Origin of the sequence: Metabacillus arenae (assembly GCF_014773385.1) — a bacterium.
Taxonomy (GTDB): Bacteria; Bacillota; Bacilli; order Bacillales; family Bacillaceae; genus Metabacillus_D; species Metabacillus_D arenae.
Window position 1 is genome coordinate 1 of sequence record NZ_JACXAI010000035.1, and the last position, 57671, is coordinate 57671.

The following is a 57671-nucleotide window of genomic DNA, read 5'->3' on the forward strand; positions in this document are numbered from 1 at the left end:
GGAATTTAAAAAAGATGACCCCTGTTCAATACAGAGATCATCTTCTTAAAGCTGCCTAGGCTTTTTTTAAATGTCCTTTACAAAGGGTACATTTTAGTTTTTGTTATATGGGCTATTTTTTATCATGTTCATTTCGATGTTCTTGGATTCTTTTGGAGCAGAATTGGGATTACCGATATGAACCACTGCAGTTCTTGCCACCTTTCGTACCCTTGGGATTTAAGTCTTCTTCCTATTACTTTTCTTATTTTTGTGCAAATAAAACCAAATATTTCTCCTATTTTAAAAGCCATTCTCTACTCATTTCTTTGCACACTTATAGGTGAACCTGTTTTTGAAGGGCTAGGATTTTCTCCATTTTTTAATATTTCTAAGTGGTTATTTCCTTGTTACATGCAAAAATTTTGAGGAGTTAAAACATAGATAAGGCTATGAATATTTTGTGGATACCTTTCGATTTAATAGGAAGGTGTTTTTTATTTTTTAATATAAAGTATGAGCATTCATAAAAAAGAATACGTTTTTGTTATTCTACAATCGGACGCTTATCAGTAAAAGTGTTTTTTGCAACTTTTAAAGATTTTCTTACAACTATAGCTAACTTTCAAAAGAATTTACTAACTATTGAAATAATAAAAAGACTTGATTTATATAGAATAACAGTTTATGCTTTTGTTAAGCGCTTTCCTTTAGGGGGAGGATAGGAATAAAGAAGAGTAATAGAGGAAACATTTTATTTTTTGAAAAGAAAAAATTAAGCGCTTTCCTTAATTATTAGAGAAAGTGTAAATAAGTGAGTGCTTAAAGATATGTCGTAGTTTAGCAGGCTTATTCTTTATGGAGTAAAAAAACAAGTGGGAGGGCTACGTATGATTTGGGTGATTTTTACAACTTTTCTGATTTACACTGTCTTTGTGATGTGGTTTTCATGGTACAAAACAAAAGGGACTGATTTAACTAGTTCAGACGGATATTTTCTTGGAGGAAGAAGTTTGACAGGTGTAGTAATAGCGAGTTCGATCATCTTGACAAACTTATCCACTGAACAAATCATAGGATTGAACGGACAGGCCTTTGGTGAGTCGCTGGTTGTCATGGCTTGGGAAGTATCGGCGCCGATAGCCTTGATTTTTATGGCTTTTGTCTTTTTACCAAGGTATTTGAAAACAGGGATTACGACGATTCCGGATTTTCTAGAACAACGGTATGACTTGAGAACAAGACAGATCATTTCGGTCTTATTTATATTAGGCTATGCTGTAGCCTATTTGCCGACTGTCCTTTATTCAGGTGCATTAGTACTTGACAGTATTTTTTCGTTAACTTCGATTACAAATATGAGTCCATTTATGATCGTTTTATTAATATCTGTTGCAATAGGTGTTATTGGATGTGGGTATGTCATTTTAGGTGGACTTAAAGCGACTGCAATGAGTGATACCATAAATGGAATTGGGTTAGTGATTGGCGGCTTGCTTATTCCAATTTTAGCATTAATTGCTCTTGGCGGAGGAAATTTAGCAGATGGTCTTGATAAGCTGTTGACCGCAAACCCTGCGAAATTGAATGCGATTGGTAACCATTCATCGTCTGTACCATGGTCGGTATTGTTAACAGGAATGTTATTTAACAACTTATTTTATTGGACTACGAACCAAACAATTATCCAACGAAGTTTAGGTGCTAAAAACTTAGCTGAAGGACAAAAAGGTGTACTGTACGCCGGGTTGTTTAAAGTATTTGGTGTCACCTTCTTAGCCCTACCTGGTATCATTGCTTATTTTCTGTATGGAAATACGATTGCAAATCCAGACATGGCATATCCTTCACTTGTTGTAGAAGTCTTGCCAGTTGCCTTATCAGGGTTTTTGGCAGCAGTGTTATTTGGGGCAATCATGAGTTCGTTTAATAATGCTCTGAATGCTTCGATTACATTGTTTACATTAGATATTTATAAGCCGATTTTTAAACCCAAAGCAAAGGAAAAGGAACTTGTTAAAGCAGGAAGAATATTTTCCGCAATTTTGGCAGCGGTTTCAGTGGTTGTTGCACCATTTATTATTTTTGCACCTTCTGGGCTGTACGCTTATTTGCAGGAAATGTTCGGATTCTATAGTTTACCAATTCTTGCAATGGTTGTTGTTGGATTTTTCAGTAAGCGAGTTCCGGCAAGTGCACCGAAAATCGCCATTGTTGTTCACGTTATTTTGTATACGCTATCAAAGGTGGTGCTCGGCCATATTAACTTCCTTTATATTTTATCCGTCTTATTCCCAATTAACATATTAGTAATGGTTATTGTCGGAAGGTTAAAACCTAGAGGGACACCTTTTGAATTACATGATGCGAATGTCGTTGATATGAAGCCGTGGAAGTATGCTAAAGCCTTTTCGATTTTTATCATGGCAGTGATGATTGGTGTCTATGCATTTTTCTCACCGATTGGTGTAGCAGAGGTAAATGTAGCTTATTCACCTTGGTCATTTGTCTTTTTATTGGCAGTTATCCTGCTTATCGGCGGGATATTCTGGTTCTGGCGCAGAACCGAAAGAAGATTTGACTTCAATGAATCGAAAAAAATAAATAATGTCTCCTAATCGGTAGAAAAAAGAAACAAAAAATGAATCTCCAGAAATTAAATAAAAGAAATGAAAGGTGTGAAAGGAAATGGTGAAAAAGGTAAAGGTAGGAATTGTCGGGCTTGGGCGATTAGGATGTCAGCACGCGGAAAATATTGCTTTTCGGATTCCAAATTGTGAGCTTACTGCAGTATGCAGTGTAGTAGAAGATGAGGTAAAAGAGGTTCAAGAAAAATGGGGGATCCCTTATAGCTACACAAATTACGATGAGATGCTAAAGAACAAGGAATTGGATGCTATTTTTATTGCATCACCATCTGGTTTTCATTGCGAACAAATAACAAAAGCGCTTCAAGCCGGATTCCATGTTTTTAGTGAAAAACCACTGGGATTATACTTAGAAGAAGCACTAGAAGTACAAAAAGTTGTTGATGCACACTTAGATAAAGTGTTTATGCTGGGATTTATGCGCAGATATGATAAGTCTTATGCTGCTGCTAAACAAAAAATTGACAATGGAGACATCGGAGATCCGATCTTGATTCGTTGTTATGGATTAGATCCAGCGAGCCAAATGGATAATTTTTTGAAATTTGCAAAAGCGAATTATAGCGGCGGGCTTTTCTTAGACATGTCTATTCATGACTTGGATTTAGCGCGTTGGTACATGGCCACGGAAGCACAAGAAGTATGGGCAATTGGCGGCGGCTATGCCCGTCCTGAATTTGAAGAGATTCAAGATGCTGAAACTGGTGTAGCAATGGTCCGCTTTGAAAATAATGCAATCGGTATTTTTGTTGCGGGACGAAATTGTGCACATGGTTATCATATTGAAACAGAAATTATTGGAACAAAGGGAAGTATCAGAATTGGTACACTTCCTGAGCGCAATCAAATTGTCTTGCTACAGGAAAATGGTGCGGTCAAAGAATGTTATGATGGTTTCTTAGAGCGCTTCGAACAAGCATATTTAAGCGAAGTAGAAGAATTTATAAATTGCATTTTAGAGAAACGTAAGCCAGCCGTTACTGTACAAGACGGAGTAGAATCAACAAAATTAGGCTATGCTTGTAAAAAATCATTCGAAACACGTCAATTGGTGAACTTGCAGGATGAACAACTTGTTACGAATTAAAGCGTAGGTTGCCTTTGGTAGGTTTTACATTTACGATCTTTGAAAGGTACATGATGCAAATTATATGATACCCTATTAAAAGAAGATAATAAATTGTGAACTAGGATAAGTGAGGCAAATGGCATGAAAGTAACAATTTACGATGTAGCAAAAAAAGCAGGAGTATCAATCGCTACAGTCTCTAAAGTCATTAATAACACTGGTAATATGCGGGAATCCACGAGACAGAAAGTAAAAGAGACAATGAAACAGATGAATTATCAACCTAGTGTAATGGCGTCTGCGTTAATGGGGAAAAAAACGGAAACACTTGGGTTGTTGGTACCTGATATATCTAATCCTTTTTTCTCCGAGATGGCTCGAACAATTGAGGATCGTGCACATGAGCGTGGAATGAGTGTGATCATGTGCAGCACAGACGAAAATGCGGAGAAAGAAATGAAATATGTAGAGTTATTGCAACGAAAGCAAGTGGACGGTTTTATCGTAGCTTCCAGTTTTCATGACAAGAGTTTGTTACAAGAACTGATTAAAAATAACATCCCGCTTGTCATGCTCACACAAGATGATCCTTCGCTTGATGTTTCGAAGGTTTCTGTAGATGACTTTAAAGGCGGTTATGAGGCAATATCCTATCATTTTTCAAATGGTCATCGAAAAATAGCGATCATTGCTGAAAATGCACACAGCAGTATTTTGCGTATTTATGGCTATCGAGAGGCGCATGAGGCATATGGAGTCGAATGTAAAGAAGAGTACATTTTACGTACAAATGCATCGATTCCAAGTGGGAAGAAAGTTTTTGAAGAGTTATTTAGTCGGACAGACATCGACCCACCAACAGCAATATTTGCTTGTAATGATCAGCTTGCGATTGGTGTCATTCAAGGTGCAAAAGAAAGAGGGCTGGAAATTCCTAAAGATTTAGCGATTATAGGATTTGATAATACAATTTTGGCTACAACTACTGTACCAGGACTAACAACGGTTGCCCAACCTATTGCACTGATGGGGAAAAAAATAGTTGATATTCTTATCGAAGAAATCAAGGAAGGCAAATCTTCGAAAGAACGAATCCTATATAATCCTGATTTGATTGTGAGAGGAACAACATAACGATTAGATCTTTCAAAATTAAACTGGTAGTACACGATCCCAACACAATATAGACAATCTGGAGCCCGACTTTAGTCATACTATTACATTACTAAAGTTCGGGATCCTTTTCATACGGTTTGAACAGTAGAACCCTATAAAAAGTGTGATACGAGTGTTGCGACAACCTCTTTAGTTCGTTGCCAGTATGAGCGCTTTTTATAAGTGGCATATGTTAAGAGCTCAGAGCGATGAAGATCTTCATAAATTAAATTCTTAATATGCTGAGTAAAGTCTTAATCATAAATTAAGCAATTCATCTTATCATTTAAATATAAACTCCGTTTATCAAAGTTCGCGGTACCAATATCACATACATGGTCATCAATGAGCTGCGAATGAAGTGACGGGAAGTTTTCTGCCCATGACTCCTAAGTTTTCAAGATGCTCCTTCCCTGTTGTATAAATAACCACTCCCACTGCCATAAATAATACAGTTTTATATAAAATGTGATTAACTAGGTGAAAAATAGCTCCTGCTATTCCATCTACAGTTCCCATACTAATACCCATAATCATATAACCAACCTGGATGATAATGGGATAGCTTAATAATTTACGAACCTGGTTTTGCCTTAAGGCCATTACCATTCCAAACAAAGCCGATATAAGACCAGCATATGCCAAAATATTGATCCCAGACAGCAAGACGCTCATTACATATACTCCCACTTTCGAGAGTTGCAAAAGCTTTGACTGATTATGCTTTTAATGAGTTACACATAAACAAAGTGGAAATTAGAGCTGCTGTTGAAAATAAGAATAGTAGGGGTATTCCCGAAAGATTGGGGTTTGTAAACGAAGGGTGTATTAGACAAGCAGAATGGCTGTATGATCATTATGTTGACCATGTTGTTTATGGGATGTTGGCAGAAGAATGGAATGAAAATATTTTGATCGAACTTTTTTATAAAAATTGCACATAACATTCACAGAAAAGAATCCATTTTGATCAATCTTATTTCAAAATGGATTCTTTTTGTTTTCTGCTATATAAGGTCTAGAAATATCCTTTTGCCCCAACTTTATTACAAAGCTACATCAGCTTCTTCTTAATAGCATTCTTATTTTACATGACATAATCATTGAGACAAAGAGAGACAAGAGGGTAACTGAATCCAATATGAATTCGTTTCAGAAAGCACAAGGACCAGCCCCTTGTATACCCCTAAGACATTGCCCGGTATAGGCGGTCTACCGCTTCTGCAATCTTGTCTTCTGGTATGCTTGCGAATCCGATTACTAGTTCGATGATGTTTTGGTGCTTATATATGTTGTTTAGCATGAATCGTTTCATTGTGTAGATTTCCAGTTTTTCCTGTTTTGCTCTTTCTTCGATTTCTTCATAGTCTTTATTGCTTCTAAAATGAGCATAGAAGTGAAGTCCCGCAGGTATATCCTCAATCTGAATATTATCTTTAAAACGTCCAATCAGCTCGTTTATTAAGATTTTTCGTTTTGTTTCATAATGATGATTCATTCGTTTCACATGCCGATGGTATTCGCCATTTTTGATAAAATAATGCAATGTGAAAAGATTGATGGTATTGCTGGACTGAATTAAATGTTGATAATGGCGCCGATATTCTCTCAATAGACCGGGCGGTAATACCATATAACTAATACGTATCCCAGGCAGCATTGTTTTTGAAAAAGTTCCCGTATAAATGACGCGTTGATTTCTGTCTAAGCTTTGTAAAGAGGGAATATTATCAGTTTCATACTTAAATTCACTATCATAATCATCCTCGACTATATACCGGTCTTCAGTATAAGTCGACCAATTTAACAGTTCAATCCGTCTTGAAATTGGCATGATTTTACCAGTCGGAAATTGGTGTGATGGCGTCACAAACACAAAATTTGCTTTGGCAGCTTCAATTTCTTTTATGCTAATTCCTTTTTCATCTATTTTTACAGGATGAACATCAAATTCCATGCTCTTTAGTAAATGATATAACCGGGAGTAACCAGGATCCTCCATTGCTATGACTGTATTCCTGTCCCGCATATCCATTAGCTGGCGTATTAATGACATCGTGCCTGCTCCAATAACAATTTGCTCGGGTTCGCAAATCACCCCGCGCGTTAAGGCAATTAAACGACAAATGGTTTTTCTTACAATATAAGGGCCTTGAGGATGGATAATTTCTGACAGTTCCCGTTGGTGGTGGTCAATTGTTTTTTGCTGGCACCTAAACCATTTTTTAAAAGGAAAAAGAGAAATATTTGAAGTCATGTGAGAAAGGGAAAGCCATTCTTCCTTATCGACAATGCTTTCCTTTAGGTCACTAGGCAATGAAGATTCAATTGCGTCTCCCTGGTTGATAAACTGCGTAATTTTTTCAACAAAGTACCCTTTTCTTTCGGTCGTATAGATATATCCCTCTGTAAGCAGCTGGTCATATGCGGTCATAACGGAGTTCATGCTGACTTTTAATTGCCGGGCCAATGTTCTTTTTGGTGGAAGCTTCTCGCCAGGCTTTAGCCTGCCCAGTAAGATGTACTCCTTGATTCCCTCGTAAATCTGCTGATAGATATAATTCGTTTTTGCATTTTTATCAAGCGTTAAATAAATCATATTTATCCCTCATATTCTCTGGTACCATCATTTTCCCCCTTTTGGTACTTTTCATTATACCAAAGTGATGTCAGAATATCATTATATTCAAATTATTTAAAATTATAAAATAACGAGGGGGATAAAAATGACAACATCCTTTTTAACGACTAAAGACTTACAAGAAAAAAGAAAAAAATATGTTCCTAAAGGTGTCAGTAACGGGAATTTAAATATTGCACAAAAAGCTACAGGTGCGACCATAATAGATATTGATGGAAACGAATGGATTGATTTTGCTGGTGCAATCGGAACCTTGAATGTGGGCCATAGCCATCCAAAAGTAACAGCATCTGTAAAAGAACAAGTGGAAAGATTTTTGCATCCCGGGTTCAATGTAATGATGTACGAAGGATACATTACTCTTGCAGAAAAATTATGCCAAATCACACCTGGTGATTTTGACAAGCAAACGATTTTCTTTAACTCAGGTGCGGAAGCGGTTGAAAATGCGATTAAAATCTCACGTCGTTATACAGGCCGCCAAGCGGTTGTTTCATTTGTCCGCGGGTATCATGGAAGGACGAATTTAACAATGGGAATGACAAGTAAAGTAAAGCCATATAAGTTTGGTTTCGGTCCTTTCGCTCCGGAAATCTACCAAGCGCCATTCCCATATATGTATCACAAGCCAAGCGAAATGACAGATGAAGCTTATATTGACATGAAGATTGAAGAATTTAAAGACTTTTTCCTCGCGACAGTAGCTCCAGAGACGGTTGCTTGTGTGGTGATGGAGCCAGTTCAAGGGGAGGGCGGATTTATCATACCTCCGAAGAAGTTTGTTCAAGCAGTAAGCGAATTCTGTAAAGAACACGGAATTGTGTTTGTGGCAGATGAAATTCAAACTGGATTTGGCCGTACAGGAAAGTTATTCGCGATCGACCACTATGATGTAACACCTGATTTAATCACTGTCTCAAAATCATTAGCTGCAGGTCTGCCATTAAGCGGTGTTGTAGGCAGAACGGAAATCTTAAATGTTGCAGACCCAGGTGAATTAGGCGGCACGTATGCAGGAAGTCCGGTTGCTTGTGCTGCTGCATTAGCTGTGATTGATATTATGGAAGAGGAAAATTTAGTTGAAAAATCTGAAATCCTTGGGCAAAAATTTGAAGTCAAATTAAAAGAGCTTGCTGAAAAGCATGATTATATTGGAGATATCCGCCGCTTAGGCGCAATGGTTGCAGTGGAAATGGTTGAGGATCGTGCAAGCAAAGAACCGAATAAAACGAAAGCAGCTGAAATCGTTAAATATGCAAACAAAAACGGCCTTTTGCTTCTTTCTGCTGGATTGAAAAGCAACGTCGTTCGCTTCCTAGCGCCGTTAGTAATTACTGACGAAGAATTATCAAAAGGACTTGCAATTTTAGAAAAAGCATTTGAATAAAAAATTATTTAAAGGGGGTGCAAGTATGGGGGGAAACTTCTCTAAATCAATGTCTAAGATTGATGTCCTATTCCTGGCCATGGGCGCGATGCTCGGCTGGGGATGGGTTGTGCTTTCGGGTGAATGGATATCAAAAGCAGGATTTTTAGGAAGTGTGATTGCCTTCCTGATTGGCGGCTTGTTAGTTATTTTTATTGGCTTAACCTATGCTGAACTGGCATCAGCCATACCTAAAGCGGGCGGTGGACTTGTCTTCGTCCTGAGGGCTTATGGGAAGAAAACTTCATTTATTGCTGCCTGGGCCGTTTTGTTTGGGTATGTTTCCGTTATTACGTTTGAAGCGGTCGCATTGCCTACGGTTGTCGATTATATATTCCCCGTGGAACACAAAGTATATCTCTGGACACTCGGCGGCTGGGATGTATACTTAACCTGGGCTTTGATCGGATCTATTGGTGCTATTCTCTTAACTGCTTTAAATTACCTTGGAATTAAGCCTGCAGCTATTTTTCAATCTGTTTTTACAGTTGCCATTGTCGCAGTTGGCTTGCTATTAGTATTTGGTGCTTTTAATAATGGGAATACAGCAAATCTTCAGCCGTTATTTGTAGATGGAATTGTGGGTACCATCTCCGTATTAGTCATGATTCCATTCCTATTTGTAGGCTTTGATGTTATTCCGCAGGTCGCGTCGGAAATTAAAGCACCTCCAAAAATCATTGGCCGCATTTTAATTATCTCCATTATTACTTCGGTCATCTTTTATTTATTAGTTGTCTTTGGTGTTTCAACCGGGTTAACTAAAGAGCAGATGGCTGTTTCACAATTAGCTACAGCTGATGCCATGGTGAATTTATTTGGCAGTCAATGGTTTGGAACTCTTCTGGTCTTAGGGGGAGTAGCTGGTATCGTGACGAGCTGGAATGCATTTATCATTGGCGGAAGCCGCATTCTTTATGCGATGGCGATTCGAAATATGATTCCGCAATGGTTTGGATTTATTCATCCTAAACATAAAACACCGACAAATGCCATCCTTTTCCTAGGTCTTCTGGCTTTTGTTGCGCCATTTTTAGGCAGGCCTGCTCTAGTATGGATTGTAGATGCAGGAGGGGTTGGAATTGTCGTCGGTTATCTCATTGTTTCTCTTGCTTTTTTAAGGCTGAGAAAAACAGAGCCGAATTTGGAACGTCCTTATAAAGTTAAAAATTGGAAGACTGTTGGTACGCTGGCAGTAATTTTAAGCATCGTATTTGTAATCTTCTACTTGCCTGGCATGCCCTCAGCACTTGTCTGGCCGATGGAATGGATTATTTTAGGAAGCTGGTGCTTAATCGGATTCTTCTTATATATCACGCGTACCAGAGAAAGCAGGAATGAGGTGCAAAAGAATGCCGAAAACTTTTAAAATAAATAACCCTTCGACTGGTGAATTAATTTCAGAAGTAAGGATTAACTCTAACGATGAGATACAACAAGCACTGAAAAATGGGCATGAAAGCTTTAAGAAATGGTCCAAAGTGAACGCGCATGAACGCTCAAGATTATTAAAAAAATGGTCAGATAAAATCCAGGAGCATAAAACAGAGATTGCAGAAATAATGACACTGGAAAACGGAAAGCCCCTTAAAGAATCATTGGGTGAAGTTGATTATGCGACAAGCTATATTGATTGGTATGCAGAGGAAGCTAAACGTATCTATGGACGCACAATCCCTGCTGCTACTGAAACAAAACGAATTATTGTCAGCAAGCAGCCGATTGGGTTAGTTGCTGCAATTACTCCATGGAATTTCCCTGCAGCGATGATGACGAGAAAGGCTGCGCCTGCTTTAGCAGCTGGATGTACATTCATTGTAAAGCCTGCAGAGGACACTCCATTAACGACAATCAAATTAATAGAACTCGCATACGAAATTGGAATTCCAGCTGATGCGATTCAATATGTCATTGGCGATGGAAAAGAAGTAGGTGAGCTGTTCACAAGCAGTGAATATGTTCGTAAAATTACATTTACTGGTTCTACTCCTGTAGGAAAATCCTTAATCAAAAATAGTGCCCATACTGTAAAGCATGTCACAATGGAATTAGGCGGTCATGCACCTCTTATTATTGCTGAAGACGCTGATTTGGATATTGCTGTCAGTCAGACGATTGCATCAAAGTTCCGAAATGCTGGACAAACTTGTGTGTGTGCAAACCGTATCATTGTACATGAAAATGTGATCGAAGAGTTCTCTGCCAAATTGACTAAGGAAGTAAGAAAATTAAAAGTGGGCAATGGACTAGAAGAGGACACTCATATTGGACCTATTATTAATGAAAAAGGCTATGAGAAAATTGTTGTGCAAATTAACGATGCCCTTGAAAAAGGTGCCGAAGCTCTAGTAGGGAATGAATATAATACAAATAAAGAAAAAGGGTATTTCTTTGTATATCCAACCGTTTTAAAAAATGTCAATTTAAATATGAAGATCATGCACGAAGAAACGTTTGGGCCGGTCGCACCGCTTATCAGTTTTAAAGAGCTTGAAGAAGCTGTGGAAATTGCGAACAGCACTCCATACGGTCTTGCAGCTTATTTCTTCACAAATAATTATAAAACGGGAACTTACCTGCATGATCATCTGGACTTTGGTATCGTCGGTTGGAATGACGGCGCTCCATCTGCTGCTCATGTACCATTTGGCGGTATGAAAGAAAGCGGTCTTGGGCGTGAAGGCGGCATTGAAGGCATTGAGCCATACCTAGAAACAAAATTTCTATCTATCGGAAACTTATAGTTTCTAATGGGAATTTGAAATAAAGTCACGATGTTTAGTTGCGATGTTTTGAATAAAGTCGCACCCGCTTATAAAAAAGTTTAACCGTTTTAGAAGGATAAATATTAAGGAAACATTGTTATATCATGGTTATAAAATAGTTTGATCGAACTTTTTTAAAAAAATTACACATACCATTCACAAAAAAGAATCCATTTTGATTAATCTTATTTCCAAATGGATTCTTTTTTGTTTTCTACTATATAAGGTTTAGTAGTATCCTTTTGACCAAACTTTTGAAAGCTACAAATAAGAAAAAAATTCGAATAAAGTCACAAGAGCTTTATGATTGGATTCTTGTAGGCTGGAAACATGAAGTTGATGGACCAACCATAGAAGAGTTACTTGGAGAAACTTTACTCGGTACTATTCCTACCTTGACAAACCTTACTCAGATTTTTTCTTGTGTCCAAAAATAGATAAAATCGAAAGAATAGAAGGTGACCTATATAGACAAAAGTTTATGCAAGTACTTAAAACTACGACGGGCATCATTATAGTGATTATGATAAAATCAATACTTTTTGACGGATACTCCCGAATACGGTGTTAAAATCGAAAGGTTAAAATACAAAGAAATTTCTGAAAAAGATAGTATTAAGCAATGTAAATAGTAAGAATTAAGTCTTATTACGATCTTCCGCAATCAGACGCTTTTCTGAAATAAGGAAAGTGTCTTTCTTCATGAAAAGGGCTATTTAATGGAGCAAAGCATATTGAGCTAATGACCCTTTAATTAAAGAAGAAATACCTATACAGAAATATAAAAAACTTTAGCATATCTACTTTATGAAACTTTTCATATTTTTACTCGTGTAGGAATAAAAGATGTAACGGAAGGAGTGTTTGCATGTCAGACCCATTTTTTATGGAAGATCCTATGTTTCAAATCGTCCCTATTTTTATTGGGATTATTTTTGTGATAGTGATCGGCAGTATTTTATTTTCAGTTTTCAAAGGGATTGGTCAGTGGCACAAAAATGAGAAGTCTCCGAAACTAAGAGTGCCAGCTAAAGTTAAATCAAAACGAGCAGATGTCTCCAGAAGGGCAAATGTGCATCATCAACAAGACAACCATCACCATCATTCTTCAAGCACTCATACAAGATATTTTGTTACTTTCGAGACTTTTCTTTAACAGCTGTGTATCCTATTTCTTACAAAACGATCGGCGCATTAATCGAGTAATGTGTCTTTTTGTATAGGGCCATTTTGTTGCACGAAACGTTTCTAACCTAACTTGGGAATGGCTACATCATTACCCATAAAAAAGTTAGACAATTCCTTCTGGATTTAAAGGATTATATCAAAGAGTCAAATGATAGAGTAACGTCTCGAAGGGCTCTCTTAGTCAAATAGCACTTGAATTAGTATGGATGATGGTTGTTATAAGCTTGGCAAAAAGGCGTAAGAATTTCCCGTATTAGTTCGGCTGACGAAAGTCGACAGCGTCTGTTTGGAGCAAGGATTGCTCTCTTTTTTATGTATCGGCCATATTGTGAAGGATCGTTTTTTTTATTGACTAAACGTTCATTCAACAATAAAATAAAGTTAAATACTCAAAAAATGCATGGAGGGATTTCAATGGATTTGTATTACGAGGTTAATGGTAACGGGCACCCTGTCGTTCTTCTTCACAGTGGTGGCGCTGATTCACGAGACTGGACATTTGTTGCGCCACTTTTAGCAAAACATCACATGGTTGTTAGTTTTGACGGACATGGAGCCGGGAAATCACCGGATCCAGTAGGAGATGTTAATTGTGTGGAAGATTTGAAGGGGCTCCTTGACCATCTGAACATTCATAAGGCCACATTGATCGGACATTCTATGGGGGGACAGATTGCAACAGACTTTTCATTAGAGTATCCTGAATACGTATCGGAATTGGTTTTAATCGCACCGGCATTGACAGGGTTTAACTATTCATCGGAGTTTGTAGAATACATGAATAAAGTAAGTGCGGCCACACCAGACATAGACAAAATGATTGAGGTTTCACAAAGTGCACCGTCGTATCGTGTTGTCCAGGCTAGTCCCCACAAGGAGCTGACTGAACAAATGCTTCGACACCATATCAAACGGACATTTAATTGGCCAGCTTTTGAAATGATTTGGCCGAATCCTCCTGCAGCCGAAAGACTGGGTGAGTTGACTGTTAAAACTTTATTTATGATTGGTACGGAGGAATTACCCGATAACCTTCGTGTCGCTGACTACTTTCGAAAGCAATCAGACGCTGGAATAGTTGAAATTTCTGGTGCAGATCATATGGTTACGTTAACTCACCCCGAGGAATTGTATCGTCATATTATGGAATTTTTGGAGGAATGATGATTGCCATGCCAAGAACACCACAAGAGAATGAGCGTATTCGGCAGTTAGCCAAAGAGAGTATTCATAAAGCTGCAATGGAATTGTTCATCAAGCAGGGATATCATGCGACTTCCATTAGCGACATTGCCGAACAGGCTGGCATATCTAAAGGCCTGCTTTACAATTATTTTAAAGGGAAAGAAGAACTCCTGGCGACAATGGTTGACGCGAGGGTGGGGGAAATGGTTGAAGTCATGGATCAAGCAAAGGCGATTGAGACCCCAGCGGAACAGCTCAAGCATATTATAGAGGGCGCTATCGATAATGTCTACAAGAAGCCGGAAGTATTCCGTTTCTATCTCCACCTGCAAACGCAACCTGAAGCAGATCATGAGCTGATCAAATACAGTCGTTTTCTTATTGAAGAGAACGCCAGACAGTTTGAGTTTCAATGTGAGATATTTGAAAAGCTAGGAGCAAGGGAAGCGCGGAAACGGTCGTTATACTTTTCATCCACGCTTCAAGGGATCATGTTGATGATATCTACTTATCCACAGCAGTTTCCCATAGAAGAAATAAAAAAGCAGATCGTTGAAGAGTTTTGTAACTCACTTTCCATTTAAAAAAGCTTTATAAATGATAGGGCGCGCGCGACAAGTTCTGTTATAAACGCTTTGCAGCGTGAAAGACATGAAGTTTTACTTGATTTATAACTTTAACTTTACAACGGAGGATGGGAATGACGGAACCACGTTTCCTAAAACCATCCTGTCAATACTCTTGCATGCGTTATGAATGACAGTTCATGGGGTGTGAAGCACAGGCCGATTCGGCAGAACGAAAGCGGGGCCCATTCTTCTTGGAAAAGGCATGCCAATGGATATGCCGCACGGCTGAAAAACTAGATATGGTGAGAATCCCACTGCTTCAGCTGTGGGAGGAGTCAAGGATGACGATATTGTAGAAAATAACGTTGGTATAAAAACTGTAGAAGATTTATTGAAATTTATGGAACAAGAATTAACTTATGTTAATGCTCATACTGAGCAAAATCCAGCAGGTGAAATTAGAGGTCAAATTGTACCAATTTAAATTTCTACACTATTAGTTTATTAAGAGGATGGCTCAAGAAGAAGTAAGACGATCCTCCAAAAAAGACAGTAAATCAGCTGAGACAGGGGAAAAATAGTATTTATGCATGATTAAAATACCAAGAATAGTATTAAACAACCTGGTACTAGTCCTTTTTATATCTACGCACATATGGCGGAATCAAAAAATAAGAAATAGTAAGATATTCTTATAACCTTTGATCTAACCTCTGCATAAACCGCATGTTTTAGCATTTCGGCTTTTTGTGGGGGTAGATATTGTTAAACTATTGTAAAGAGTTTCCGATAATACAGGTGTGATGTTAAATGTCGAACATCAATGACATTAGAACTATACATTCGACAAACGCAAAGGTGCCTAAAAAACACTGGCGCAAAGCTAAAGGGGCTAAAGTGATTGGTTGATCCTTCATAATGCCAAACAGCTATCGAGTGAAGAGAGGGGCTCACTGAAATTGAAGAGAGAATTTTTAACACCTGAGGAAATTGAAGACCGCAGGGAGAGAAATAAAAAAGCGATGATGATTTTATTTCCTGTACTAGCCGTGTTGTTTGGCGGCGGGATTACCTATTTGATCAATTTAATGTAAACAATTACAAAAGACCTATCAATTTTGTAATTTAAATGAAATACATATGGACACGAGTACCGGTTCTTTGGTACTCTATTTGTCGTAGTCTTGTAAAGAATTTGTAAAATAACTAGAAATCTTTATCAAAAGATGTATAATAATAGATATTCAAAGGAAAAAGGTTCGGTTTTTTGTTGAGCAAAGCAGAAATTTACCGAAATATTATAAGTTACATATTATAGTAGAAAATATACACATGGAGGTCAAAATGGAAGAAACTATTAGCCTAAAGGAACTATTCCAAACGTTGCGCAAACGGTTAGCTCTGATTGTGATGATCACAGCGATCGCCACGATGGCGAGTGGTATCGTCAGTTATTTCCTAATCACACCAATCTATCAATCTTCTACGCAAATCCTTGTCAATCAATCAAACAGTGAACAGCTTCTCAATAATCCTGGCCAAATTCAATCCAATCTGCAATTAATTAATACTTATAATGTTATTATAAAAAGCCCGGCCATTTTGGAGCTAGTCATAGAAGAATTGAAATTAGAAGAGTCAGTTGGCGCATTAAATGAAAAGATTACCGTATCAAGTGAAAATGAATCCCAAGTAGTGAATATCCGTGTAGAGGATGAAGATCCGCAAAAAGCAGCAAACATAGCGAACACAACGGCAACGGTTTTCGAAGCGCAGGTTAAGGAAATTATGAACATTGATAACGTAAAAGTGTTATCCGAGGCACAGCTGGGAGAAAACCCATCACCTATTGAGCCAAAACCAGTTCTAAACATGGCAATTGCCTTTGTGGTTGGGTTAATGGCAGGTGTTGGACTTGCTTTCTTATTAGAATACTTGGATACAACGATAAAGGATGAGCAAGAAATCGAGAATCTGCTTGAATTACCAGTTTTAGGGACGATCACCGAATTTAATCAAGAGAATAATCAAGGCAAACAAGCACAATCAGCAAAGAAAGGCACAGTGAGAGGAGAATCGTTTGGTGCGTAAACAATATGGCAAAAAACAATTTAAAGCAAATAATCGTAACCTAATTACGATTAATCAGCCGAAGTCCCCGATCTCAGAGCAATTCCGAACGGTTAGGACAAATATTCAATTCTCTTCAGTGGATTCCTATATACGCTCCATCCTTGTCACATCTGCAGGACCTGGAGAAGGGAAATCAACGACTGCTGCAAACCTGGCTGTTGTATTTGCCCAGCAGGGAAAAAAAGTATTACTTGTGGATGCGGATTTAAGAAAACCAACGGTTCAATACACGTTTAGACTCGAAAACTATCAAGGCTTAACATCCGTATTAATGAAGCAGGTTAGCCTGGATGAGGCAGCTCAAGTCAGTGAAGTAGAAAACTTACACGTGCTGACAAGCGGTCCAATCCCGCCAAATCCAGCAGAGCTGCTGTCTTCAAAAGCGATGGAGGAGTTTATTTTAGAAGCCTATGAGCATTATGATCTCGTTCTCTTTGATTCACCACCTTTATTGGCTCTAGCAGATGCGCAAATATTAGGGAATCACACAAATGGTTCGATCCTTGTTGTGGCAAGCGGAAAGACCGATCGAGAAGGGGCAATAAAGGCAAAAGAAGCGTTGAACTCCTCTAAAAGCAAGCTATTAGGTGTCATACTAAATGGTAAGAAAGTAAAAGATCACTCATACTATTACTACTATGGTGGGAAATAAGTCGGATCCCGGCTGCTCCCTCCTTTCTTTGATCTTTTTTTGCCTTATACATCCAAAAAAATGGATTTTTGTAAGATTTTCTACCTAAAAGGGGATTCCAAATGATAGACATACACAGTCATATTCTCCCGGATGTTGATGATGGAGCGAAAAGTATAGAAGAGAGTATCGAAATGGCAAAGCAAGCGGTTGAAGAGGGAATCACACAAATAATCGCTACTCCTCATCATCGGAACGGTCGCTGGGAAAATGAGAAGCAACTAGTATTGGAAAAGGTTGATCAATTAAACCACCTTTTCATAGAGAATAAAATCCCTTTAACCGTCCTGCCAGGTCAAGAAGTAAGAATATTCGGAGAAATAGCGAAAGAACGAAGTGACTTGCTCACTCTTGTACAATCTAATTATCTATTAATAGAATTTCCGTCCAATCATGTTCCAAGATATGCAGAACAACTCATATTTGACTTAGGGTTAAAAGGAATCACACCGATCATTGCCCACCCAGAAAGAAATAGTGAAATCAGTGAAAACCCTGATTTACTATTTAAGCTCGTAAAAAAAGGCGCGTTATCTCAGCTTACAGCAGCAAGTGCAGCTGGCGGATTTGGCAAGAAAGCAAAGAAACTATCGATGCAGCTGATTGAGGCAAACCTAGTCCATTTTATTGCATCAGACGCACACAACACTGGAAACAGAAATTTCCAAATGCAAGCAGGACTGCAAGAAGTAAAAAAAGAGTTTGGAAACAGTGTCATTTACTACTTTCAAGAAAACAGTGAGCTTCTAGTAAATAAGCATACGATTTATCGTGAAGATCCAATGAAAGTAAAGAAAAAGAAGTTCTTAGGAATCTTTTAAAAAAGTTCGGGTGATGTCTCCTTACCACTATCAATGGAGGCACTCGGCTGCACTGTGGGTTAATAGCCTTAGACGCGGAGTCGTCAAAAGTGTGGTGTGAGGATGGGTTAGATGCCCTTATTTACTGTTAAATTACTAGCTAACGGTTGTTCAAAACTACGGTAGACGTATTTTTATTCCAACCGATTCAATAAAAACAGAAGTAATTCTTAATAAATGTCTAACGAAAGAGTATATGTTACATGTACTTTTTCATTAGACATTTAAAAGTAACTTTTAACTTATCAATTAATTCATAAGAAAAGGGGAAGAAATATGAAAATTACGGTAGTTGGTACTGGGTATGTTGGCTTGGTGACAGGTACTTGTTTATCTGAGATTGGACATACTGTAACTTGTATTGATATCGACCAAGATAAAGTTAATAAAATGCGGTCGGGTCAATCTCCGATCTATGAACCAGGTCTTGATGAACTAATGAAAAAAAATATTCAAGAGAAACGATTATTTTTCACAACAAATCATAAAGAAGGGTTTTCAGGGGTTGAAGTAATCTATATTGCAGTTGGTACTCCAGAAAAAGAAGATGGCTCGGCTAACCTTTCATTTGTTGAACAAGTTGGCAAGGATATTGCAGCTAATGTTGAACGTGATGTCATCGTTGTTACGAAAAGTACAGTCCCAGTGGGAACAAATGATTGGATCAAAAAAGTAATTGAAAGGAACCTTGTTCATAATGTGAAAGTGGACATTGTTTCAAATCCTGAATTTTTACGTGAAGGTGCAGCAATTTACGACTCTTTTAACGGCGATAGAATTGTAGTTGGAGCAGACAATGAAGATGCCGCAAATAGAATAGAAGAAATTAATAAACCTTTTGGGATACCTGTATTTAAAACAGATATTCGCAGTGCAGAAATGATTAAATATGCTGCAAATGCATTTCTTGCAACTAAGATTAGCTTTATTAATGAGATTTCAAATATTTGTGAAAAAGTGGGAGCCAATGTAGAAGCAGTAGCGAACGGAATGGGACAGGATAACCGAATTGGCTCCCAATTCTTGAATGCTGGAATTGGTTACGGAGGGTCTTGTTTCCCTAAAGATACAAAGGCACTTGTGCAAATTGCGGGCAATGTAGAATATGATTTTGAATTATTAAAAGGTGTTATCCATGTTAATCGAAAGCAACAAGAGATCTTACTAAATAAATTAAATGAACGATTTGAAAGCTTAGAAGGTAAGAAAGTTGCCGTTTTAGGATTAGCATTTAAACCAAATACAGATGATATGAGAGAAGCTGCATCTATTGTCATTACGAAACATTTGATTGAAAAAGGAGCAAATGTTGCAGCATATGATCCAGTTGCAATGGAGAATGCGAAAAAAGTAATAGATTCAAAGGTTCATTATGTATCGAATACAACTGAGGCTTTAAAAGATGCAGATGTTGCATTAATTTTAACCGAATGGAATGAATTCAAAGACTTAGAAATAGGTACTTTTGAAGAAAATATGAAACAGTCAGTCATATTTGATGGTCGAAATTGTTATGATCCTAAAATCGTTGAAAACTATCATGTGGAATATCATTCAATGGGTAGACCATCTGTTAAAAATAGTAAATTAGTTAATGTTGGATGATACAAAGGGGGATTTAATAGAATGAAAAAAGTAAGAAAAGCGATTATTCCAGCAGCAGGTCTAGGTACACGTTTTTTACCTGCTACAAAGGCCATGCCAAAAGAAATGCTGCCAATTGTGGACAAGCCAACGATTCAATATATTATTGAAGAAGCAATTGAGTCAGGAATAGAAGACATCATTATCGTAACAGGTAAAGGGAAGCGTGCAATCGAAGATCATTTTGATCATAACTTTGAACTTGAACAGAATTTGATTGAAAAAGGGAAGTATGAACTTTTAGAAAAAGTGAAACAATCATCGAAAATTAATCTACATTATATTCGTCAAAAGGAGCCAAAAGGGCTAGGGCATGCGGTTTGGTGTGCAAGAAAATTTATTGGGGATGAGCCGTTTGCTGTATTACTGGGGGATGACATTGTAGAAGCTGAAACACCTTGTTTAAAGCAGCTCATTAATGAATATGAAAAAACAGGATCTTCTGTAATTGGTGTACAAACAGTCGGCGATGATCAGACTCATCGCTATGGAATCATAGATCCGTTAGAAAAAGACGGTAACCTCCATAAAGTGAATCGATTTGTCGAAAAGCCTGCGAAAGGGACTGCACCATCTAAATTAGCCATTATGGGTCGATACGTTTTAACACCTGAAATCTTTGATCTATTAGAAAATCAAGAAACGGGTGCTGGCGGAGAAATTCAGTTAACGGATGCCATTCAGAACTTAAATGAAGAACAAGCTGTCTATGCCTACGACTTTGAAGGGATTCGTTATGATGTTGGAGAAAAGTTTGGCTTCATTCAAACGACAATTGAATTTGCATTAAAGCATGAAGACCTGAAGGAACAACTTCTAGAACTAATGGGGAAACTAGTAGAGAATGAAAAAGTACGTTTGTAGGTGAGGAGAGAGAATGAAATGTCTAATTTTGCAAATCATGATTCAATAAATACATCTACAGAAGAACTCACCATAGAAGTTGAAAAGCAGAGAACCATATATAATTTTTCCAAGAGATCTTTGGATATTACAGGTGCAATGTTGGGTTTAGTCATATTAAGTTTAATATTTTTTATTGTTGCAATTGTAATTAAACTTGAAGATCCTAAGGGACCCATCTTTTTTTCGCAAAAAAGAGTTGGGAAAGATGGGAAAGAGTTCAAAATGTATAAATTCAGATCTATGGTTGTAAATGCAGAAGATAAATTACAAGAATTAATAAAATACAACGAAGTATCAGGTGCTATGTTTAAAATGAAAGATGACCCCAGGATTACAACAATTGGAAAATTTATACGTAAAACAAGTATTGACGAATTACCCCAACTTTTAAATGTATTAAAAGGCGACATGAGTTTAGTAGGTCCTAGACCACCTCTTCCTAGAGAAGTAGCAGAATATTCAAATTATGATAAACAAAGATTACTAGTAATGCCAGGATGTACTGGTTTATGGCAAGTTAGTGGTAGAAGTAACTTAACTTTTCAACAAATGGTAGAACTTGATTTATATTATATAAAAAACAGAAGTATTTCTTTTGATATAAAATTAATCTTTAAAACAATAATTGTACTTTCTGGTATTAATAAAAATGGGGCATATTAAAATTTAGGGTGAAGAACACGTGACTTCAGTTACTTTATTAAAAAAACTCAATCTAAATAAGAAAGTATATAGTAATATAGGCTGGTTATTTTTTGAAAAGTTATTTAAAATGGTCCTGAATTTTTTTGTGTTTGCCATAATTGCAAGATACTTGGGACCTGAAAATTTCGGAGTGTTAAATTTCGCAATAGCTTTTGTTTTTATACTTACATCTCTATTAGATCTTGGTTTATCAGGCCTTGTTGTAAAAGAGATGGTTAAAAACAATAAGAATACAAACTTAATCCTTGGTACAACGTTTTATCTTAAATCTTTAGCAAGTGTGCTTGGCTTCCTTGTCCTAATAGTATCTTTATATTTTTTAGAAACAAAGGAGATAATGCTTGTAACTTTATTGGTTGGAATTTCACTATTATTTAAACCATTAGAAGTAATTGATTTATATAATCAGGCAAATATCATATCAAAATATACGGTTTTTGCAAGAAACATTGCGTTATTATTAGTTTCAATAATACAACTTAGTTTAATTTTTATAAACGCACCATTATACTATTTTGCAATTGCCCAAACATTAGAAATAATCCTAACTGTATTTCTTTTATTATTCTATTATAAAAAGTCTAGTGTCTCTATGAAATGGAAGTTTGATATTAGAATAGGGTTAAACTTATTAAAAAGATCTTGGCCTTTAATTTTTTCAGGAATAGCTGCAGTTTTATACCTTAAAGTTGACCAATTAATGCTTCAGAAAATGGTGGGTGCTAAAGAATTAGGGATATATTCTGCAGCGGCAAGGGTATCTGAGGTGTGGTATTTCATTCCAAATGCAATTATTGCTTCTATCTTCCCACAGTTAGTTCTCCTGAGAGAAGATAGGGAAAAGTATAATAAGAAATTACAAAAATTATTTGATTTAATGTTCATTCTTGGTCTATCCTTGTCGGTGATCGTAACGATTATTTCACCACATATTATTAGATTACTATTTGGGGTTGAATATTTAAGGTCAGCGGATATTTTAATAATCCATATTTGGGCTTCAGTTTTTGTTTTTATGAGAGCACTCCTAAGTAAATGGTTAATTATTGAAGAATTATTAATATTTTCTCTATTAAGTCATGGGCTTGGTGTTATTGTTAACGTTGTGCTAAATACCATATTGATTCCAAACTATGGTGGTATGGGTGCTGCATTTGCAACTGTAATAGCATATTCATTTTCAACATTTATTTTCTGTTTTTTATCAAAAAATACAATGAATGTAGGTTTTATGATGTCAAAAGCTTTTTTTACACCTGTTAGGTATATTTTCAAAATGAAATGAGGTTTAATGCATTGAGAGCTCAAGCAAAACTTTTAGTATTAAAACTTATTAAAGAAAATCAACTTGATGACATCATGGTTCAGGTTGAACAAATGAAATTTCGATTGACCTATATATTCCTTAAACTTTTTTCGAAAAATCGTATTTTAACATCTATTTATTATCTATTTTCTAGTGAATTTAAAAGAGAACAGTATTCAGTTATTAATGGAAAGATGGTTCATTTTGGAGATATCTTAAATAAACGAAACAATGATTATTTACTGAGAAGAAACATTCATCGAATTGAAAAAGGATTGTTAATGCGTCCAAGAAAAGATGTTTTTGCTGCTAGATTTATTAATGAAACAATGAATAGCTTTGATTACTTACTGGATAAAAATGATTCAAGTATTAGTAATACTCAATTAAAATGGGCAAATGATGTGTTAAAAGAGTACTTTCGAGTAGTTGGGAGTCATCCATCAATTGATAAAGAGAAAAAAAGATATAATGAATTGAAGATAAAAAATAAGATTAATAATAGTAATAAATTTATACCGTATAAGAGGAATCTAGAAAAGCAGATGGTAATTACATTAGAACAATTAAAAGAACTATCTATTATAAGGCGTTCTGTTAGGTGGTTTGAGGATAAACCTGTACCTAGACAAGCTATAGATTATGCTATTGAAATAGGACTTCAAGCACCAAGTGCATGTAATAGACAACCATTTAGGTATCAAATCTTCGATGATCCTGAATTAGTAAAAAAAATTGCTAAGATTCCATCAGGTACTGCTGGTTTTTATCACAATATACCTACTTTAGTAGCTGTTATTGGTGACTTAACAGCTTATCCATTTGAACGGGACCGTCATCTAATATATATAGATTCATCATTATCTATTATGCCATTTCTGTATGGATTAGAAGTTCAAGGATTAAGTTCTTGTCCGTTAAATTGGCCAGATATTGAAAAAAAAGAAAAAGAACTAGAAAAAATAATTAGAACTAAGAAATATGAGAGAGTAATTATGTTTATTGCTGTAGGATACCCAGATGAGGATGCAAAAGTAGCTTTTTCACGAAAGAAAGACATAGATGAATTTAGAACATTTAATCTTAATGTGGATGAGGTATAAATTATGAGGAAATATGTTGTAATTGTTGGAGGAGAATTATTTAACAAAGGAGCACAGGCGCTAACATTTACTGCTGTTGATCAAATAAAAACTCGTTTTCCAAACACTCAAATAGTGCTTTTATCTAGTATGGATTTTAAAAGACCTAATGAAGAAAAAGATAAGTATGCATTTGAAATACTCCCTTTTTCGTTGGATTTAAAGTCAGATCTATTAGGTGGATTATATAAATCATACGATTATCTAAGTTTAGTTATCAACAAAAGAAAAGCTAGCAAAGATATAAGAAATAAAGTGAAAAATATTTTTAAAAATTCAACAGCTATGATTGATATAAGCGGTTTTGCCTTATCTTCACAAAGAGGTGAATTTTCAAGTTTACAATATCTTTTAAATCTAAAAATTGCGAGGAAGTACAATATTCCAACATTTTTATTTCCTCAGTCATTTGGCCCTTTCAACTATGGACCTATTCGTAACTTGGTTTTCCATAAATTAATTAAAAAAGAGTTATCAAATGTTAAAAAGATATATGTTCGTGAAGATGATGGAATGGAAAATCTAAAAAAGCTTGGATTAAATAATATTCAAAGAAGTTATGATATTGTTTTACAGAATACAAAAAGTTATTCAAAATCTAATATTTACAAATCAGATAATGTGAATATGAAGGTAAATGATTTGGTTATAGAGAATTCGATTGGAATTATTCCGAATGTGAAAATTATGAAACATGGAAATGCAACTCAATTATATAATCTATACTATCAGTTGATTGATCATTTAATTAAGAATAATAAAAATGTATATTTTCTGAGGCATTCTTATGAAGATAAAGAAATAATTGAAAATATTAAACAAAAATTTCCTCAAAATAAAAAAATATTCTATTTAGATGAGGATTATAGTTGTATTGAAATTGATGAAATAATTAAAAAGTTTAATTTCATTATCGGTTCAAGATATCATTCAATAGTTCATGCATATAAAAATTTCGTACCAGCAATTGTATTGGGATGGGCTATTAAATATGATGAGTTATTGTCTGCATTTGACCAAAATGAATTTTGCTTTGATGTTAGAGGAGAAATTGAAGTTAAAGATGCCATAGCCAAGCTTGATATATTATTAAAGTCATTTGAACAAGAGCGTGATATTATATCTAAAAAATACAAAGAAATAACAACAAATAATATATTTGATAAAGTAAACTTCTAATATTTGTATAGGAGTAGGTCCAAAATGCATAAGAAGTTAAATATTGTTTTTGCTAGTCACACTTATATAGGCTCTACATTTGTGGTAGGTTCTCATCATTTAGCAAAGGTATTTTCAAAACAAGGACATAAAGTATGTCATATAAGTACACCATTAACACCGTTTCATATCATAAGATTAAAAAAACATGATGTTTCAAATAGATTTAAGTTATTATTAAAAAAAGATTTGTCTTTTCATGGAGTTTTTAACCTAGTACCATTCACATTATTCCCATGGAGTATTAGTAAGTTATTTAAGTTGAACCCAATGCAAAGTTGGGAAAGTTCTATAATTAAATATCAGGTAAAAAAGTATTTTAATAATGAAAAAATTGATTTGCTACTAATCGATCAACCAGTTTTAAATGGAATTGAGTATATAATAAATCCTAAAAAAATGGTATACCGACCAACTGATATTTATAGTGCAATGCTGAATGATAAGTCGATTTTAGAGATAGAGAAAAAAATTATAAATGGTTCTGATGCAGTTATTGCAACTTCAAAACCAGTAATCGATCATTTAGAAAGATATGTTCATGAAAAACCTTGCTTTATTATAGAAAACGGTGTTGAATATGATCATTTTCTATTCAAAGGAAATAAAAATAAGAGAAATAAGGTACCAAACTTAATATATGTTGGGGCTCTCGATAAAAGGATAGATATTAATTTTATAAAATATATTGCTAATAAACTACAGAATGTTCATATTTCAATTTTGGGCCCATATTCAGAAGAAGTCTTAAAAACATTTAAACAATGTTCTAATATTACATTGCATGGTGGTGTAAGTTATCATAACGTCCCTCAATTTCTTCATAAAGCAGACCTTGCTTTGTTGCCATTAAGTAATCATAAAGCAAACTTAGGTAGAAGTCCAATGAAGTTATATGAGTATTTATCAGCTGGATTACCAGTGGTTTCTAAATTAACACCAGAATTAAAAAGAAGAAATATCCCTTATGTATCTCTCTATGATAATTATGAAGAAGGGCTTATGCTAATTTTAAAACTAATTGATGAAAGTTACGTTATAAATAAAGAAGACATTGCTAAAACTGCTATTGAATATTCATGGGATAAAAGAGCTGAGAAATTACTCAGTTATATTATTTGAAATTTTTTGTTGCAAATCTATTCAAAATTAATACTGATATACTATCCAACTCACAATTAATTAAGCTAGGGTTAAATTAATTATTACAATCAAAGTTATCAATTTTGGGAATATAGAGTGCTAACTATATTGGAATATTAATTAAACTGCAGAGTAACTGAAGGAAGGCCGTAAATATTATTATTGCTGGCCTAAATATATAAAAGTTAGTTCGCAAAAATAATACCAAAACACGAATTGTGTTTAATGACTTTAAATTCCTTCTCTTCAATTTTTCTATTTTGTAAAAATTAATTTATACAATAGTTAAGGAGTATTATAATGAATGTTTATATTAATGGACGTTTTTTGACACAGAGAGTTACAGGAGTTCAAAGATTTGCATTGGAAATCATAAAACGTCTAGATAAGCAAGTAGGGGTTAGCTTTACTATATTAGTGCCTCCAAACTACCAAGAAACCCACTTTTTTCAAAATATTAATATCAAACAAATAGGGCGATATACAGGACATCCGTGGGAACAATTAGATTTACCGATTTATGTAAAAGAAAAACCGTTGATTAATTTTTGTAATACAGGCCCAATTTTTAAAAGAAATCAGATTGTGGTAGTGCATGATACGGCCATTTACGCTTATCCTGAAGGTTTTTCACTACCTTTTAGGATTTGGTACAAAATGATGTTTACCTTTTTTAAAATATTATCTAAAAAGATTTTAACAATATCTCAATTTTCTAGAAAAGAGCTAATAAAGTACTTAAAAATTAACCCAAAAAAATTAGAGTTAATTTCAGAAGGAAAAGAGCATTTTGATTCGATTAAAGAAGATAATACAATTTTATCTAAATTCAAATTAAAGAAAAATAAATATATTTTGGCTGTTAGTAGTTTAAATCCAAATAAAAACTTTAAAGCCTTAATTGATGCAATCAAATATTTAACAGAGGAAGATTTTGAGGTCGTTATAGCTGGTGGTACAGACATAAAAGTATTCAATAAGGTTAATATTGGAAATGATAAAATTAAACAAGTTGGTTATGTAACAGATGAGGATTTAAAAGGTCTTTATATGAATGCTGGCTGTTTTGTATTTCCATCTATATATGAGGGGTTTGGATTACCACCATTAGAAGCAATGTCGACTGGTTGTCCGGTTTTAGTATCAAATGTTGGACCGATGCCAGAAGTTTCAGGCGAAGCAGCAATCTATTTTAATCCTAAAGATTCAAAAGAGCTAGCTGAAAAAATTAAATATGTAATGAATAATGCAGATGTTAAAAAGGAATTACAAATTAAAGGCTTACAGCAAGCTAAGAAGTTCTCTTGGGAAACAGCTGCTAATCAGTTAATTGTATATACAAAATCACTTAAAGGATAAATAGGTTAGAGTAGTAAATACAGGCTCTTTTATGAAAGGAAATTTATAACTATGAAAGTTATGCATATTGGAGAGTATGTAAAAGGTGGGGTAGCCACATACATTAAAGAAGTTATTTACTATCAAAAACAGTCACAAGATATTAATGATATATATTTGGTGGTAAGTAATACAAACTCAGATAAAGATTTTTATCTTCCGAAAGAAAAGGTAGTATTTTATAAATATCAAAGAAGTATAAAATATATGTTCAAAGCCATGTTACAAATAATAAATGAAATCAATCGTGTAAATCCCGATATTATTCACATCCATAGCACATTTGCAGGTTTTTTTGTAAGGGCGCCCTTGTTTTTAAAAAAACGGAAATTTAAGATAGTATATTGCCCACATGGCTGGGCTTTTTTAATGGAAATTTCTTATTTGAAGAAAAAAGTAATTATGATAGTTGAAAGACTTCTTACTTTTAAAACAGATAAAATCATTAATATTTCTCTTAATGAACAAAAAGAAGCAATGGATTTAAGGTTACCAATATCCAAATTGGAACTTATTAATAATGGTATAAGTACTGAAACTCGAAGTGGAATTCCTAGTTTATTAGTAAAGCAAAATAACATTAACCTTTTATTTGTTGGAAGATTTGATAGGCAAAAAGGTTTAGATATTCTAATTGAATTCTTTAAAAAGTATTCCCCTACTCATATACAATTGTATATTGTAGGTGACAGTGTTTTGGAAAAAAATGATATTGAAGTACCAAATAATATAATTAACGTTGGTTGGATAGATAACGAAGAACTAGATTCTTATTATAAGTTATTTGATGCGGTTATTATTCCTTCTAGATGGGAAGGGTTTGGATTAGTAGCTATAGAGGCAATGAAAAATAAAAAACCTATTATAGTAAGTGATAGAGGTGCTTTACCGGATTTAGTTAAAAAGGACAATGGTTATGTTTTTTCATTAAATAATCTGAGTACACTTCATGATATATTAGTTTCCTTAAACAAAGAAGAGTTAAGAATAAAGGGTTTAAACGGATATAACTACTTTATCAGTAATTTTACAAGTGACATAATGAATAAGAAAATTATCAATGTATATAAGAAAATACTACAAACAAAGTAGGTGGTAAGATGAATCTGGTTTTACTATCAGGCGGATCAGGAAAACGCTTGTGGCCACTTTCAAATGATTCACGTTCAAAACAATTTTTGAAAGTTTTGGAAGATAAAGAACAGAGTTTACAGTCCATGATTCAGCGTGTTTGGAGACAAATTGGCAATGTTGGTTTAAAAAATTCAACTGTTATTTCAACAGGTAAATCACAAGTAGATATAATTAATAGTCAACTTGAAGATCAAGCTAACTTAATTATTGAACCTTGTCGTCGAGATACATTTCCTGCCATCGCTCTAGCAGCAACCTACTTATATAGCGTAAAAAGAGTAAATTTAGAAGAAGTTGTGACGGTTTTACCTGTAGACCCTTATGTAGATGATAAATTCTTTACCAGGGTAAAAGACTTAGAAGAAGTAGTACAAAATAGTGATGCTCACCTTGCTTTATTAGGTGTTACACCAACATACCCATCTTCAAAGTATGGGTATATTGTTCCTACTGAAAGTGAGAATGAATATCGTTCAGTTCAACGTTTTACTGAAAAACCCTCAGAAGAACAAGCCGTTGAACTTATTGAACAAGGAGCGTTTTGGAATTGCGGTGTATTTGCATTTAAATTAGGATATGTGATTTCCTTGCTGGAAGAAAAAGGATTACCAATTAAATATGATGATTTATTAATAGAATATTCTCACCTTCCGAAAATTAGTTTTGATTATGAGGTAGTAGAAAAAACTGAAAACATTGTTGTTCTTCCATATGAAGGCTATTGGAAAGACCTTGGCACATGGAATACTCTAACCGAAGAAATGGCAACGAGTCAAATTGGTAAAGGTGTTATAAGTGAAGATAGTGAAAATGTTCATTTAATTAATGAGTTAGATGTTCCAATTACAGTACTAGGTGCATCTAATTTAGTAGTTGCAGCTAGTCCGGATGGGATTTTAGTTGCTGATAAAACAGCTAGTCCGCGAATTAAGGAATTGATTGGTGAGTTCGATAATCGTCCTATGTACGAGGAGCGCCGCTGGGGGTGGTACCGTGTCTTAGATTATTCGAAGTTTGAAGATAAAGAAGTATTGACCAAACGTATTTGTGTGGATGCTGGTAAAAACTTAAGTTATCAATTACATGATTATCGTGATGAAGTATGGACTATTATTAGAGGTGAAGGTGAATTTATTTTAAATGATGAGCTTAGTTTAGTAAAACCTGGTGATGTTTTTCAAATTAGATCGGGGGCGAAGCATGGAATAAAAGCCATTACTGATCTAGAAATAATTGAAATTCAAACAGGTTCACAATTAATAGAAGAAGACATCGTTCGTTTATTCATAACTTGGGATGAAATTCAAGATCACTTGTTGAGTGTAAAATGAAATAAGTTTCGGTATTCAATTAAATAAGTTTTTAAACATTTTAATTATATTGAGAAACCCCTTCTATTTCACAATTTTAACTCAATTATTGAATTTCATGGGTGGTGGAATTCTTCGACTATACACCCCTTCGGTTATGGGGGAAAGAGACATTTGGTATTTACGTTTTTTCACTCAATTGTTTATTTATGGGAAATTTCCAAACCTTTTGAAATCTCTTTAAAGACTCATAAAGACTTCATATATCAGGAAATTATTCTTTAGCTTAAAGTTACTCTAAAACAGTTAAGTTATTTCGATTCATAAATATCATCAAATGTTTTTTTACAACATTATCCTCGATTTTGTGTCTCCAGTCTTAACGTTTGAAATGGAGTCAAAAAAAAGTTTAAGAAATCTGGCAAGTTTCTATTTATCCATTTCATGAGCTCCATTAAAGAAATAATTAAAGATGTGATTGGAGGGGTGTTTTTGAGAGCTGAGATTTTTTGGTGGGTAAACCCCTACAAAATACTAGTGTTTTTCTTAATACCGATTTATATATTAATCTACTTTGTACAATTTGAAGGAACTGTATATTTTACTACTTTTTATTTTATTACTGGATTGTTATTTTTACTAAGCATTTCATTAGGCTCATTAATAGGTTCTAGAGTGCATATCAAAAAGACAAGCCCTATATATGTTTATAAGATTTATCTTGATTTATTATTCTGGCTTACGTTTATTTCATATGTAATTTGGTTTAGAGAGTTTATTTTTAATCCAGGTTTAATCATTGACATGATTGTTGGGGAAGTAAATTATACCGATATAAGAAACATGATATCCACTATTCCTGGGGTTACTACATTATCTCAACTAGGCATTGTCTATATTGTATTTTACATGTACCAATTTAAGTTTTATGAGCCGCAAGTTAGAAAGAAATACACCATTTATTTTGTGATTATTATTTCTATGACAGTGTTCCGATCTATAGCTTGGTCTGAACGATTAGCTTTGATTGAGATTGCTGTTCCCATTGTCGTCATTATATTTTCAAGGTACAAGAAAGCACGTTTTAGATCACTCATTAAAACAGCTCCTTATGTTGGAATAATACTAATGTATGCTTTGTTTTCTGTAACAGAGTATTTCAGATCTTGGAAGTCTTATTACCAGTATATTTATGATAACTTTTTCCATTTTACAGCCCAACGTGTATTGAATTACTACTACACTGCATTAAATAACGGTGCTGGATTTTTAGAGGAATCGGGTACCCCATCTTATCGCTTTGAACATACGTTGGATTGGATTTATAAATTTCCTATCATAGGTGAGAAGCTATCTGAAGCACTGCGAATTAAGTGGGATTACTCGAAGTTTTTAAACAGTTTTTTGACATCCGAATTTAATAATCCTTCTGGTATTTTTGTGTTTTTTTATGATATGAACGTGCCTTTAGCTCTAATCTTTATCTTTTTAATAGGTTCCATTATTGGCTACTTTTATAGAGGTTTCTTGAACCTTCAAGGCCTAGGAATGTTAATATATCCTGTGTTGTTTGTTGGTATTATTGAAATTATGCGTCAACCATACTTCACATCTTCCCGGTTTTTTCCTGTCGTTTTATTCATTATATTTGGTTCTTTGTTATTTAGGGTAAAAAAACTAAGGAAGTAATTGATTGGGAATTTAAGTAAATTAATAAGTAAACTTCTTTGTTTATAAAGTAACTGTTGAACTTAAGAATAATAGTGTAAAACACTAAAGCCAAGAGACCTCAATCTCTTGGCTCATTTTCATCTTCCTTAACTTTTAGCTTTTCCCTTAAATACTCCTCACTTATCTCATCCGCTTTCTTGGCCGATCTAAACAAACTAATAAAGAACAGTACACCTATTATCCAGAGAATAATAATGGTGATAACAATCATGATAGCACCTCGGTTTGTTTATCGTACCACCACTATACTGGATGTTAAGTAGAAAACTCAACCTTCTTCATGCTTATTAAATATTTCATTCCCGATCTGTTTCTGTAGTCCAATAAACACATCCATTAATGCTTCTTCTTTTGATGAACGTACTCCGGTGCCTTCAAGAACTATTTGCCTGGTAGCAAAAGCTTGAATATGTACCGAAAATTTACATTTATTTAATATAATTTTAAACCTATTGTGTTTCAATTGGACTAGGTCCAAATGCATAGGAGGTTTATAATTTGCACGATCATCAAGGAAGACGAATTTGCGAGATTGAAGGTTGTCAAGACAAACATTTTGCTAAGGGATATTGCAAAAAACATTATCAAAGATACAGAAGACATGGTGATCCTTTATATACTAAAAATTTCAAATATAAGCAAGAAAGAACAAGATTATTGACTTCAGCAGAATGTATAATAGAAGGATGTAATAATAATGTTTATGTAAAGAGGATTTGTTATAATCATTACTCCCAATTAAATAATCAAAGTTCTTTAGAACATTTAAACACTGAAAATTATTTAAATGGTGAAAAAAAGGAACTCAAACTGTGTCTGGCTTTTGGATGTAAAAAGTATGAAGTCATAGGAAGTTATTGTTTAGAGCACCACCAACTTTTCAAAAAATATGGTAGCCCTTATGTAGCTAAAACAATCGTATACTGCGGAATTAATAAATGTAAAAAAACCCATCACAAGAAGGGATTGTGTGATAAACATTACGATTTATTAAAAGAAACTATAAAAGCGGGCTACAATTAACCGAAAAGGTCCAGCGCCATATGAGGGAGATGAGGATTGCAAGCAAAAAGTGCAGAGAATTGCAGCGAAAAATACATAGGCTTGCAGCTCATTGTTTAAATTAATTTTCATTAGGGAATTTCACAGAAGAAAGGGCGTTTTTCAACCTATAACTTTCTCCTGTGAACGCTATAATATGTGCATGATGCACGAGTCGATCTACTAGGGCAGAAGTTAATCGATTATCACCAAAAACTCGATTCCATTGCCCAAATTCTAAGTTAGAGGTTACTTATAACGCTCTTAAGCCCCCTTTTTGTGCTTCCTTAGCCTTTAAGTGGAGAAGAAATGTTCAATAATCAACTATATTGGGAGGAATTGATTTGAGCCAAGCAGAGCAGATGATGAACGAATGGTTGAAGCATCGGAATGTACTGGAGGAATTACTAGAATCAATTAAGGACGAACATATTGATTTTAAGCCGTGGGACGGTGCCATGGCGCTCGGAGAACTCGCCTTGCATATTGCCGGATGGAATGATGTATTCGTTTCAATGGTCAAGACCGAAAAATTTGCTTCACCGGACATACCCAAATGTGAGACCATGGCAGACGTATGCAAAGCTGTAAAAGACTTTACTGAAAAAACGAAGGCTAGGTACGAATTGTTGACCGATGCAGAGTTGGAGGCCGAAAACAATTCGTCGCACCCGAAACTTCAGGGACCAAAAAAGAACTATCTTACGGCTATGTATGATCACGAGATTCACCATAAAGGCCAACTTTTCATGTATGCGCGTATGGCCGGTGTGAAAGAAGTGCCGTTTTTCCGCTAATTTTCGAGAATTAATCCAGGAGGGCAGCCTTAGCCTATCTTCTTATTTTTTCCAAATAAAGTTGTTCCTTTTATTATCAAGACCTAAATTTAGAAAAACAAAAAACATAAGCTATTTGACATATTGTACATGACTAATATGTCAAATAGCTTTTTATTTTTCTTCATCAGTCTTCATTTTTCTCAAGACGAACACAAGAAAGCGCCCAATTTTGAATAAACCTCATGTAAAAGCCATATTGATAATGGATTAATTACCTAACTTAACCAAAACCACCCTATAGAAAATAGTCCATCTTTTTCAGCTTAACGTTATTTTGAGGAATTTTTTTCCAGAATTTGCTGTAAATATTCTTCCGATTTTCCTTTTGGGATACTAAGGCTTTCCCACTCCTCGTTTTTTAATTGCTTTCCAATATAAACGATTTGTCCTATATGATAAGCGATATGTGCCATCTGTCTCTCTATCGCTTCAAGTACTGTATGAGCTTCACCACGAATATAAACAGTTTTTAATAAATCTTGTTCTCCCAGATCACTTAATGTTGCAAAAAGTCTGTTCCAGCCGATTTCCCAAATCGTGATCAGTTCATGCTTTGATAAGATCGTATTAATAAATTCTTGATCGCGATTCCTATCGGGCTTTTCTCCATCTGTCGTTAAAAAATCAGACCATCTTGATACCATATTTCCGCTTAAATGTTTAACGATAACAGCAACACTATTCGATTCTTTGTTTACTATCCAATGAATATCGTTTTCTGATAATTGACTTATTGCTTTATCTCCAAGACTTTTAACGCTTTTAAATCCTTCTTGTACAACTTTCAAATACTCATTTCCAAGACTCATTGGAATCCCCCCTTGTGGTTTTCAAGTAAACTTCTTGATAGTTAAATCATTTCGATTTCCATAAACATTTCCTTCCCTAATTCAACAATTTGTCCGATACATAATTAAAGAGCCCAATCCTTGCTGTGCGGGAATTGGCACATTTGTATAATAAGATGAGTAACAGTATTCAGAACTCATGAATTAAGAAAACTTTTTATGGCAGCTAAGAAAGCTGGTAAATTAGCTTCATGCACAAAATGCCCAGCATCCTCTATCGTTACAAATTCGCAATTCGGAATAAGCTCAGAAACTTCCTGCAGTTTGTTTTGAGGGATATGACTGGAACCACCTCCGCCTATAATAAGAGTCGGCATGATTATTTCGGTAAGACGCGACCACCATTCGGGATTGGGTTCATTAAGTTGCCGTAGAATCGAAGGCACAACAAGCCAATCAAACGGTAGGGGATCAGTCGGTTTAGAAGGAACTTCGATCGGCTTATCCGCAAAAGGAGGAGGAGTGTCTTCAACAATCAACCGCTCTATCCTTGACGGAAATGTTTCCGAGAAAAGATAGGATACAGTTCCCCCCATGGAATGACCCATTAGCGTAAACCGTTCCAAATTCATAGCATTCGCAAAATGAAGCAAGTCATCGCACATGAGTTCAAAACTGTATGTACTAGTTCTCGCACTCCCACCATGACCCCGTTGGTCTAAAGCTAAAACGCGGTATTTTTTTCCTAAAACAGCAGCGGCTTGATCCCATGATTCTGCACTTTTTCCTAGCGCGTGAAGTGCAACAATTGGTGGTGCAGATGGTTCCCCACTCTCGCGATATTGAAACGTGAGTCCATTCAAATCAATTTGATTCACCCGTGTCTCCATCTCCGGTCATCTCCTCCTAGGATAGGTTTCGTCATTTGAAACCCGATCTATTTAATGTCCATACCTATATATTCAGCGACTGTGCGAATATTTCCTTCTTAAACCCTTCTGCCCTTTAGTTGATATTCTGTTTCTCATAAAATTTGTCTCGTTGTTCTTTGTTACTAGTTCCTTTGCGTAGTAACTAGGCAAAAATAGCGGAGTATCTTTTAGAAAAAACAAAGGAACTAAAGATAGAAGAAACTAAAAGACACAATAATATATAAAATTGCAAGCACAAAACCATATCATTTTATAAGAATTTTTAAAAGAAACCGTTTACTTTTTAAAATATACATGGTACCATTCTTTTATAACTTGTAGGACATGTTACAAGAGAGGTTAGGAAATTGGGATTAAACTCCATTGATAAACAAAATATTGTCAATACTGTTTATGAGCAGTTAAAAGAAAATATCGCAAATGGTAACTGGGCTCCTGGAAGTAAAATTCCTTCTGAGTCACAATTGCAGAAAATGTTTAATGTCAGCCGTGTCAGTATCCGAAGCGCAATACAACGTCTTAGGGATTTGGGGATTGTTGTCACTTATCAGGGTAAAGGGACGTTTGTTTCTGAAAAGATTGGTAAGATAGGGATCAATGATTTTAATCTTATTATGCATCTTAGCGAGAAAGAATTTTTGGATATGATGGTCTTTCGGCAGACGATTGAATACAAGTGTATCGATTTAGCTGTAAAAAATGCCACAAAGGAAGATTTTGAAAACATTGAGGAAACTTTGAATCAAATGTTTCGCTATCGAGATGATTATAAGAAATATTCAGAAGCAGATTTTAATTTTCATCTAGCCATTGCCAAGGCTTCAAAAAATACAGTTTTTTATCATGTCGTTCATTCGATCCGTGATCTTTACTATCAGTATTTAGAAGAGTTAAATCGGGTAATAGGGGTAACATTGGAAAGTATTGAAGTGCATCTGCAATTATTCAGAGCCATTCAGAATAGAGATGCCGAAAAAGCAAAAGAGATTCTTAACAAGGCCATGGAAGATAATATTGAGAGTATCAAAAAAATAAAAGATTCAAAAAAATAATTTACCTCTTAGGAGGTAATATTTTTTAAATAAACTTGTAGGACAACTAACAAGTATTGCGATCCTGCAAACCAACAGATTTTGGAAGGAGTCATAAAATGAACAATTTAGAAATTCGTGATGTAAAAGTGATTTTAACTGCGCCTGGGGGAATTGATTTAGTTGTAGTAAAAGTCGAGACAAATGAACCTGGGTTATACGGATTAGGGTGTGCTACCTTTACGCAACGAATTTTTGCAGTGAAATCAGCAATAGAGGATTATCTGAAACCGTTTCTTATTGGAAAAGATCCTAGAAGAATCGAAGATATTTGGCAGTCATCCAATGTAAGCGGATACTGGAGAAATGGTCCTATTATGAACAATGCTCTATCTGGAATTGATATGGCACTTTGGGATATAAAGGGGAAAATGGCAAACCTGCCTGTCTATGAACTATTAGGCGGGAAATGCAGAGATGGAATTCCTCTTTATCGGCATGCGGATGGTGCTGATGAAATGGCTGTTGAAGAAAATATCCTATCACTTATGGAAGAAGGTTATCAGTATGCGCGATGCCAAATGGGAATGTACGGGGGGAGTGGAACTACTGATAAACGCTTAATTGCAACCATGTATGAAAAATCTACTAAAATCGTGCCAAAACGGTCACCAAAAAATTCATTGGCGGGATGTTATTTTGACCCTGAAGCTTATGCGAAAAGCATTGACAAATTATTTGACCATTTACGCTCTAAAATAGGATTTAATATGGAATTTATTCACGATATTCACGAAAGAATTCCACCAATTGAAGCGGTAAGATTAGCAAAAAAATTAGAGCCTTATCACCTCTTTTTCCTAGAAGATCCTGTGGCACCGGAAAATATTGAATGGCTGCAAATGATTAGACAACAAACTTCAACTCCTATTGGAATAGGAGAACTATTTACGAATGTTAATGAGTGGAAGACCTTAATAGCAAATCAACAAATAGATTTTATCAGATGTCATGTAAGTTCTATCGGAGGAATTACGCCAGCTAAAAAATTAGCCACATTTAGCGAATTATACGGTGTACGAACAGCTTGGCATGGACCAGGAGATATTTCTCCTGTAGGGGTTGCGGCTAATCTTCATTTAGATTTAAGCTCTCCGAATTTCGGCATTCAAGAATGGACTCCATTTAATGATGCCCTGCAAGAAGTTTTCCCTGGATGTCCGGTAGTTGAACAAGGGTTTGCCTATGTAAATGACAAGCCAGGTTTAGGGGTGGAGATGAATGAAGAAAAGGCAAAAAAATTCCCTGTTGCTGGTGGAATTCCTTCCTGGACATTAGCCCGCACGCCAGATGGAACAGCTGTCAGACCATAAAAAATTAATTGATTTATATTTTTAAGAGTTGAGCGATAAACAGGCTAAAAATCTACCATTAGAGGTGTTTTATGAAAACAGGAATCTACTATTCACCAAAAAATGTTGGGACAACCACTTTGGAAAAGCCGGCAATCAAAGAAAATGAAGCACTCGTTAAAGTGTCTTATGCCGGGATTTGTGGAACGGATATGATGATCTATTCTGGTCAGCATCCAAGGGCAGAAGCCCTTCTAATCATGGGGCATGAATTTTGTGGCATGGTTGACGAGATTGGAGACGGCCATGATTTTCAGAAAGGTGACCGTGTGATTGTTGAGCCGCTTCTGAATTGCGGCAAATGTGCTGCCTGTAAGGTAGGTCAGGTTCACGTTTGTGCTAATCTCAAGTATATAGGCATTGACAAAGATGGCGGGTTTACGGAATATGCCACAATACCTGTCGACCGCCTGCACCGTCTGCCTGACAATGTAACCGATGAAGAGGCAGCATTAACTGAACCGCTTTCTGTAGCCATCCACACCGTTCGCCGGTCTAGTTTAAAAGTGGGCGATACGGTAGCGATACTAGGGGCAGGACCGATTGGCTTGTTAATCGGCTTAATGGCTAAAGAGGCGGGAGCAGGTGAAATTTTCATTTCAGATGTAAGCCCTTACCGTCTGAGAGTTGCCGCTGAAATGGGTTTTACGGCGATAAATGCCGCTAATGAAAGTATCGTGGAAAAGGTGAAGTCCCATACTCGCGAAGTTGGTGCTGATGTCGTCTTCGAAGTAGCAGGGAATCAGATAACTGCCGATCAAATGATAGATTGCATCAAGTTTCAAGGGCAGATTGTCGTTGTTAGTGTTTACAAGAAAGCCCCAGTGATCAATCTGGCAAAAATGCATTTCCAAGAAATTTCATTAACGACGACAAGATGCTATAGTCCAGATGATTTTACTAAAGCAATAAAGCAATTGGAACAGAAAACAATCGATGTTAATCCAATTATTTCTCATATCTTACCGTTAGATGAAATTGAAAAAGGGTTTGAATTAATGGAAAATCCGGAAACGTCTTTAAAAATATTATTCCATCCTTAAGGAGATGAAAGTAATGAAACAATCTTTTGACTTAGGAAACAAAGTAGCAGCTGTAACTGGCGGCACAAGAGGCATTGGAAAAGCGATTGCTCTGGGCCTGGCTGAAGCGGGAGCAGATATCGCCTTGCTGCAGCGCTCAATAGAAAATACTGCTGTTAAAGAGGAAATTGAAAAACTGGGTGTCAGATGTGAAATCATTCAGTGCGACCTAGATCACCTTGAGCAGGTAAAGAATGCGGTTCCGGAAACAATTAAAAGGCTGGGCAGTCTTGATATTCTAGTCAACAATGCTGGAATACAACGGCGATCCCCTGCTGTTGATTTTTCCGAAGAAGATTGGGACAGCGTCCTTCAGGTTAACCTCAAGGCTGTTTGGTTACTTTGCCAGCAGGCTGGAAGACATATGGTTCCTAAACAAAGCGGCAAAATTATTAATATCGCTTCACTTGTTTCCTTTCAAGGCGGTCTGTATGTGCCAGCTTACGCATCAGCTAAAGGGGCCGTTGCTCAATTGACAAAAGCACTGGCAAATGAATGGTCCGTGCATGGCGTTAATGTTAATGCCATTGTCCCAGGTTATATTGCGACTGAAATGAACACGGCGTTGATTGATGACCCTGTTCGAAGCAAGCAGATTTTAGAAAGAATTCCTGCAGGACGTTGGGGGAATCCAGAAGATTTCAAGGGCACAGCCGTATATCTAGCGTCTGAAGCATCAAATTATGTTCATGGTCATTTGCTGGCGGTTGATGGTGGCTGGCTGGGACGGTAAATGAACCTACACCAAATTGTAAGCATAATCAGTAACCTTTATTCAAAAAATGATTTCTATTAAACGATAATTTCCGGGATGGTTATCGGATTGAATAAAATATCGGTAAAAGGGGAGAAGTAGTGTGAGTGTTGAAAGAACGGCAATGACTAAAAAAGAAACAATTCCAGTACTAGAGAAAAAAACAAACATTCGCTGGATCATCGTTTCGATGTTATTTTTTGTTACTACGATCAACTATGCGGATCGAGCAACTATTTCAATAGCAGCGGCACCTTTACAAAATGATCTAGGTATAAATGCAGTTACTATGGGATATGTGTTTTCTGCTTTTAGCTGGGCTTATGCATTTGGTCAAATTCCAGGCGGCTGGATATTGGATAAATTCGGAACAAAGAAAGTACTTTTCTGGAGTCTTTTTCTTTGGTCTTTCTTCACTTTATTACAAGGGTTTGTCGGATTTTTCAATGCAGGTACAGCAATTGTGATGTTATTCATACTTAGATTTATCGTAGGGCTTGCAGAAGCCCCTTCGTTCCCTGGGAATAGCCAAGTAGCAGCTTCTTGGTTTCCGAATGATGAGCGAGCAACAGCATCTGCCATTTTTAGTGCATCCGCCTTTTTTGCCATCATTGTTTTTAACCCATTAATGTCTTGGATTACACAATCCTTTGGTTGGGAATATGTATTTATCGTAATGGGGGCAGGTGGCATCTTAATTGCTTTTACTTGGTTAAAAGTTATTTATAATCCAAAAGAGCATCCACGAGTCAATCAAGCTGAACTGGACTATATTGAGCAGGGCGGCGGTCAATTAGATATGATGGCTAAGGTGGCCAATAAAAAAAGTGGCCCAAATTGGTCACACATAAAACAGTTACTTAAAAGTCGTATGTTAGTTGGCGTTTATATTGGTCAATATTGTATCTCAACACTTACGTATTTCTTTATGACCTGGTTCCCGGTTTATCTTATTCAAGAACGTGGCATGTCCATTCTCGAAGCTGGTTTTGTAGCCTCCTTGCCAGGGCTTAGTGGGTTTCTAGGCGGAGTTTTAGGCGGTTTGTATTCTGATTATCTTTTGAAAAAAGGAAAATCGCTTACGTTTGCTCGAAAAACTCCTATTATTATTGGGATGATTCTTTCAAGCAGTATGATCGCTTGTAATTATACCGATGTGGAATGGCTTGTAGTCGGCATTATGGCTCTCGCTTTCTTTGGTAAAGGATTTGGGCAATTAGGCTGGGCTGTTATGGCTGATAGTTCTCCAAAAGAAATTGGCGGTTTAAGCGGCGGTCTATTCAATACATTTGGTAATATTTCTGGTATCACTACACCTATTATCATTGGTTATATAATTGCAGCAACAGGCTCTTTTAATGGTGCTTTGGTCTTTGTAGGTGTAAATGCATTAGTTGCTATGTTTAGTTATCTGTTTATTGTTGGTGAAATTAAACGTATTGAATTAACAGATCCCGCTAAATGAACAATGATGTGAATGAATACAAGAGTTAAAACGTGATTTATCCCCTTAAGCACTTCAGGAATTTCTACTCAGTGAGGAATTATAACGAGAAAGCTTCCTCATTCGAAATGTAGTAATTATTCTTGAACTACCCGGTAGTTTAATTCATAGAAACTGCTCATTAGATCGCAATTAAATGAAGTTTGATCATTCACGATCTGGCAAATAAGGATTACAGAAATGATTATAAAAGAAAGATTTAATTGAATAGATTAAAAGCGTGTTTTGATCAATCTTTTTCAAGACACGCTTTTTCTATTTGCTCTTTTATCAAGGTTTTAGAGTATTAAACAAACGTTTGATTCAAGGCTGCACATGTACTGAGGTAGAGAAACTGGATATAGTTGCACAGATAGAAAACGGTTGCATATGAAACTAATCATCATATATACTAGTCTTATGAAAATAAATTACATTTAGATGGGAAATGTGATGAGTAATTTCTTTGAGAAGGCTCAACAGTTTGGAAAGTCGTTTATGCTGCCGATTGCCGTTCTTCCGGCAGCCGGATTATTGTTAGGGATTGGAGGAGCGTTGTCTAATCCAAATACAATTTATTAGATGGTTTAGCGTTTATGATGGCTCATATGTTTCAAATCACGATCGGACAAACCTTCTCTGGCGGCTTTATTGATTTTGTTTTGTTTGGGATTTTGCAAGGAAATGAGAAAACGAACTGGCTGATGGTTCCAGTGATCGGGATTCCTTGGTTCTTTGTCTATTATTTCTCCTTTTCCTTCTTGATCAAGAAGTTTCAATTAAAAACGCCAGGAAGAGAAGATGAGGAAAGCGGAGTTGTTATTCGGAATAAAACGGAACGAGCGGAAGCGATCCTAACAGGTCTTGGCGGAGCTGATAACTTAACGAACATTGATTGCTGTGCAACGAGATTGAGAGTATCTGTTAACGATGTTGGCCAAATTAATGAGGATCTTTTGAAGCAAACCGGCTCTCGCGGAGTCGTCAAGAAAGGAAATGGTGTTCAAGTCATTTATGGACCAGACGTCACCATTATTAAAAATGAATTAGAAGAAATCGTAGGTGAAAAATAATGATACTAGATACAATAAAAAACGGATTAGTCGTTTCATGTCAGGCATTAGAGAACGAACCATTACACAGCTCATTCATTATGGGGAAAATGGCACTAGCAGCAAAACAAGGCGGTGCCAAAGCAATTCGTGCCAACTCAAAAGAAGACATTATTTCAATTAAAAAAGAAACAGGGTTACCTGTGATCGGCATTGTGAAGCGGGACTATGAGGATAGTGAAGTTTTTATTACCGCTACGAAAAAAGAGATCGATGAACTTATTGAAAGCGGCTGTGAAATGATTGCCCTTGATGCTACATTAAGAACACGTCCCAATGGGGAAACCTTTGAAAATTTAATCACCTATATTCGAAACCAAGCGCCGTCAGTTTCGATCATGGCTGATATCTCTTCTTTAGCGGATGCAATAGAAGCTGAGAGGCTGAAGGTAGATTGCCTTTCTTCGACTTTGTATGGTTACACAAATGAGACAAAAGGGTGTAAACTGTATGAGAACGATTTTGAGTTTTTAAAAAAGCTAGTCGAACTGGCCTCACTCCCAGTCATTGCAGAAGGAAACGTGCTAACTCCGGAAATGGCGAGAAGAGTACTTGAAATGGGTGCTTATTCCGTAGTAGTTGGAGGAGCTATCACGAGACCGCAGCAAATAACGGCAAGGTTTATTGAAGAAATTCAGTCATAATTTTCTGTTATTTTCTAAGATCATATTCATTACGGCAATCGGCGATTCGCCGGTTGCTTCTAGTTAAACTTCAAATAAAGGTAGGATCTCATGGAAACCGTATTGAAGGAAATTCAGTCTAAATATGCTTCTTTTTCTGATAAAGAACGAAATATTGCCGATTATCTTTTGTCTTCACCTGAGGAGGCATCGAGAAGCCACATTCATGAAATCGCGGCTCTTACTGGAGTTTCAGTTGCCACCATCACCCGCTTTGCCAAAAAGGTATCGTGCCGGAATTTTGTTGAGCTCAAGGTCAAGCTCGCTCGGGAGTCCAAGGTGCCGGAGGAAGGTCAAGATGTGGATGACCTCTTGAAACACCAATATGAAGAGATGTTTTCAGATATTCAAGCTTTATCAGGAAAAGCGGCATTAACCAATGTACTAACCATGATTGAAGCTGCCTCGCGTGTGTATATATACGGATTAGGAAGCTCAGGTCTTGCTGCCCAAGAACTAAATTACCGGCTGAGCAGGATGGGATTTACATCAGAAGCCGTCACAGACCCGCATTTAATGGTCATTCGCAGTACGTTATTAAATGAAAACGACCTCGTCCTGGCATTCTCAAGATCAGGTCAAACACGAGACCTTTTAAAATCTATCAAAAAAGCAAAAGAACAAAACGTAAAATTAGTCAGCATTACGGCCTTCGGTGAATCAGAGCTTGCCAAGCTGTCAGATGAGGTCCTCTGGACGATCCATCCCATTCGAACCGGCTACCTTTCCACAGGCCTTGATATGAGTGCTCTCTTTCTCATTGACCGGCTTAGCCTGCACTTTTTGGAGAATCCGGAGCGACGTAAAATCTATGATCAAACCGTTGAGGCGATTACGGTTCAAACTCAATAAAGGAAGTAGAGGCTGTGTTTTATAGCACAGTCTTTTTAGCTTAATTATGGCATCTTTTTTATAATATTGTTTTTTTGTATGTAGGAGCTCCACCTATTTTAATTAAGATTTTTTTAATATTTTATTGTATAGGATTTGGATCTGGCTCATCCGCAGTTTTTTCTATTTTGACTTTTTTCTTATTAGCTCTTTTTCCAGGGATTTCTTTTCTAAAGTCTTTTAATATTGCAAATGACATCATAATCAGGACAAAGGTCAACGGAAATGCACTGACAATGATGGCAGTTTGCATAGCACTAAGTCCGCCTGAGAGCATTAATACAATCGCAGAAGCGGACAGGAACAGTCCCCAGATAATTTTCACAAAATTAGGTGGATTCAAGTCACCCTTTGCGGTTTGCATACCTAATACGAATGTGGCAGAATCAGCTGACGTAACAAAAAATGTGGATATAAGTAATAGTGTAACAATAACCAAAGCACCTGAAAATGGCAAGCGATCATATACAAAAAATAAAGCGGTCTCTAGGCTTTGCCCCGATATATTGACACCTTCAAAATACTCAAGATAGATAGCTGTCCCTCCAAATACACAAAACCAAAAAGCACAAACAAGCGTAGGTATTACAAGAACAGCAATCATAAACTCACGAACAGTTCTCCCTTTAGAAACACGGGCGATAAATGTACCAACAAATGGCGCCCACGCAATCCACCATGCCCAGTAAAAAATCGTCCAACTCTGGATCCAAGAAGCTTGTTCTTGGTTGAAGGGGGTAAGTCTTAATCCCATACTAGGCAGTTGTTGAACATAGCTGCCTAGTGTCGTTGTAAACAAATCAAGTACAAACCCCGTTGGACATAAGATTAAGAATACAATCAACAGAATGACTGCTAAAACTAAATTTGCATTACTTAAATATTTAATTCCTTTTTGGAGACCCGTACTTGCCGAAAGCAGAAAAAGAACTGTTACAATTGCAATAATAATAAGCTGGATCGTAAAGTTGTTTGGTACCCTAGCAACATAATTTAAACCTCCATTTATTTGAGCGGCTCCTAATCCTAAGGAAGCTGCAACACCGAAAATTGTTGCTAAAACTGCTACTACATCAATAATTGTACCAATATTTCCTTTTGCCCTTTCTCCCAATAGCGGCAATAAGGTAATACTCATTAAGCCTGGCTGCTTTTTTCTAAATTTATAATAAGCCAAGACAAGTGCGATGACAGCGTAAATGGCCCATGCATGAAATCCCCAATGCATATAAGTATATCTTATGGCAACTTTAGCTGCTTCTGGTGTACCTCCTTCTCCCATAGGTGGTTTCGCAAAGTGTGAAATTGGTTCGGAAACACCGAAGAAAAGTAAACCAATTCCCATACCGGCACTAAATAACATTGCAAACCATGTTGGACGGCTAAAGTCTGGTTTGTCCTCTTCTGTACCTAGTTTGATTTTTCCATATTTACTAAAAATCAAAAATAATGCGAAAAGAAGAAAAAACGTAGTCGATAACTGATAAAACCAGCCAAATGTATCTAGAAAAAAAGCTTTCATTTCATCCATCATTTCACCTAATTGAACTGGTGCAACCACGCCCCAGATCACAAAAGCACTCGCAATAACGAGGGAAATCCAAAATACATTTGATACCTTGTTCACTGTAGACACCTCCCTGCTATAAATTTCAAGTTAAGATATCGTTATATTTCCCGAATATAATGATAATAATGAGTGTTTTTGTTAAGGTTGTGATAAGAAAGAAACCTATATGGATTATCGCGGGGTCAATATCTATAGTACACCTAAAGCAGAAAGTACGGACAATAGTATGATTTTCGATTTTAAAGGATCAGGCTTCAATTTATTCGGAGCGACTCCGGATGCATTAATCGACGTGTATATTGATGACCAATTAATGGATGAGCATTTTAGAATTTATTCTAAAGGAGACAGACAAACATCTTATCACATTCGGGGACTTAAAAATACTAAACACACGGACAAAGTGGTTGTTATAGGCGGTACTTTTGTTTTGGACGGAATTGATGTCATTCAGGAAGAAACAAAGTTGAAGTAAATAAAGAAAAACTGCAGCAATTGTATGAGGCAAATAAAGAAAAAGACACATAAACACTACACCAAGGAAAGATGGAAACCCTTGGAGAAGGACTCGAGAGTCACTATAGGATGAGTCCTTCTTCTGGATATGATGTTGAAATTAGTTGATCACTATTTTGCCTATTTTTGTTTGTTAAGTAACTAGAGATCGTTTCAAAGCAATTATCGCGGTAGAAAGCATGCAGCTCATCATCATTTCGCATGAGCCATTGAATAAGGGATCCGTCAATTAGAGCACGGATTGCGTAGGAAGCTTTATCAATATTAACATTAGCGAATGTTCCTTCTTTTTGCCCTAGTTGAACGATCTCACGTCCGATTGACCAGCAGTTTTCATAAAATTGATCATTGATTTGACGAAACTGCTCATTATGATTAGATTGGGAAAGGAATTCAAGATAGACTCGATAAAACTTGCGGTTATCGCTTGGGCTGGCAAACGCTGTATTAACATAGGCACGCAATTTATCAAGTGCAGTATGCTCATTACTGATTGCTGCATGTTCATTTTTATAAATTTTTCCGGTAACCCACTCTAATAGATGACAAAATACATCTTCTTTATTTTGGAAGTAGTAACTTGTCACACCTTTGCTCACATCAGCATAGTCGGCAATGTCCTGCAAGGTCACGTTGTCAAACCCTTTTTCAAAAACAGCTTGAAAGGCAGCCCGTAAAATTTGCTTACGCCGTTTCGCAGCCTTATTACTCATTCGGAAGCACCATCCTTTCTCTATTAAATATATTATACACGAAAAATGACCAGACAAAATATTTTTTATGATGACTGGTCAAAATTATATTGACTGGTCAAAAAAAATAAAATATAATCGAAGTGTAAATATTCTAAAAATTCATCCTTACTAGTTTGATTGGAGGAATGGTATGGCCATGAGACATAGATAAAAGGAGTAAATAAACAAAAGAAAAACGATGAAAAGAGGTGCGTATATGAAAGGGCAAGAGCTTGAGGCATTATTACATCCTGTTCAATCTGTTGCAATTTTTGGTGCAAATTATCGTTTCGCATGCCAGATAATGATGGAAAACTTAAAGAATTTTGGATTTAAAGGAGATATGTTCTTAGTTAATCCGAAGTATGACGAAATTAATGGTATGAAATGTTATCATACACTTCAGGAAATTGGAAAGCCAATTGATGTTGTTGTTGGACTTGTCAATCCATATTTGATGATGGAAGTTACCCGTGTTGCCGGTGAAATGGGGGCAAAGCTTCTCGTCATTCCAGGCGGAGGATATGGTGAAAGCGGTCCAGAAGGTAAACGAATTCAAAACTCAATTCTTGAAGAAGCAGCAAAAACGGGGATGAGAGTCTTCGGACCAAACTGCATGGGTTATATCAATATGCATAATCAATTTACTCCTTATATTGGAACATTACACAGACCTAAGCGTCCGCTTCGAAAAGGGCCGGTTTCCATCGTATCACAAAGTGGTTCCGTCCTTGATGCCTTTATTGCTTCACGTCTAGGCTTAAGTCGAATTTATTCGACAGGAAATGAAGCGGATCTTAAAATGAGCGACTATGTCGAAGTGCTGGCAAAAGATCCGGAAACATCCATCATTATTTTATATATTGAGGCGATTCGCAACCATGAACACTTTTTGAAAGCGCTTGATTTATGCGGCAAATACAGAAAGCCTGTTATTGCATTGAAGACTGGGAAAACACAAAAATCATCAGCGATGGCAAATGCGCATTCCGGAGCACTTGCTGGTGACTATAAAGTTGAGAAACATGTGCTTAAGGAGCATGGCGTCATCTTTGTTAATGATATCGATGAAGCTGTCGCGGCGGCACAAATGCTGTCGCAGCCGTATTTACCTCCCAAAAACACGTTATCCGCCATTACTGTATCAGGAGGACAAGCTGGCATAGCTCTTGATTTAGCTGAAGAATATGGCATCGATTTTCCGGAATTATCAACAGAAATTCAGCAGGAACTACAAAACGAATTGCCTGAACTTGCGCCATTCTCCAATCCGCTGGATGCTTGGGGGAAAAGTAAAAAAGAGTTTTCTGAAGTATCAAAAACGTGCTTAGAATACCTTGCTAAAGATCATAATATCGGCATTGTTTCTGTTGCGATTGATGCGCCGATCGGTCAAGGAGATCATGAATTTAGTTTTACAGGTACGCCGGCCAAGCATCTTGCCCAATTAAGAAAAAATACAGATAAACCTCTTGTCTATTTTGCACACATTCATACCGAGTTTGATCCGCGTGTCCTGTCCATTTTAGATGAAGCAGGCATTCCGGCCATACAAGGTACTCGCAACGCATTGGCGGCATGCCGGGCATTGTTCCAGTATAAGGCGTTTTTAGCGAAGAGAGAAAAGGCGCCGATCTATTCCGTTAATGAAATCACTTTTGAAGAACAGCGGATCTTACTTCATGATGACGGCGGCAGGAAGCTTCTTGAAGATAATGGTTTTCCATCACCGCCTGAAAAAGTAGTAGCAAGCATTGATGAAGCGATCGAAATTTCAGAAAGAATCGGTTATCCAGTCGTATTAAAAGCGCAGGGGTTAGCCCATAAATCTGATGTTGGAGGAGTAGCGCTCAATCTTCAAAACGCGAAAGAATTAAGAGAAGCTTGGAACAGCATGATAAGCTTAAACTCACCAAATTACTTGGTACAGGCTATGATTAATGATGGGTTTGAAACGATTCTTTCCTATAAAACAGATTCGCGCTACGGGCCGGTGGTCATTTTTGGACTGGGCGGGATTTATACGGAACTGCTAAAAGACGTTGTTCTGGCCGTTCCGCCAATTACAACCGAAAAGGCGGAGAAAATGGTACAAAGCATCGAGGCCCTATGGAAGATCGTTCATGGATACCGCGGTAAGCCGCCGCTTGATTTAGAAGAATTGCTTGATGCCATTGTAAAAATGGGGAACATGGCGGAAAAACATTATGAAGAAATTGTCGAGTTTGAAATCAATCCATTACGTGTCCGCACAAAAGGAAAAGGAGTAATGGCACTCGATGTCCTTGCATCAGTCAAACAAACTAGTTCCATTAAAGCTGGAACACTAATTGGCTGATCGTGTAAAGACTTAAGAACGCTTCGATTCACGATAAACTATGAAATGAGGGAAAAAAATGGAGACAACAATTGTAAAGGATTTCAAAAATATTAATTTAAAAGTGGAAAATCGTGTTGCGTATATTGCGATTAACAATCCACCGGCAAACGCGATGAGTTCAGAAACGGTCAGCGGCTTATCGGCAAGCATTGATTATGTGGCAAGTGAACCGGAAGTAAAAGCAATCGTCATTACAGGAGAAGGAAAATTCTTTGTGGCAGGTGCTGATATTAAGGAATTTGTGTCAGCATTTGATAGTGAAGAAAAAGGAAGAGCACTTTCTGTGAATGCACAGGCTGTTTTAAATAAAATCGAACAACTTAAAAAGCCGGTCATTGCGGCGATTAACGGGGCATGCTTGGGCGGTGGTTTAGAGCTTGCCATGAGTTGCCACATGCGCATTGCGGCAGATGAATCGAAACTTGGACAACCTGAGCTGAACTTAGGATTAATTCCTGGATTTGGCGGTACTCAGCGTCTGGCACGCCTGACAAATAAGTCAAAAGCTCTCGAATTAATTCTGACTGGTCAATTTATTGGCGGGAAGGAAGCAGAATCGATAGGTTTAGTAAACAAATCCGTACCTCTTGCGGAGCTGATGAATGAAGCGAAACAGCTTGCTGAAGCCATTGCTCTTAATAAAAGCCAGCCGTCTGTTGCAGCGACTATTGAAGCTGTAAATAAAGGATTGGAAACAACATTGGATGAAGGGCTAGAAATTGAAGCAGATCTTTGGGCAAAGTTGTTTACGACCGAGGATATGAAAGAAGGAGTCAGCGCTTTCATTGAAAAGCGGAAGGCTGAATTTAAAGGTAAGTAATGAATGGGTGTGCGGCGTCATGTGAAGCTGATGCCGCATAACTCCAGCACTAAAGGGGGATTTGGTCATGGATAAGGTATACGAGCTGTTAATGCCAAATGTCGTATTATATGGGGTCGGGGCACTGAAAGAAGTGGGTGAACAAGCAAAAAAGCTTGGGAATAAAGCTCTTATTATAAGTGATGCAATCATGCAGAAAATTGGTAATGTCGATACTTGCGAAACATATTTACAGCAATCCGGGGTTCCATATGGAAAATATTTAGGCGTAGATACAGAGCCGACGGATATTCATGTGAAAGAAGCTTTAGAGAAATGTATGAATGAAGGATGCGAAATCATAATCGCAATTGGCGGGGGCAGCTGCATCGATACGGCAAAGGCTGTTGCTGTTTTACGGACTAATGAGGGAACAATCGCTGATTATTTCGGTACACAAAAACCGTTTAAGAATAAGCCGCTACCTTTCATTGCAATTCCGACAACGGCCGGAACCGGTTCAGAGGTCACAAAAGTAACGGTGATTACAGATACGCGAACAGATGTGAAAATGATGCTTTCAAGACCTGAACTGTTACCTCAAGTTGCGATTGTTGATCCGAAGCTGACCATTTCTTGTCCAAAAGGTGTCACAGCCGCGACAGGTGTTGATGCGCTTTGTCACGCAATCGAGGCGTTCATTTCAAAAAAAGCACAGCCAGTCACTGACACGTTAGCTTTATCAGCCATTGAAAACATTATGACATACATTCGCCGCGTATATAATGACGGTCATGATATGGAAGCGAGAGAGAAAATGGCACAAGGGGCAATGCTTGCGGGAATAGCGTTTTCAAATGCATCTGTTGCCCTTGTACACGGCATGTCACGTCCAATTGGCGCAATCTTTCATGTCCCGCACGGCATTTCAAATGCAATGCTGCTTTCGGCAGTACTTGAATTTACAAAAGAAGCTGCAGTAGAGCGTCTTGCTGTTATTGGGAGGATGATTTTACCTGAAGCAAATGAAAAGTCAAATGAAGAGCTTGCACAGATTGTCATTCAGGAAGTGAAAAAGCTTTGTCTTGATTTAAATATTCCGAACATGAAGGAATACGGCATTGATGAGGAGCCATTTAAAGCATCGCTTTCGAAAATGGCACACGATGCAATTGCAAGCGGAAGTCCCGCCAACAATCCAAAAGTGCCGGCGCTTGAAGAGATTATGGATCTTTATGAAACATGCTATCACTATGATTTCAGTATGGATGTCAACATAAGCAAACAATAAATTTATGATTAGAGGGGAGTTTTTTGGATGGTAATGGCCACTGGTGTAAATACGTTAAAAAACTTTATTGGCGGAGAGTGGGTAGCTGCAAATACCGACAAGTTTGAAGCGGTACCGAACCCTGCAACAGGCGAAATCATTGCTCACGTTCCTATTTCTTCACGAGAAGATCTAGATCAGGCAGTCTCAACTGCAAAGGAAGCGTATAAAACGTGGAGTAAAACAGCAGTACCTCGCCGTGCCCGAATTTTATTCGGGTATCAGCAGCTTTTAATGGGACATAGGGAAGAGTTGGCCAAACTTATAACCATTGAAAACGGAAAAAGCTATGAAGAAGCATATGGAGAAGTACAGCGAGGCATTGAGTGTGTCGAGTTTGCGGCAGGTGCTCCAACATTAATGATGGGTGAGCAGCTGCCGGACATTGCAACAGGTGTTGAATCTGGCATGTATCGCTATCCTATAGGCGTTGTCGGAGGAATCACACCATTTAACTTCCCAATGATGGTACCGTGCTGGATGTTCCCGCTTGCGATTGCTTGCGGTAATACATTTGTGTTAAAACCATCCGAACGTACGCCATTACTTGCCAATCGTCTTGCGGAACTGTTTAAGGAAGCCGGCCTTCCAAACGGTGTTTTGAATATCGTTCACGGCTCACATAATGTCGTGAACGGAATTCTTGAGAACAAAGAAGTAAAAGCAGTTTCTTTTGTTGGTTCACAGCCGGTTGCAGAATACATTTATAAAACGGCTGCTGCAAATGGAAAACGTGTCCAAGCACTTGCCGGGGCAAAAAATCACTCAATCGTTATGCCGGATGCGGATTTAGATAGTGCTGTAAGTAATATTATCGGTGCTGCATTCGGATCAGCCGGGGAACGCTGCATGGCTTGTTCAGTAGTTGTGGCAGTTGGTGATATTGCAGATGAGCTTGTTGAGCGCCTTAAAAAAGCAGCAGATGAAATTAAAATGGGTAATGGATTAGAAAAGGGTGTCTTCTTAGGGCCAGTTATTCGTGATGCACATAAAGAACGTACAGAAAATTACATTCGTATTGGTGAAGAAGAGGGTGCACACCTCGTGCGCGACGGACGCCAAGATCATGCAGATGAAAAAGGCTATTTTGTGGGTCCTACTATTTTTGATCACGTAACACAAGACATGAAGATTTGGCAGGATGAAATTTTTGCACCGGTATTATCCATTGTCCGAGCTCAAAACCTTGATGGAGCTCTTGAGATTACGAATAATTCAGAGTTTGCTAACGGTGCATGCATTTATACGGACAGCGCAAAAGCGGTTCGGCAATTCCGTGAAGAAGTAGATGCCGGCATGTTAGGTGTTAACCTTGGTGTACCGGCACCAATGGCTTTCTTCCCATTTTCAGGCTATAAAAACTCCTTCTATGGAGACCTTCATGCAAACGGAAAAGATGGGGTTGCGTTTTACACAAGAAAGAAAATGCTAACAGCACGTTATTAATCTAGTACATGAGGATGACTTAAAAGAACAAAAAGCAGCTATATTGAGTCATCCTCATGAAAGGCACCGTCATGGAAATCCAGCAAAATCAAGAGATTTGGTGACGAGGCCTTTCATTAAAAATCAGTTTTTGTCATTTATGGGACAGCTTCCTGCAAAAAATTAGTCAAGGCGGTGATGGATGTTGGTTACTCAAGAAAGTGTGGTCACAGAAGCTCAGAATGGTGTTGGCTGGATTAAGCTGAATCGGCCTCGTGCATTAAATTCATTAAATGTTGAAATGGTGACTGCTGTTTATAAACAGTTAAAAGAATGGAAGCAAGACGACCGAATTGCGTTAGTATGCATTTACGGAGAAGGAGAAAAGGGTTTATGCGCAGGCGGTGATATGCGTACACTATATGATTTAAAAGAAAATGGTGTTGAAGCATATGCCGAACAGTTTTTCTCAACCGAGTATCCGATGGATTATGAGATTCATCATTATCCAAAGCCTGTTGTTGTCTATATGAACGGTATCGTGATGGGCGGTGGTGTCGGTCTTTCCGTTGGCGCCTCTCACCGTATTGTGACGGAAACAACAAAGTGGGCAATGCCTGAAATGAACATCGGTTTTTTCCCTGATGTTGGCGCAAGTTATTTTTTAAATCAAATGCCTGGCAATATTGGCCGTTATCTTGCTTTAACCGCCGATGTTTTAAAAGCGTCTGATGTATTGTATGCCGGTGCAGCAGATTACTACTTAGAAAGCGAAAACTGGCCGAAATTAAGGCAAGCAATGATGGCAAAAAGATGGTCGCCTGATTCGGCCAAGCAAGAAATCGACCAACTATTAAAGCAATTGTCTTCTTCGGCCCCTTCCTCATCATTGTCATCCGAGCAAGAGAAGATTGATCAGCACTTTCAATTTGAAATAATGGAAGACATCGTTTCGTCACTTAGAACGGCGGCAGAGAATGGGGGTGGATGGGCAGAGAAAACAGTGAATACACTCCTTTCTAAGTCGCCAACTTCACTTAAAGTGACACTTCGCCAAATTCAAGAAGGAAAAGAAAAACAGCTTTATGAATGTTTTAAAATGGAAATGAATGTAGCGATGAATTTTATGAAATGCCATGATTTCTATGAAGGAGTTCGTTCCGTTCTTGTCGATAAAGACCGTAATCCGAAATGGAATCCTGCTGTACTTGAAGGGGTGTCCGAAGAACAAATTGCTTCGTTTTTCCACTATTCATGGAATAACGAACAGAACCCATTGACAACTCTGACTGGAAATAAAGCATACAGTTGATAAACGGAGTCCTATTCTCCGTTTTATCGCATTTTTTGAAACCGCTTACCAATACAAGTTGGGGAGGAACAATATTTTGTTGAAAAAGAATATTGTATTTAACGTTTCGTTAGTCATTAGCTTGCTTTTTATTGCATTTGGTATTTTCTCTCCGGAACGATTAGGTAACATTGCAGCTATGCTTTTAGAAGGTATTGCTGAATATATGGGATGGTATTATCTTGCAGCGGTGTTTTTCTTTCTTGTTGTTTGTATTTATGCGGCGTTTTCAAAGTATGGAAGCATTCGTTTAGGAAAGGAGACAGATAGACCGAAATATAGTACTGCCTCTTGGATTGCTATGTTATACAGTGCAGGGATTGCCATTAGTATTTTATTCTGGGGAGTCGCAGAACCTGTCTATACGTATACATCACCGCCTTTTGGACAGGGGGGCACAGCTGAAGCAGCCGAAACAGCGATGAAATATGCCTTTTTTCATTGGGGATTTCATCTTTGGGGAACGTATGCAGCTGTAGGGCTTATTTTAGCGTACTTTCAGTATCGAAAAAACAGGCCTGCTCTATTAAGTTCGACCCTTTATCCATTAATAGGAGAACGTGTTAATGGCCCGATTGGAAAAACCATTGATATTATGACGATTTTAGCGTCTGTATTTGGTGTAACAACATCATTAGGATTAGGAACGATGCAAATTACTGGAGGATTACATTCTCTTTGGGGTATCCCAAATACAGTGCCTGTACAAATTGGGATCGTCGTTACACTTACGGTGTTATTTTTAATATCAGCATTGTCTGGATTAGATCGTGGAATTAAATATTTATCCAATATTAATATTATTCTCGCATTAACCATTATGACAATGCTGTTTGTGTTAGGGCCAACAGCAGAGATTTTAAGAACGTTTGTAGGTACGACAGGGAGGTATTTAGATGATTTTCTTTATTTAAGTTTCCGGTTAGAATCGTTTCGTGATAATTCATGGATATCAGGGTGGACGATTTTTTATTGGGGATGGTTAATTGCCTGGGCACCGTTTGTCGGTCTATTTATAGCACGAATTTCCCAAGGAAGAACGATTAAAGAATTTATTATTGGAGCATTAATCGTACCTTCAGTAGGGTCATTATTTTGGTTTTCGGTATTTGGCGGATCGGCCCTTCACTTAATTCATAATTTAGGAGAAACGGCTTTAGCAAATGCTGTGACATCTAATATTGAAGCGGCACTGTTTGCTTATTACCAGTATTTCCCTTTAAGTTCTGTTATAAGCGTGATGACAGTCGTTCTTTTGTTTACGTTTTTTATTACATCTGCAGATTCTGCAACTTTTGTATTAGGTATGTTTAGTGAGCAGGGAAATTTGAATCCTTCTAATAAAACAAAGCTTATTTGGGGAATCATTATGGCTACCGTTGCCATTGTCTTATTAGTAAGCGGAGGGCTAAAGCCTTTACAATCCGTATCTGTTACAGTGGCATTGCCGTTTTCCGTTGTCATTGTGCTGATGTGCTTTTCCTTCTTTAAAGAACTAAGGCAAGAGGTTGTTCAAGCAAAAGTCAAAACAGATGCTGAGTTTAAAATACCACAAAGTAAAAGTATATAATGGGAGAGTGAATAAGCTGTGGAACAAGTTGTAAACACATATGAAACCATTCGTTATGAAGTAAAGGATTTTGCAGGAATCATTACATTAAATCGTCCTAAAGTAAATGCAGTCAATGAACAAATGACGAAAGATGTATGGAATGCACTTGATCGAGCAGAAAAAGATCCTTCTGTAAGAGCGGTCATTATGACAGGTGCGAACAATGTATTTTCAGCAGGTGGGGACTTAAAAGAAGCATTTGACCTTCCAACCCCAATTGGGGATGAACCTTCGGAAGTGTATCGGGAGCAGTTGGAAACCTTTTATCGTGTCGCATTAAAAATGTGGGATTTAAAAAAGCCTGTTATCGCTGCAGTAGATGGTTATGCGTTAGGCGTTGCCGCTGACTGGGTATTTTCGGCAGACGTTGCCATCGCATCTAATCAAGCAAGTATCGGTGAGCCTGAAATTCGGTTTGGCGCAGCACCCGCCACATTAATGATGCCATGGGTTATTGGAATACGAAAGGCTAAAGAACTGCTCTATACAGGAGATTCGGTTGATGCAGAAGAAGGGTATCGTCTTGGGATATTTAACCGTGTAGTTCCGAAAGAACAGTTAATGGATGAAGCAATGAAAATGGCGGAAAAGATGGCGCAAATTCCACCATCAGCTTTAAAAATTACAAAAATGACGGTTAATAAAACATATGAAATGATGAACTTAAAGCAAGCACTTGACTATAACCTCGAAACGGCAATTTCAATGTTCTTTTTAAACCAAGAACAAGAAATTGCCGAAGCGGGACGAGTCTTGCGTGAGGAGGGATTAAGTGCTTTTCTAAAAGGTTCTAAATAATGCTATTGCCTCTTTTGATAAACATAATTTTCGATCCAGTAACCTCCAGATGTATTCTCATCAAATATAATGAAACTAATAAGTATGGTTCTGCTGTTCAGTAAATTGAAGAAAATTTATATCTGCCTTTGTCTTAAGCTACAGCTACTACTGCCTTCACTGTTCGGGATATACATTCTATAGTCTGTACCCATGTCGGGTACGCAGTTATAAGAAATTCCGGGATTTTTGAAAGACAACTTCTTGTTTCAACAACGTGAACTCATTTTAAAGTGATTATTTAGAATGAGTTTTTTACATGGTGATTATAAAATAAAAAGCAATATTAATTATCTGAATTATTCATAACGACTCTAAAATAGTACATTTTATCAAAAATGAAACACTTAGCTGAGTTGAAAGTTATTTGCCAGCAAAAAAAGACAAGGGTTTAGTAGAGGGGACAATTATTTGGTTCGAATATTTCGAGCAAAATAAGGCATTCTTTTCACCCTTATTCTCAAGTAACGGGACAATCACATTTAGAAATCGTTTCTTAGATTTTGTTATTGAGGAAATAGAAGAAAAAGTGGATTTAAGAAATGGAAAAAATAAAGGAATTAGTGAGGAAGTGTTTTTCCGGTTTTTAGGGATGGAAAATGTTAGGGTCATGGAATTGTATACGTTAGATGCAACACCAGAAAGTACTGATTCAATAGCTGAACAAGTCAGTATTTTACTTGAAAGGAATTTATAAAAAGATTTTTAAATTCAATTAGGGGTTTGTATAAGTGATTTCTTTAAAAATAGCAGCTAGTATGAGTTATTCCTTCATTCAATAAATAAGAAAGATGGGCTCCGCACTTTTTGATGTTGTTGAGATTCACAAATATCAAATAGTATGGAGCCTATTAATTTTTGATTAAGCCGCCCATTTTTAATGTACTTTTCTTGAAAGTAATTCTTCCAATCATGAGTTATTAGTCATCTTTTATGTTTTATAGTTCTAAACAGTTTCAATGATAACATTTTGTTTTCTAAACGCTTCTAAAAGCTCTTTGTCCTGAGAGTCAGTAACTAGATGATCTATTTAATATTTGAGTCATCTAGATGTGGATATACCAGAAGAAGAATTGTTAAAAATGGTTGGTGGAAATAAGAAAATGACCTTTGAAATAATATC

51 protein-coding genes, 3 pseudogenes and 1 riboswitch (1 of these 55 running past the window's edge) are annotated in these 57671 nt (G+C 36.8%); of the genes and pseudogenes, 47 read left to right on the top strand and 7 right to left on the bottom strand.

Annotated features, from left to right (window positions below):
* Positions 1-869 precede the first annotated feature (869 nt).
* The 3 genes from IC621_RS20870 to IC621_RS20880 all read left to right on the top strand — a co-directional run bounded on the left by IC621_RS20870 (position 870) and on the right by IC621_RS20880 (position 4830).
* Complete coding sequence (locus IC621_RS20870; protein WP_191161077.1) at positions 870-2597, top strand: solute:sodium symporter family transporter; 1728 nt, start codon at positions 870-872, stop codon at positions 2595-2597.
* Between the two features lie 70 nt (positions 2598-2667).
* A complete protein-coding gene (locus tag IC621_RS20875) occupies positions 2668-3714 on the top strand; it encodes a Gfo/Idh/MocA family oxidoreductase (protein WP_224752702.1) in 1047 nt (348 codons plus the stop codon).
* A gap of 123 nt (positions 3715-3837) precedes the next feature.
* On the top strand, positions 3838-4830 hold the full coding sequence (locus IC621_RS20880) for a LacI family DNA-binding transcriptional regulator (protein ID WP_191161079.1): 993 nt from the start codon (positions 3838-3840) through the stop codon (positions 4828-4830).
* Positions 4831-5193: 363 nt separating this feature from the next.
* Here the strand turns inward: IC621_RS20880 and IC621_RS20885 are convergent, their stop codons facing one another.
* Entirely contained in the window at positions 5194-5526 is a 333-nt protein-coding gene (locus IC621_RS20885; RefSeq protein WP_191161081.1) for a proton-conducting transporter transmembrane domain-containing protein, read from the bottom strand.
* A gap of 26 nt (positions 5527-5552) precedes the next feature.
* Here IC621_RS20885 and IC621_RS20890 point away from each other — a divergent pair.
* A pseudogene (locus IC621_RS20890) lies at positions 5553-5795 on the top strand (GNAT family N-acetyltransferase); the annotation flags it as partial.
* A gap of 242 nt (positions 5796-6037) precedes the next feature.
* On the opposite strand, the gene gabR reads toward IC621_RS20890, so the two are convergent.
* On the bottom strand, positions 6038-7450 hold the full coding sequence (gene gabR / locus IC621_RS20895; protein ID WP_191161083.1) for a MocR-like transcriptional regulator GabR: 1413 nt from the start codon (positions 7448-7450) through the stop codon (positions 6038-6040).
* A 121-nt stretch (positions 7451-7571) separates the two neighbouring features.
* Between gabR and gabT the strand changes: the two genes are divergently transcribed.
* The 23 genes from gabT to IC621_RS21005 all read left to right on the top strand — a co-directional run bounded on the left by gabT (position 7572) and on the right by IC621_RS21005 (position 32969).
* Positions 7572-8879, top strand: a complete 1308-nt coding sequence (gene gabT / locus IC621_RS20900) for a 4-aminobutyrate--2-oxoglutarate transaminase (protein ID WP_318153101.1) — start codon at positions 7572-7574, stop codon at positions 8877-8879.
* A gap of 25 nt (positions 8880-8904) precedes the next feature.
* Positions 8905-10287: an APC family permease gene (locus tag IC621_RS20905; protein ID WP_191161086.1), complete on the top strand. Its 1383-nt coding sequence runs from the start codon at positions 8905-8907 to the stop codon at positions 10285-10287.
* On the top strand, positions 10271-11662 hold the full coding sequence (locus IC621_RS20910) for an NAD-dependent succinate-semialdehyde dehydrogenase (RefSeq protein ID WP_191161089.1): 1392 nt from the start codon (positions 10271-10273) through the stop codon (positions 11660-11662). The genes IC621_RS20905 and IC621_RS20910 overlap by 17 nt, the downstream gene beginning before the upstream one ends.
* 889 nt (positions 11663-12551) lie before the next feature.
* Complete coding sequence (locus IC621_RS20915) at positions 12552-12839, top strand: DUF2500 family protein (RefSeq protein ID WP_191161091.1); 288 nt, start codon at positions 12552-12554, stop codon at positions 12837-12839.
* Between the two features lie 446 nt (positions 12840-13285).
* Positions 13286-14035, top strand: coding sequence for an alpha/beta fold hydrolase (locus tag IC621_RS20920; RefSeq protein WP_191161093.1), 750 nt, complete (start codon positions 13286-13288; stop codon positions 14033-14035).
* An 8-nt stretch (positions 14036-14043) separates the two neighbouring features.
* On the top strand, positions 14044-14640 hold the full coding sequence (locus IC621_RS20925) for a TetR/AcrR family transcriptional regulator (protein ID WP_191161187.1): 597 nt from the start codon (positions 14044-14046) through the stop codon (positions 14638-14640).
* Positions 14641-14950: 310 nt separating this feature from the next.
* Positions 14951-15109: a CHRD domain-containing protein gene (locus tag IC621_RS26640; RefSeq protein ID WP_191161095.1), complete on the top strand. Its 159-nt coding sequence runs from the start codon at positions 14951-14953 to the stop codon at positions 15107-15109.
* Positions 15110-15466: 357 nt separating this feature from the next.
* A riboswitch (cyclic di-GMP riboswitch) is annotated at positions 15467-15562 on the top strand.
* Between the two features lie 22 nt (positions 15563-15584).
* Positions 15585-15719 (top strand): hypothetical protein, encoded by a 135-nt coding sequence (locus tag IC621_RS26930; protein ID WP_263576006.1) that lies wholly within the window; start codon positions 15585-15587, stop codon positions 15717-15719.
* Positions 15720-15969: 250 nt separating this feature from the next.
* Positions 15970-16716: a YveK family protein gene (locus tag IC621_RS20935; protein ID WP_191161096.1), complete on the top strand. Its 747-nt coding sequence runs from the start codon at positions 15970-15972 to the stop codon at positions 16714-16716.
* A complete protein-coding gene (locus tag IC621_RS20940; protein ID WP_191161098.1) occupies positions 16706-17410 on the top strand; it encodes a CpsD/CapB family tyrosine-protein kinase in 705 nt (234 codons plus the stop codon). The genes IC621_RS20935 and IC621_RS20940 overlap by 11 nt, the downstream gene beginning before the upstream one ends.
* 101 nt (positions 17411-17511) lie before the next feature.
* Positions 17512-18270 carry a tyrosine-protein phosphatase gene (locus IC621_RS20945; RefSeq protein ID WP_191161100.1) on the top strand — a complete coding sequence of 253 codons (759 nt, stop codon included), beginning with the start codon at positions 17512-17514 and terminating at the stop codon, positions 18268-18270.
* A 315-nt stretch (positions 18271-18585) separates the two neighbouring features.
* Entirely contained in the window at positions 18586-19914 is a 1329-nt protein-coding gene (locus IC621_RS20950) for a UDP-glucose dehydrogenase family protein (protein ID WP_191161102.1), read from the top strand.
* 21 nt (positions 19915-19935) lie between these two features.
* Entirely contained in the window at positions 19936-20817 is an 882-nt protein-coding gene (gene galU, locus IC621_RS20955; protein ID WP_191161104.1) for a UTP--glucose-1-phosphate uridylyltransferase GalU, read from the top strand.
* 18 nt (positions 20818-20835) lie between these two features.
* Entirely contained in the window at positions 20836-21522 is a 687-nt protein-coding gene (locus tag IC621_RS20960; protein ID WP_191161106.1) for a sugar transferase, read from the top strand.
* 19 nt (positions 21523-21541) lie between these two features.
* On the top strand, positions 21542-22849 hold the full coding sequence (locus tag IC621_RS20965; protein ID WP_191161108.1) for a flippase: 1308 nt from the start codon (positions 21542-21544) through the stop codon (positions 22847-22849).
* Between the two features lie 11 nt (positions 22850-22860).
* Entirely contained in the window at positions 22861-23973 is a 1113-nt protein-coding gene (locus IC621_RS20970; protein WP_191161110.1) for a nitroreductase family protein, read from the top strand.
* Between the two features lie 3 nt (positions 23974-23976).
* Complete coding sequence (locus IC621_RS20975; protein WP_191161112.1) at positions 23977-25191, top strand: polysaccharide pyruvyl transferase family protein; 1215 nt, start codon at positions 23977-23979, stop codon at positions 25189-25191.
* 24 nt (positions 25192-25215) lie between these two features.
* Positions 25216-26352 carry a glycosyltransferase gene (locus IC621_RS20980; RefSeq protein ID WP_191161114.1) on the top strand — a complete coding sequence of 379 codons (1137 nt, stop codon included), beginning with the start codon at positions 25216-25218 and terminating at the stop codon, positions 26350-26352.
* Between the two features lie 321 nt (positions 26353-26673).
* Complete coding sequence (locus IC621_RS20985; protein WP_191161116.1) at positions 26674-27732, top strand: glycosyltransferase family 4 protein; 1059 nt, start codon at positions 26674-26676, stop codon at positions 27730-27732.
* 51 nt (positions 27733-27783) lie between these two features.
* Positions 27784-28863, top strand: a complete 1080-nt coding sequence (locus IC621_RS20990) for a glycosyltransferase family 4 protein (protein WP_224752703.1) — start codon at positions 27784-27786, stop codon at positions 28861-28863.
* Between the two features lie 8 nt (positions 28864-28871).
* A complete protein-coding gene (locus tag IC621_RS20995; RefSeq protein WP_191161118.1) occupies positions 28872-30236 on the top strand; it encodes a sugar phosphate nucleotidyltransferase in 1365 nt (454 codons plus the stop codon).
* 471 nt (positions 30237-30707) lie between these two features.
* Entirely contained in the window at positions 30708-31904 is a 1197-nt protein-coding gene (locus tag IC621_RS21000; protein ID WP_191161120.1) for an O-antigen polymerase, read from the top strand.
* Between the two features lie 540 nt (positions 31905-32444).
* Positions 32445-32969, top strand: a complete 525-nt coding sequence (locus IC621_RS21005; RefSeq protein ID WP_191161122.1) for a hypothetical protein — start codon at positions 32445-32447, stop codon at positions 32967-32969.
* Positions 32970-33069: 100 nt separating this feature from the next.
* Here the strand turns inward: IC621_RS21005 and IC621_RS21010 are convergent.
* Positions 33070-33240 (bottom strand): annotated as a pseudogene (locus IC621_RS21010) (ATP-binding protein); the annotation flags it as partial.
* Positions 33241-33331: 91 nt separating this feature from the next.
* On the opposite strand from IC621_RS21010, the gene IC621_RS21015 reads away from it, so the two are divergent.
* Positions 33332-33784: a DinB family protein gene (locus IC621_RS21015; RefSeq protein ID WP_191161124.1), complete on the top strand. Its 453-nt coding sequence runs from the start codon at positions 33332-33334 to the stop codon at positions 33782-33784.
* A 311-nt stretch (positions 33785-34095) separates the two neighbouring features.
* On the opposite strand, the gene IC621_RS21020 is transcribed toward IC621_RS21015, so the two are convergent.
* On the bottom strand, positions 34096-34635 hold the full coding sequence (locus IC621_RS21020) for a DUF1572 domain-containing protein (protein ID WP_191161126.1): 540 nt from the start codon (positions 34633-34635) through the stop codon (positions 34096-34098).
* Between the two features lie 176 nt (positions 34636-34811).
* Positions 34812-35504 (bottom strand): alpha/beta fold hydrolase, encoded by a 693-nt coding sequence (locus IC621_RS21025; RefSeq protein ID WP_191161128.1) that lies wholly within the window; start codon positions 35502-35504, stop codon positions 34812-34814.
* A 389-nt stretch (positions 35505-35893) separates the two neighbouring features.
* Between IC621_RS21025 and IC621_RS21030 the strand changes: the two genes are divergently transcribed.
* The 9 genes and pseudogenes from IC621_RS21030 (at position 35894) to IC621_RS21065 (ending at position 43955) form a co-directional block, all read left to right on the top strand.
* On the top strand, positions 35894-36598 hold the full coding sequence (locus tag IC621_RS21030) for a FadR/GntR family transcriptional regulator (protein WP_191161130.1): 705 nt from the start codon (positions 35894-35896) through the stop codon (positions 36596-36598).
* 98 nt (positions 36599-36696) lie between these two features.
* Complete coding sequence (locus IC621_RS21035) at positions 36697-37950, top strand: enolase C-terminal domain-like protein (protein ID WP_191161132.1); 1254 nt, start codon at positions 36697-36699, stop codon at positions 37948-37950.
* A 71-nt stretch (positions 37951-38021) separates the two neighbouring features.
* Complete coding sequence (locus tag IC621_RS21040) at positions 38022-39032, top strand: zinc-dependent alcohol dehydrogenase (protein ID WP_191161134.1); 1011 nt, start codon at positions 38022-38024, stop codon at positions 39030-39032.
* A gap of 13 nt (positions 39033-39045) precedes the next feature.
* Positions 39046-39804 carry an SDR family oxidoreductase gene (locus IC621_RS21045; RefSeq protein ID WP_191161135.1) on the top strand — a complete coding sequence of 253 codons (759 nt, stop codon included), beginning with the start codon at positions 39046-39048 and terminating at the stop codon, positions 39802-39804.
* Positions 39805-39949: 145 nt separating this feature from the next.
* The gene (locus IC621_RS21050) at positions 39950-41290 is read left to right on the top strand and encodes an MFS transporter (RefSeq protein ID WP_191161191.1); all 1341 of its coding nucleotides are present in this window, start codon (positions 39950-39952) and stop codon (positions 41288-41290) included.
* 471 nt (positions 41291-41761) lie between these two features.
* Complete coding sequence (locus tag IC621_RS26935) at positions 41762-41890, top strand: hypothetical protein (RefSeq protein ID WP_263576007.1); 129 nt, start codon at positions 41762-41764, stop codon at positions 41888-41890.
* Positions 41890-42381, top strand: a pseudogene (locus IC621_RS21055) (glucose PTS transporter subunit EIIB); the annotation flags it as partial. The gene IC621_RS26935 and the pseudogene IC621_RS21055, both read left to right, overlap by 1 nt.
* 2 nt (positions 42382-42383) lie before the next feature.
* The gene (locus IC621_RS21060; RefSeq protein ID WP_191161193.1) at positions 42384-43064 is read left to right on the top strand and encodes an N-acetylmannosamine-6-phosphate 2-epimerase; all 681 of its coding nucleotides are present in this window, start codon (positions 42384-42386) and stop codon (positions 43062-43064) included.
* A 90-nt stretch (positions 43065-43154) separates the two neighbouring features.
* A complete protein-coding gene (locus tag IC621_RS21065) occupies positions 43155-43955 on the top strand; it encodes a MurR/RpiR family transcriptional regulator (protein WP_191161139.1) in 801 nt (266 codons plus the stop codon).
* A 121-nt stretch (positions 43956-44076) separates the two neighbouring features.
* On the opposite strand, the gene IC621_RS21070 is transcribed toward IC621_RS21065, so the two are convergent.
* Entirely contained in the window at positions 44077-45621 is a 1545-nt protein-coding gene (locus tag IC621_RS21070) for a glycine betaine uptake BCCT transporter (RefSeq protein WP_191161141.1), read from the bottom strand.
* 109 nt (positions 45622-45730) lie between these two features.
* On the opposite strand from IC621_RS21070, the gene IC621_RS21075 reads away from it, so the two are divergent.
* Positions 45731-46039, top strand: a complete 309-nt coding sequence (locus IC621_RS21075; protein ID WP_191161143.1) for a hypothetical protein — start codon at positions 45731-45733, stop codon at positions 46037-46039.
* A gap of 103 nt (positions 46040-46142) precedes the next feature.
* On the opposite strand, the gene IC621_RS21080 is transcribed toward IC621_RS21075, so the two are convergent.
* Complete coding sequence (locus IC621_RS21080) at positions 46143-46793, bottom strand: TetR/AcrR family transcriptional regulator (protein ID WP_191161145.1); 651 nt, start codon at positions 46791-46793, stop codon at positions 46143-46145.
* A 238-nt stretch (positions 46794-47031) separates the two neighbouring features.
* Between IC621_RS21080 and IC621_RS21085 the strand changes: the two genes are divergently transcribed.
* The 9 genes from IC621_RS21085 to IC621_RS21125 all read left to right on the top strand — a co-directional run.
* Positions 47032-49152, top strand: a complete 2121-nt coding sequence (locus IC621_RS21085) for an acetate--CoA ligase family protein (protein WP_191161147.1) — start codon at positions 47032-47034, stop codon at positions 49150-49152.
* 58 nt (positions 49153-49210) lie between these two features.
* On the top strand, positions 49211-50014 hold the full coding sequence (locus tag IC621_RS21090; protein WP_191161150.1) for an enoyl-CoA hydratase: 804 nt from the start codon (positions 49211-49213) through the stop codon (positions 50012-50014).
* A gap of 67 nt (positions 50015-50081) precedes the next feature.
* Positions 50082-51284, top strand: a complete 1203-nt coding sequence (locus IC621_RS21095) for an iron-containing alcohol dehydrogenase (protein WP_191161152.1) — start codon at positions 50082-50084, stop codon at positions 51282-51284.
* A gap of 27 nt (positions 51285-51311) precedes the next feature.
* Entirely contained in the window at positions 51312-52769 is a 1458-nt protein-coding gene (locus IC621_RS21100; protein WP_191161154.1) for a CoA-acylating methylmalonate-semialdehyde dehydrogenase, read from the top strand.
* Between the two features lie 181 nt (positions 52770-52950).
* Complete coding sequence (locus IC621_RS21105; RefSeq protein ID WP_191161155.1) at positions 52951-54060, top strand: enoyl-CoA hydratase/isomerase family protein; 1110 nt, start codon at positions 52951-52953, stop codon at positions 54058-54060.
* 76 nt (positions 54061-54136) lie between these two features.
* A complete protein-coding gene (locus IC621_RS21110; RefSeq protein ID WP_224752705.1) occupies positions 54137-55669 on the top strand; it encodes a glycine betaine uptake BCCT transporter in 1533 nt (510 codons plus the stop codon).
* Between the two features lie 18 nt (positions 55670-55687).
* Entirely contained in the window at positions 55688-56509 is an 822-nt protein-coding gene (locus tag IC621_RS21115; protein WP_191161157.1) for an enoyl-CoA hydratase/isomerase family protein, read from the top strand.
* Between the two features lie 406 nt (positions 56510-56915).
* Complete coding sequence (locus IC621_RS21120) at positions 56916-57245, top strand: TetR-like C-terminal domain-containing protein (protein WP_191161159.1); 330 nt, start codon at positions 56916-56918, stop codon at positions 57243-57245.
* 340 nt (positions 57246-57585) lie between these two features.
* Positions 57586-57671, top strand: partial view of an HAD family hydrolase gene (locus IC621_RS21125; RefSeq protein WP_224752706.1) — the 5' end (the start) only. It continues 493 nt past the right edge of the window; only the first 86 of its 579 coding nucleotides appear in the window; its start codon is at positions 57586-57588; its stop codon lies off the right edge, out of view.

Excerpts from the sequence above, each read along its gene's own strand:
- IC621_RS20870 (WP_191161077.1), top strand. The coding sequence starts at position 870 with ATGATTTGGGTGATTTTTACAACTTTTCTGATTTACACTGTCTTTGTG.
- IC621_RS20875 (WP_224752702.1), top strand. The coding sequence starts at position 2,668 with ATGGTGAAAAAGGTAAAGGTAGGAATTGTCGGGCTTGGGCGATTAGGA.
- IC621_RS20880 (WP_191161079.1), top strand. The coding sequence starts at position 3,838 with ATGAAAGTAACAATTTACGATGTAGCAAAAAAAGCAGGAGTATCAATC.
- IC621_RS20885 (WP_191161081.1), bottom strand. The coding sequence starts at position 5,526 with ATGAGCGTCTTGCTGTCTGGGATCAATATTTTGGCATATGCTGGTCTT.
- gabR (WP_191161083.1), bottom strand. The coding sequence starts at position 7,450 with ATGATTTATTTAACGCTTGATAAAAATGCAAAAACGAATTATATCTAT.
- IC621_RS20905 (WP_191161086.1), top strand. The coding sequence starts at position 8,905 with ATGGGGGGAAACTTCTCTAAATCAATGTCTAAGATTGATGTCCTATTC.
- IC621_RS20910 (WP_191161089.1), top strand. The coding sequence starts at position 10,271 with ATGCCGAAAACTTTTAAAATAAATAACCCTTCGACTGGTGAATTAATT.
- IC621_RS20915 (WP_191161091.1), top strand. The coding sequence starts at position 12,552 with ATGTCAGACCCATTTTTTATGGAAGATCCTATGTTTCAAATCGTCCCT.
- IC621_RS20920 (WP_191161093.1), top strand. The coding sequence starts at position 13,286 with ATGGATTTGTATTACGAGGTTAATGGTAACGGGCACCCTGTCGTTCTT.
- IC621_RS20925 (WP_191161187.1), top strand. The coding sequence starts at position 14,044 with ATGCCAAGAACACCACAAGAGAATGAGCGTATTCGGCAGTTAGCCAAA.
- IC621_RS20935 (WP_191161096.1), top strand. The coding sequence starts at position 15,970 with ATGGAAGAAACTATTAGCCTAAAGGAACTATTCCAAACGTTGCGCAAA.
- IC621_RS20945 (WP_191161100.1), top strand. The coding sequence starts at position 17,512 with ATGATAGACATACACAGTCATATTCTCCCGGATGTTGATGATGGAGCG.
- IC621_RS20950 (WP_191161102.1), top strand. The coding sequence starts at position 18,586 with ATGAAAATTACGGTAGTTGGTACTGGGTATGTTGGCTTGGTGACAGGT.
- galU (WP_191161104.1), top strand. The coding sequence starts at position 19,936 with ATGAAAAAAGTAAGAAAAGCGATTATTCCAGCAGCAGGTCTAGGTACA.
- IC621_RS20960 (WP_191161106.1), top strand. The coding sequence starts at position 20,836 with ATGTCTAATTTTGCAAATCATGATTCAATAAATACATCTACAGAAGAA.
- IC621_RS20975 (WP_191161112.1), top strand. The coding sequence starts at position 23,977 with ATGAGGAAATATGTTGTAATTGTTGGAGGAGAATTATTTAACAAAGGA.
- IC621_RS20980 (WP_191161114.1), top strand. The coding sequence starts at position 25,216 with ATGCATAAGAAGTTAAATATTGTTTTTGCTAGTCACACTTATATAGGC.
- IC621_RS20985 (WP_191161116.1), top strand. The coding sequence starts at position 26,674 with ATGAATGTTTATATTAATGGACGTTTTTTGACACAGAGAGTTACAGGA.
- IC621_RS20990 (WP_224752703.1), top strand. The coding sequence starts at position 27,784 with ATGAAAGTTATGCATATTGGAGAGTATGTAAAAGGTGGGGTAGCCACA.
- IC621_RS20995 (WP_191161118.1), top strand. The coding sequence starts at position 28,872 with ATGAATCTGGTTTTACTATCAGGCGGATCAGGAAAACGCTTGTGGCCA.
- IC621_RS21020 (WP_191161126.1), bottom strand. The coding sequence starts at position 34,635 with ATGAGTCTTGGAAATGAGTATTTGAAAGTTGTACAAGAAGGATTTAAA.
- IC621_RS21025 (WP_191161128.1), bottom strand. The coding sequence starts at position 35,504 with ATGGAGACACGGGTGAATCAAATTGATTTGAATGGACTCACGTTTCAA.
- IC621_RS21035 (WP_191161132.1), top strand. The coding sequence starts at position 36,697 with ATGAACAATTTAGAAATTCGTGATGTAAAAGTGATTTTAACTGCGCCT.
- IC621_RS21040 (WP_191161134.1), top strand. The coding sequence starts at position 38,022 with ATGAAAACAGGAATCTACTATTCACCAAAAAATGTTGGGACAACCACT.
- IC621_RS21045 (WP_191161135.1), top strand. The coding sequence starts at position 39,046 with ATGAAACAATCTTTTGACTTAGGAAACAAAGTAGCAGCTGTAACTGGC.
- IC621_RS21050 (WP_191161191.1), top strand. The coding sequence starts at position 39,950 with ATGACTAAAAAAGAAACAATTCCAGTACTAGAGAAAAAAACAAACATT.
- IC621_RS26935 (WP_263576007.1), top strand. The coding sequence starts at position 41,762 with ATGAGTAATTTCTTTGAGAAGGCTCAACAGTTTGGAAAGTCGTTTATG.
- IC621_RS21065 (WP_191161139.1), top strand. The coding sequence starts at position 43,155 with ATGGAAACCGTATTGAAGGAAATTCAGTCTAAATATGCTTCTTTTTCT.
- IC621_RS21075 (WP_191161143.1), top strand. The coding sequence starts at position 45,731 with ATGGATTATCGCGGGGTCAATATCTATAGTACACCTAAAGCAGAAAGT.
- IC621_RS21080 (WP_191161145.1), bottom strand. The coding sequence starts at position 46,793 with ATGAGTAATAAGGCTGCGAAACGGCGTAAGCAAATTTTACGGGCTGCC.
- IC621_RS21085 (WP_191161147.1), top strand. The coding sequence starts at position 47,032 with ATGAAAGGGCAAGAGCTTGAGGCATTATTACATCCTGTTCAATCTGTT.
- IC621_RS21090 (WP_191161150.1), top strand. The coding sequence starts at position 49,211 with ATGGAGACAACAATTGTAAAGGATTTCAAAAATATTAATTTAAAAGTG.
- IC621_RS21095 (WP_191161152.1), top strand. The coding sequence starts at position 50,082 with ATGGATAAGGTATACGAGCTGTTAATGCCAAATGTCGTATTATATGGG.
- IC621_RS21100 (WP_191161154.1), top strand. The coding sequence starts at position 51,312 with ATGGTAATGGCCACTGGTGTAAATACGTTAAAAAACTTTATTGGCGGA.
- IC621_RS21105 (WP_191161155.1), top strand. The coding sequence starts at position 52,951 with ATGTTGGTTACTCAAGAAAGTGTGGTCACAGAAGCTCAGAATGGTGTT.